This window comes from Candidatus Phytoplasma zeae, assembly GCF_001712875.1.
Taxonomy (GTDB): domain Bacteria; phylum Bacillota_I; class Bacilli_A; order Acholeplasmatales; family Acholeplasmataceae; genus Phytoplasma; species Phytoplasma asteris.
This window is the reverse complement of sequence record NZ_CP015149.1, coordinates 288,358-346,028: the sequence shown is the minus strand read 5'-3', so window position 1 is coordinate 346,028 and position 57,671 is coordinate 288,358. Positions and strand designations below refer to the sequence as shown.

Sequence of the window (57,671 nt, the reverse complement as noted above, 5' to 3'; positions counted from 1 at the left end):
AGGAATTGCTTTAAAAACAATTTTGCTTTTATGTGTTACAGCAATCACTTCAATGTTTTTTTACCCAATTCTAAAACCCGCGATATTAAAAAATCTAAATATTCATGCAATTTATTTTTCCATGATTGCGTTAGGTTTTTTAAATTATGGCATTTATTCTGCAGGATTAAAACAAGTTGAAATTTCTAAAGCTTGTGGATTAATTTATTCTTTTATAGAAGGAATAATTTTATCAATTATTTTTGTTGTTCTAAATTTAGTTTATGCCAATTTAGTTGAAATTGCCTTTATGGCTATTTTTGCAACCTTTATCGTCTTTGTTGCAATGTCTCATGCTTATTATAAAGGTTTTATAAAAGTAACAAATAGATTTAGACAAATTATGCTATATTGTTCTTTTGCTTTGGTGGTTTCTTATATAGTTCGTTTAGTGTTGTCTTTATGCGGCATTTGGACAATTGAAAATATTATTTACAATAGCTTTTTAACTCTTCCTATTAGTTTAATTATGTTAGGATTTGTATCTATGTTTTTAGCACTTCATTTTGATTACACCGAACAAATGATTAAACAAGGAATGCCTAAAAAATATGAATGGCAAGTTTCTTTGGCTTTTGCAACAACTTTAATTGAAATTTTTTTAAGAATAATGTTAATTTTGCTAAGGTTATTTGGTCAAGAAAGAAAATAAAAAAGATCGCGAATATTCGTGATCTTTTTTTTATTATATTACCTTTTTTATTCGGTTTGGAATAATAAATTAGTTCTTGTTCCTAATTCCATTGGTAATTCCAATGTTTTTGCACTAACTAATTTAACTCTTATTTGCTTAATTATCTTTTTGCTAGCTTCTAATTCTTGTTGAAAGTTTTTACCTTTCATAGCAATAAAATAACCCTTTTTTTTAACTAAATGAACACACCATTTTAAGATAAGTTCCAATCTAGCCAAAGCGCGAGCAACAACACAATCATAACTGCCATTTTTGGCTATGTCATATTGTTCTACTCTTTGGTGAAAAAAACATATATTATCTAATTCCAAATGGCTTGCTAATTGTTTTAAGAAATTGATTTTTTTTAAAGATGATTCAATGATTACAATTTTTAAATGAGGAAAAAGAATTTTTAAAGGAAAGCTAGGAAAGCCAGCACCCGAGCCAACATCACAAAGATTAGTTACAGTATTAAAGTTAAATATTTCTTTTAAAATTAAAGAATCATAAAAATGTTTATAGCAAACATCAGATAAAGATATTAGAGAAGTAAGGTTCATTTTTTGGTTTTCTTGTTTTAAAAATTCATAGTAAAAAACAAACTTGTTTAATTGCTTTTCGTTGAGTGCAAATTTGTCTTTTAATGATTCAAAGTAAAGCATGATGTTTTTCCAAATAAACTAATAAAATCGAAATATCAACTTGATTGACTCCTAATATTCTTGTTGCTTGTCCTAAAGTTTGGGGTTTGATTAAATCAAGTTTTTCTTGAGCTTCTTTTGATAAATTTTTAATATCTGCGTAATTGATTTTGCTAGGAATTTTTTTTTGTTCTAACCTTGCTAATTTTTGAGCTTCTTTTTGGGCTTTAGCAATATAACCTTCGTATTTGATTTGTATTTCTACTTGTTCATAAATGGTTTTATCTGCTTTTTCCTGTAAAAAATGTTGTAAAGTGCAAAAATTTAATTCTGGTCTTTTTAGCAGTTGTGCTAATGTGGTTTTTTCTCCAAGACTAGCTGAGTTTTGTTGTTTTAAATAAGATAGATTATCTGAATTAACTAAAATTTCATAATTTTTGCTTTTTTCTAATAAAAGGTTGATTTTAGCTTTTTTGTTTTGAAAATTGTTATAATCTTTTTCATCAATCAAACCTAGTTGATATCCGTAATCTTTGAGGCGCAAATCGGCATTGTCGTGTCTTAATAATAAACGAAATTCCGCGCGTGATGTCAAAAGACGGTACGGTTCTTTGGCGCCCTTAGTGATTAAATCATCGATCAAAACACCAATATAGGCTTCATTTCTTTTTAACACAAAAGGAGGTTTATTTTGGAGTTTTAAAGAAGCATTAATTCCTGCCATAAGCCCTTGACAAGCAGCTTCTTCATAACCGCTGGTGCCGTTCATTTGTCCTGCTAAAAAGAGATTTTGGATTTTTTTAGTCTCTAAACTGTGTTTGAGTTGGTTGGGATTAAAAGCATCGTATTCGATAGCATAAGCATATTTAGTGATTTGGGCGTTTTGTAATCCTGGAATAGTTTTAAGGATTTCGTGTTGAACGTGTTGAGGCATGCTGGTAGAAAGTCCTTGTAGATACATTTCATCCAAAGATAGGCTTTCTGGTTCAATAAAAATTTGATGACTGTTTTTATCACAAAATCTTACTACTTTATCTTCGATAGAAGGGCAATAACGAGGGCCTGTTCCTTCAACATAACCTCCATACATAGCTGATTGGTTTAAATGTTTTTGGATAACTTGGTGGGTGGTTTGGTTGGTGTGAGTTAAAAAACATGGTTCTTGGGGTCTTTGATTTGTTTGGGGAACAAAACTAAATATTTGTTCTAAATTATCTCCCATTTGTATTTTGGTTTGGCTATAATCAATGCTGTTTTTTTTAACTCTTGGTGGTGTGCCTGTTTTTAAACGAATAACTTCAAAACCTAATTCTTTTAATTGAGTGCTGATACCGTAAGTTGTAGGAACGCCATTAGGTCCCGAGGATTTTTTGGTATCTCCAATTAAAATTTGGCTTGATAAATAAGTTCCTGTAGTGATAATGACAGTTTTGGCATTAATTTTTGTTCCATCAATAAGACAGACTCCTTGAACTTGGTTGTTTTGGATGACTAGATTGTTTACGAGCCCTTCCAATAGAGTTAAATTGAGCTTTTTTTGTAATATTTCTAAAATAATTTGAGGATATTCTAATTTATCAATTTGAGCTCTTAAAGCTCTTACTGCAGGACCTTTGGAAGAGTTAAGCATTTTGATCTGAATTTGTGCAAGATCTGCAGCTTTTGCCATAACACCACCTAAAGCATCTATTTCACGTACTACAACACCTTTGGCAGGACCTCCGATAGAAGGATTGCAAGGTAAGGAAGCAACTTGTTTTAAGGATCCTGTAATGAGTAAAGTATTATGTTTTTTTGCCAATATTAAAGCAGCTTCAACACCTGCATGTCCTGCTCCAATAACAATGCTATCGTAGATCATTTGAGTACCTTTCTTGATTGTTTTTTTTGGGTTTTATAATCATTTATTTATCATTTGTTTAATTTAATTCGTTTATTTCGTCTATTGTGTTGTCTTTGTTTTTGGGGTTGTCTTCATTGGTATTTTGGTCGGATTTGGGTTCAACAAAGGTTGGATTGAATTGTTTTTGTTTTTCTTTTAATGATTCGTAAAGTTCTATTCCTAATGTTTCTTGGATTTTGTCCAATGTTTCTTGTAATTTTTTATCTCTAAATATGTGTAATTTTTTTTGTTGGTTTTTCATCCAATAATTCATAGAAAAACAAGAAGATATCAATACAACAAAAGCAGGAATTCTTAACCAAACAGAAATTTGTCCACTAAGCAAAAAAGCATTTAATAAAATAGGAACTAAAACTGCCACAAATAACAATTTTATTGTTTTGATTAAAGTAGCTTCTTTTTGGAAAATCTGCCATATAAAATCTAGCCACATATCGTTTATATCTTTTTGATAAAAAGCTCCAAATTCTTCGTAATATTTTTTTTCAACCAAAAGGCGGCACACTCCTTTATCAGCAGTCCAAACAGCAAATTGGCGTGATTGAAAAAGAGTACTATAATATTTGCTTTGATCCAAATAATAAAATTCTACTTTGGTTTCTTTTCCTTTTAATGTTGTTTCTTGGGTTAAAAATGGTTCTCCTTGTAAAGAGTTGTAAATATTAGTTAATAATTTAAATTCTTTTTCTTTTTGAAAAAATGAAAAATTCATATGATTGCTCCTTTTCCTTTATTTTTTAGTTGTGAAATTGTTATTTTTCGAAAGTTTTTTTGCCAAAATTCATTAATAAAAATTTATTTTTTTGTTTTTTTAATTTTATGCATTGAATTGTTGTTTTAAAAATTGTTTTTTGGGTCTTTTATATTAAAAATAACCTTTTCAAACCCTATCTTCCACACAATAAAAATAACTTATGGCTGCTTCAATTAAGACCTGACCAAATTCGTCTCTTATTGTTGAATGATAAGGTTTGAAAAGGCTACCTTAGTTTTGTTGGATAAAAATACTTGTCTTTTGTTAATGTTTTTTGTGATTTGTAAATTATTTTTTTCTTGAAAAAATTTTTAAAAAATTTTATATTTTTTATTTTAATTTAAAAATTATTTAAAAATTATTTAGAAATTATTTAGAAACTATTTAGAAATTAAAAATCAACATTATTATTATATACTTTTTTTATTTATTTGTGCAAACTTTTTTTATTTAATAGATATTTAATGACTTTTGGATCGTTTTTTCTTTGAGGATTTAAATAAAGAAACTATCTTCACTACTTTAATTGCTTTTTTTTGTCCAAAACAATGATTTTATAGTATAATATTTGTTGTATGTTTGTTTGAGTAGCTCAGCTGGATAGAGCAACGGCCTTCTAAGCCGTCGGTCGGGGGTTCGAATCCCTTCTCAAACGCCAGTTTATCTTTTATTTTTTGCACCTTTTCCATTAATTTAGTAATTTAGCACTTAGACATTTATATTTATTTTTAATATTTATTTTTTTTGTCCCAAACATTTTCACAAATTTTTATTTTATGTATGTTATTTGTTTTTCAAATAAGAAATAAATATTAAAAATATTTAAAGAACAAATCTCAATAATAACCCTTTTTTTTATTTTTGTTTTGTTTTTTATTTTTTGTATTTTTTTATATCAACTTTAATGCATCCCAAAGCTAAAAGACATTAAAAAAGAAAAAGGAATAATAAAATAAATGCCTCAAGATCAAATTGTTTTTTTATTAATCTTAACTTTATCCGTTATTTTGATTCTTATTTTGGGTGGTGTAACTTTCATTATTTATTTTTTTGTTGCCAAACCGAAAAAAACGCAAGTCAATATCGAAGATTTTGTGAAACAAGCTTTTTTAGAGTCAGAATCTAGGGTTATTTGTCGTTTGGATGATAAAATTAACAATTTAACTCATCAAAGTCAAGATAGTTTAACTAAAGAAATCAAAGATACTCGCCAACATTTAACAATTAATCTGGAAAATTCTTTAAAAGTTTTAAGAGAACAAAATGCAAGTGGTTTTCAAGAAGTGCAAAACATTCATAAATTATTGTGCCAAAACGATAAAACAGGACAAGCTGGAGAATTTTTGTTGGCACGCGTTTTGGAAAATGTTTCTCATTTTAAAGATAAATTAGTTTTTGAAAAACAATATTTAATGAAAAAAACAAACAATAACGGCAATCATCTTAAAGTTGATGTGATGTGTAAAGGTTATGGTAAATTTGTTCAAATTCCTATTGATTCGAAGTTTCCTACCACAGATTTTATAGCCTATATTAACGCCACTTCCAATCAAACAGAATTAAAGAGTCGCTTTTTATTTCACGTTAAAGAAAGAATTAAAGAAGTTCAAAAATACGTCAGCAAAGAAGACAACTGCCCTTATGCCATTATGTTTATTCCTTCTGAAAGTATTTTTGCCCAAATTAATTGCGATCCTGAAATAATATCATATGCTTTTAAACGCAATGTTATCATTACAAGTCCTTCGATTTTACTTGCTATTCTTAATTCAGTTGATTATTATTTTCAAATTTTCGAAAGTGTTCAAAACAACGAAGAAAAACTTGAATGTATTGAAAATGTGCTACAAGCGATGAAAAATTTTGATAAAGTCTTTATTTATGATTTGAAAGCGGCTTTGGAAAAAGTTCTCAAAGTGATTGAAGATATTCAAAAAAAAGAAAAAACCTTAGAGCAACGTTATCAAAAATTGTTAGAAGTTCGAAAAAAAGAAAATAACAATTCCAAAAACAACATCAAAAATGAAAAGATAGATTTTTAAATCATTATTTTAACTCCTTTTTGACATTATTTTAACATTATTTTGCAAATACTTTTTTGAGTTATTATATAATATTTATGGATACTATTTTTTTTATTTAGTATCTTATATATTTCATTAATTAAATTATTAAAATTATCTATATTTTTAAATCCAAATTAAAATTAAAAAATTATGCATTCAAATCCAATTTATATTATTTATTATTCTTTATTTTGATATTTTGAGTTTTGGCATTATTTTTATTCAACAACCAAAGGATATCATTTTATTTTTAAATTTACTTCCAAGCAAATCATTATTACTAGCGTTTTTATTGTGATATTACTTGCCATTCCTATTATTATATTTTTTTCTTTAGAAGAAGAATCTCCTCAAGGGTCATCTTCTGATGAAGTTATTGAACAAATGCAATTTTCTGATGAAACACAAAACCCAAACTCAGCCCCTTCGAGTTTAGAAAAAAAATCTTTGAGAGATGTATTTATTGAAAAATCAGGAGAATTTTTTGAAAGAGTTATAAAATCTCCGAAAGTATCTCAATCACTAAAAACTTTTTCTAATAAATTATCAAGCACCGTTAGCAAAAGCTTTTCGCAAAATAAAAACCAATCACCAAGAAAAGCTTGATTATTAATTATATTAATAAATTCAAATATTTTGCTAGCACATAATAATATATAATAATTAAATATTTTTCATTACAAAAGCTAATCTTTTTAAGGTTAGCTTTTCAGTTTTTTTATTTTTGCCACTATTCATCACAGAACCATTGTTTTTTGCATGGTTTTTTCTGATTTTTTTTCGCAAACCAAACTTTATTATTTTTTTTAACCCCCAATTTATACATTTTTATTTTTTCATTTCACGATGAAATTTTGTACTGAACAAATTAAAAAAAATAATAAAACTTCCAACCCGCCCCATTCAAAATTAATTATCAATATTTAAAAAAACAAACTTATTTATCGTTTTAATGACAAAATTGCATCAAAAAATCCAATCCCCCCTATTTTTTTATTTTTTGTTTTGCATTACAAATCATTAAACTAAATTCAAAAAGAAAAAGAGGTAAAACAATGATTTTACATTTGTTAACCCCCCCCAAAAGAAAGGTATCAAGGATATGAAAGGTGATTATTGGCGAACTCATTGTATAATGGGTTGTTCCCTTCTTGTCTTTGTTTTAATTTGTGGATCAATTATCGGCTATTTTTTGTATTCTTTTTTTAATCAAAAGAAATTAGAAGAAAAAAAACAAGCATTTGACAATAAACTAAAAGAAAAAGAAAAAGATTTGCAACAACGCGAACAAGAAATGATGCGTAATGCCAAAATAGAAATAACTTCTTTAAGACAAAAATTAGAACTGGATTTAGAACAAATAACCAACACAATTGTTGATTTAGAATCCAAAAATAATCGTCGTGAAGAATTGCTTAACAACAGAACTGAGAGCCTTAATAAAAGAGAAGAGCATTTAGATTCTGAACAACAAATAATTAGCCATACTAAAAAAAACCTAGAACAACAAATCAAAGAACAAGAAACAATTTTAAACACCCAAAAACAACAATTAGAAAAAATAGCTTCCTTAACGCAAGATCAAGCCAGACAAATCATAATGAAAGAAACAAGAGATCAAACCACTTATGAAATGATGTCATATATTAAACAAGAAGAAGAAAAAGCCAAAAGCGAAGCATCTAAAAAAGCCAAAAATCTTTTAGTTTTAGCCATGCAAAAATATGCTGGCGATATTACAGGAGAAAAAAATATTAGCGTTGTTAACATTCCTAACGAAGATATGAAAGGACGGATTATTGGGCGCCAAGGCAGAAATATTAAGTCTTTGGAAGTTTTAACCGGAGTAGACTTAATTATTGATGAGTCCCCTTGCACCATTATTTTAAGTAGTTTTGACCCGATTAGAAGAGAAATTGCCAAAAAAACTTTAGAATTTTTGGTCTCTGATGGGCGAATTCATCCTTCTCGCATCGAAAAAGCCTTAGAAACTTCAACCATAGAAGTAGACAATTTTATTAAAGAAATGGGCGAAGAAGCTGCTTTTATTACTAAAATCGGCGAAGTGCACCCCGACTTAATTAAAATTTTGGGAAAACTGCACTTCCGCATTAGTTACAGTCAAAATGTTTTGAAACATTCTTTGGAAGTAGCTTTTTTAGCTGGTAAACTTGCCTCTGAAATTGGCGAAAACGAAATTCTTGCAAGAAGAGCAGGACTTTTTCATGACATCGGTAAAGCTCTAGACCACGAAATGGAAGGAAGCCACGTAGAAATTGGCGTTTCTATTGCTTCCAAATACAAAGAAAAAAAAGAAGTTATCGACGCTATTGCCTCTCATCATGAAGACCAAGAACCCCAATCAATTATCGCTGTTTTAGTTGCAATAGCAGACACCTTGTCTTCCGCTAGACCAGGAGCCAGAAAAGAATCAGTAGAAAACTACATCCAAAGACTAACCAAATTAGAAACTATTGCTAATGCAACAGAAGGAGTTGCCAAATCTTATGCTATTCAAGCTGGGCGCGAAATTCGTGTTATCGTTGAACCAGACAAAATCGCAGACAATTTTATTTTCCAAACTGCCCGCACCATTAAAGAACAAATTGAAAAAGACATTAGTTACAATGGTGTTATCAAAGTTACTGTTATAAGAGAAACCAGAGCTGTGGAAATGGCTAAATTATAATCCATCAAAGGAGATAATTAATTCATGAAAATAATGTTTATCGGAGATATTTACGGAAACCCAGGAATTAGTTATTTTTCCGAAAAAGTGGGTTTTTTAAAAGAAACTTACAAACCTAACCTCATTATTGCCAATGCTGAAAACGCTGATAATGGCAAAGGTTTAAGTTTTAAAATTTATAAAAAATTACAAAAATTAGGTGTTGATTTGATGACTATGGGAAACCATGTTTGGAAAAATAAACAAATTAAAAATTTTATTGACAAATCAAATGTAATTCGTCCCATCAATGACACCCAACAATTAGGGCAAGGTTATAAAATTATTGATTGCGAAGATAAAAAAATTTTAGTTATGAATGCTTTAGGACGTGTTTTTATTAACTCCAAATTGCATTGCCCTTTCAAAACTATTGATAATGTTTTGGAACAAAATAAAGCTAAATATGATTTTTCTTTTTTGGATTTTCATGCCGAAGCCACTAGTGAAAAAATTGCTTTAACTCATTATTTTGATGGTAGAATTGATGCTATTGTAGGCACTCACACTCATGTCCAAACTAACGACGAACGCCTTTTTCCCCACAATACTCTTTATATTTCTGATGCAGGAATGACAGGAGCCAAGGACGGCGTCATTGGTAAAGAAAAAGAACCTATAATTCAATCTTTTTTAGGAAATCGTTTTGTTTCAATACCTAATGCCGAAGGAAAAAGACAATTAAACGGTTTACTTGTCACTCTTAAACCTAACAAAACTATTGAAAAGATTAATTTATCAGAATGAAATAAAATTTGTTTTATGAAAACTAAGCGAAAAAGAATCAAAATTATCTTCTGTATCACTTTAATTTTTTTTGTTTTTTTAACGCTTTGCATTTTTTTATTTTATTCTGGTTTTTTAATTATTTAAATTATTAAATTATTATACCAAACATAACTTTTCCATATAAATTTATAATGATTTTATATTTTGGAAAATATTTAATAACCCCAAAACACTTCTACCCTCATAAAGGAAAATTATGAAAAAAGTAATCGCTATTACAGGTCCTACCGCTTCAGGAAAAACTAGCCTTTCTATTAAAATAGCTAAAAAAATTAATTTAGAAATAATTAATTGCGATTCTCTTCAAATGTATCAAAAATACGATATTGGAACTGCTAAAATAACTCTCGAAGAAGCCCAAGGAATTAAACATCATCTTTTAGATTTTCTTGCTCCTGGAACAAATTACAGTATTTATCATTTTCAAAAAGATGCCCGCAAAAAAATCGAAGAAACGCCCCTTCCTTTATTTGTGGGTGGTAGCGGGCTTTATCTTAAATCAGCTCTTTTTGATTATGAATTAACTCCTAAATCTTTGTTTTTGCCACCTACTTCTTTACCTGCAATAGAAAATATGATTGATTTTATTAAACAAAAAGATCCTCAATTAATTGCGAACCTAGATTTAAAAAATCCTCGTCGCATCCTAAGCGCTTATCAAGATTTACTTGCAGGCACTTTAAGGTCACAAAAAAATAAAAAACACAATCCTCTATATTCTTCGCTAATTTTTTATCTCGATATTGATAGACAAATTTTGAAAAAAAGAGTTATTTTAAGATTGGAACAAATGTTAAAACAAGGTTTTATAGAAGAAGTTAACCAAATTCAAACTCATTTTCCAAACGCCAATTTTAATATTATTGGTTATCGTGAAATTAAAGCTTTGTTAGAAGGAAAAATAACTTTAGACCAAGCCAAAACCTTAATTATTCAAAAAACTATGCAATATGCCAAACGCCAAAAAACTTGGTTTAAAAATCAAATTAAGCCCATCATTCTAGATGCTTTATCCCCTGATTTAGAAAAAACCACTATTTGCCTTATTAACGATTTTTTAAAAACTGATTAAACATTAAACAATTAAACCAACGAAAACAATTCCAAAAAAATAAGAAAGTAATTAGAAATATGATTAATACAAACGATTTTAAAACTGGACAAACCATTAAATTCAACAACCAAATTTATCAAATCCTAGAATTTTTACATGTCAAACCTGGTAAAGGTGCTGCATTTGTAAGAACCAAATTAAGAAACCTAAGAACAGGTAGTGTCATTGACTACACTTTTAACGCTGGTATCAAAGTGCAGCCTGCCTTAATTACTAAAATTAAGATGCAATTTCTTTATGCTTTGGAAGATAATTATATTTTTATGAATACTCAAAATTACGAACAATTAGAAATTAACAAACATCAATTAAAAGATTTTCTTAAATATCTTTATGAAGGGCTTTTAGTAGATATTATTTTTTATGAAAATGATGAAATTGTAGGTATCAGTTTACCTGACAAAATCTCTATTAAAGTAGCTTACACCGAACCTGGAGCCAAAGGAGATACCAAAACTAATTCTTTAAAAGATGCCACTTTAGAAACAGGTTTAGTAATTAAAGTTCCTCTTTTTATCAATATTGGAGAAAAAATTATTATCAATACTGAAACAGGACTTTATTTATCAAGAGACAACAATAAATAAAACACCTTATTTTTACAGTTTTAAACTGCTTTTTTGTTTTATCCACCACATTTAAGCCCTTTTCTTATATATTTTTATAAATTGTGTTTGTTAATTTCTTTGTTTGTTATATAATTATAGGTAGTTCATGTCATCTACATTTTGCCTTTATATAGTGTTTTGCGATTTGAATCCGTTTATAAAAATTATAAAAAATAAAAAAAGGATGATGATATTGTGTCTTTTTGGGAAAATTTTTTCAACATAACAAAACAATTTGCTTTTTTTAATACTTTCTTTATGGGTATTCTTTCTGGTGTTATTTTAAGCTCTTTTATTTATTGTCTTCTTTCTTTGTGTAGTGTGAAAAAAACTTTAGCAGCTCATAGACTAGAAAAAACAGATGTTAGTCAACAAGAAATAATTAAATTAATTGAAGCTAAGAAAAAATATTTCAAAGAAAAAATGAAAAAAGATAAAGACAATTTTGGGCATTTTTTGATAACTTCTATCCAAGAATTAATTTTAGAAATCTCAAGCCAATTTTATCCCAGCTCCAAATATCCCTATCTGGAACTTACCATTGATGAAAGTCTTATTTTGATTTTTTACATAAATCAAAGAGTTGACAAAGTATTTCAAAACAAAATTTTGATAATGTTTCGCAAAATGACTTTAAAAAGAATCTTTGTAATTAGAGAAATGGTTGTTAAAAAAAACATGATTCAAAAGTATCAAAAAGTTGCCAAAGTAACTAATACTTTTAATAATATCAGAAATTTTTTCAATCCTTTTCATTGGTTTAAAAAAATAATTTTTGACAAACCCTTAGGACTTATTTATCATCAAATAGGAGTTTCTTTGATTGCAATTACAGGCGAAGAAGTTTATAAAATTTATAGTAAAAAGATTTTTGAAACTGAAGAAGACCTCGAAAAAGATCTACAAAAAGTTTTAGATACTATCTCTAAAGTAAGTGCAGATCAAAGCGAAAAAGAGTAATTTACTTAACAAAAGAAATGGGTTTAACAATGAAAACATTTAATTGGTTTCCTGGTCATATGAAAAAAACTTATGACCAAATTAAAAATAATTTATCTTTGGTTGATATTGTTTTAGTAATTTTGGATGCAAGAATTCCTCTTTCAAGCTTCAATTCTCAAATTTTTTCTTTAATTAACCAACGCCAAAAACCCCTCCTTATTTTGCTAAATAAATTTTCTTTAACCGATCCTTGTAAAATCAATAATTTTATCGCTAATTATCACAAAAAACAAATTCCTGTTTTAACAATTGATGCTATCAAATCCCCTAAACTTCAAGAAATATATCAAAAAGCTTTAACAACAATCAAAGCCAAAAATCCCCTTTTTAAATCTAGAAGAAAAACAACCCAAACTCCCAACATTAAAGCTATGATTGTAGGAACTCCCAATGTTGGCAAATCAACTTTAATTAACAGTTTTGCCCAAAAAAAAGTTTTAAAAACAGCTAATTTAGCAGGCACTACCAAACGCATTCAATGGATTGACATTGCTAAACCCAATATCCAGTTTTTGGATACTCCAGGAGTTTTGTGGCACAATTTTTCTGATCCTCGCATAAGTTTGGCATTAGCACTTGCAGGATGCTTTAAAGTTTCCATTTTACCTTTAGAAAAATTAGGCATTCACGCACTTTGCTATCTTATAAAACATTATGGTACCAATTTGCAAAAACGCTTCAATTTAGACCAAAATGATTTATCTAACCCTAATTTAGTTGATATTATCGGACAAAAAAGAAATATTTATACTAAAAATCAAAAAGTTGATCAATCTAGAGTTTATCAAATGTTATTGCAAGAAATAAGGCAAGGTAACTTAGGGAAATTAAATTTTGACTTAGATGTTTTATCTCTCTTTGAAAAACTTTTCTAAAACCCAACCAACCACCAAACCAAAAAATAGAAACGCAAAACAATTAATTACCCAAATTAACCATATCTTTTAATTGAGGGAGCCCAAAAAATGAAATCAAAAGTTATTATAGTAGAATCTCCTGCTAAAACCAAAACTTTAAACCGTTTTTTAAATGACGAATTTTTAATTTTATCTTCCAAAGGTCATATTAGAGATTTGTCGCTAAAAGGCAAAGACAGAATGGGAATTGACATCGAAAAAGGATTTATTCCTAAATACAGCATTATCAAAGAAAAAGACAATATCGTAGAAACTCTTATCCAAAAAACTAAAGGTAAAGAAGTGCTATTAGCAACCGATCCTGATCGCGAAGGAGAAGCAATTGCTTGGCATTTATCACAAATTCTTAATTTAGACCCCCAAAAAACTAATAGAATTGTTTTTCGAGAAATTACCAAAGAAGCAGTCTTAAAAGCTTTGCAACAACCTCGCAAAATCGATGAACTATTAGTGTTTTCACAAGAAACTCGCAGAATGCTAGATCGTATTATTGGGTTTAAACTGTCGCGTTTGGTAAGGAGACTCAAATCACAATCAGCAGGAAGAGTGCAATCAGTTGCCCTTAAATTAATTGTTGATTTAGAAGAAAAAATAAAAGCTTTTGTCGCTGAAGAATACTATATTATTATTGCTTTTTTTAAAGATTTTCAAGCAGAATACCAAAATCCTTACAAAGGCAAAACAAAAGCCAAAGAAGCTTTTAAAATTGTCCAACAAATCACAGATAAACCCTTTTTAGTTAAAGAATTAAAACAAAAAAAAGCCAAACAATCACCCAAACCACCCTTTATTACATCTACCCTGCAACAAGAAGCCATCAACAGCCTAAATATGACTTCTAATCAAGTTATGAGAATTGCTCAAAAACTTTATGAAGGAGTTGATATTTTAGGTGAATCTATAGGGTTAATTACTTATATGAGAACAGATTCGCAAAGACTTGCAGACAGCTTTGTTAAAGATGCTCAAAAATTAATTAAAACACAATATGGCAAAGAATATTTAGGTACTTACAAAACCAATAAAAAAGCTCAGTCGCAAGACGCTCACGAAGCTATAAGACCCACTGATTTATCCAAAACCCCCGAAAGCCTAGCCCCTCATCTTGATAAATACGAAAATAAACTCTATAAACTTATTTATCAAAGAACTTTGGCTTCTTTAATGACACCTGCCATATTTCAAAAAACCCAAGTTTTTTTTGAAGTTGCAAACCATCTTTTTTTAACTGAAGGTTTGATAAAAATTTTCGATGGCTATCAAAAAATTTTGCAAGATGGCACCAAAGACAAAATTATTCCTTCCTTTAAATTAAATGAAACTTATTTACCTCAAGAAATCCAAAATTTACAAAAATTTACTAATCCTCCAGCACGCTTTTCTGAATCCACTTTGATTAAAACTTTAGAAAAACTAAATATTGGAAGGCCTTCTACTTACTCTCAAATCATTTTTACCCTCAAAAAAAGAATTTATGTTGATTTAGTAGAAAAACGTTTTGTTCCTACCGAACAAGGAATTTTGACTTCTAAAAACTTAGAATTGTTTTTCAAACAAATTATTGATGTTAAATATACTGCCAAAATGGAAGAAAATTTAGATAAAATCTCTTCAGGATTAGTTAATAATAAAGAATTATTGCAAGAATTTTATGATGCTTTCAAACAACTTTATCAAATAGCCGATCAAAAATTAGAAAAACCAAAAGATATCGAAACCGATCAAAAATGTAATTTATGCAATGCCCCTTTACTTATCAAAAAAGGACGCTATGGTAATTTTTTAGGTTGCAGTCGCTTTCCTGAATGTAAAAATATTGTTTCTTTAAAAGAAAAATCAAGTTCTGTAGAAACAAATCCTTCTATGCAAACCGATCAAAAATGTAATTTATGCAACGCTCCTTTACTCATCAAAAAAGGACGCTATGGTAATTTTTTAGGTTGCAGTCGCTTTCCTGAATGTAAAAATATTGTTAAAATTAAAAAAACTTAAGTTTTTTCGATGAAAAACATAAAAAATTTATTTCATATTTACAATATTTTCAAGTTATTTATATAACAAAAAAGACTATCAATCGATAGTCTTTTTTAATTTATGAATTTATTTAAAACTTTTTGGTTGCTTTTCTTTTTTTAATTTATATACAAAACGAACACATACAAAAACCATAAACATTAACATAATGAAATTAGCACTGAAATTGGCAAATCCATATGTATTATTTATTTTAATGCTTGTTTTTTCTTCATTTCCAAACCAAACATTTCTAAAGAAATAAAGGGCAGGTATTCTGAAAAGAAAAACACGACCAAAACTTAACAACAAATCATATTTAGGTTGTTTAGCTGCAATTAAGAAAGTAGAAAAAACTTCTAATTGAGTAGTTAATAGACCAGTTGTTAAAAGAGCACCCAACAAAAAGGACTTAAATTCTGGGTTTTTTGCATGAAACATATCTAATGTCATTTGGTCTTTTTTTTCTTTGCCTAAATTTTTAAAAAATAAGCATAAATCATCACCAAAACCAAGCCCACAATATTCTTTAGGAGCACAAATTAAATAAGTAACTGCAAATACTAAAAAACAACAAAATGAGACAAGCATTAAAGTTTTAATTGCTCTTTTGTTATTTTTGTTCCCTAAGTTTTCAGAAACAATCATCAATTGTCCTTCTTTTAACGAAAACGATATTTGAGCAAATAAAGTAATAATGCTATCAGCAACTCCAATTGCACCTAAGCCGCCCAAACCTTTAAATTCGAAAGGAGTTCCAGCTAAAAATGGTTTATCAAATGTGCTATCTACCATAAATAAGGTAAACATTCTTCCGCCTTCATAAATAAATTTGCCTATTGTTAAAGTAATACTTAATTTCAAAATAGTTTTAAGTAATTTTTTGTCTTGAAAAAAAGTTTTAAAAGAAAAATCGCCTAAACTTAAAAATAAAGGATTTTTTTTGTTAAAAAGAGTGAAAAAAGCAACTATTGTAATAAATAAATAAGCAATACATGAAGCTGTTTGCAACCCTAAAACATTGGGACACAACGCTTCTAAACCAATGACTTTGATGCCAAAACATAAAGTACTTAATCCAATTTTTAAACCCATCATAATACAGTTTAGAACCAAAATTTTTTTAAATTTTCCCAAAATTCTTTCAATTCCTAAAAAGAAAACATTAATAGCAGCTAAAATAGTGCCCAACATTTGTAATCTAAAAGCGTTAATGCAAAGATTTTTTTCCTCAGTTGTTATTGCCTTTGATACTCCGTTAATTACTTTTTCCTTTAAAAAAAGACTACAAATAAGGCTGGAAAAACCAATCATAACACAAGCTACAACTAAACTTACTATGAATAACAAAACAAAAACGCTAGATGCTATTTTACGAGCTTTTAAAGATTTGACATTTTTATTTTTACCCACTTCGCGCGAAATTAATGCAACTCCTGTAATTCCTAAACAAACTCCTACTGCTTCTACAATGCTTTGAGCGGATTTGGAAAATTGAATGTAGCTTTGGGTTGCTCCTTCTAGACCAGCTCCAAAAAAAGTATCAACACTACCGAAACAAGCTTTAAAAACATTAAAAACAATAATAGGCAAAGAAATAATCCATAAAGCTTTTAATAAGTTTCCCTCCAAAACAAGCCTACTTATTTTATCTTTTTTATTAATTACTTTGTTTTTCGTCATTTATTTAAAAAACCTTCCTTTTGATTTGAAATTAATTGAAATAAATTGATAAATTATTATATTTATTACATTTGTTGTGCAAAAAAGTATAAATTTAAAAAAACAAATGGCAGTTATTTTTTGTAGTTTTAAAAGTGTTTGTTTGTATCTTTTTTGTCAAGGTAAAAATTAATTATTTTTCAAACAAATATTTTTGCCTTTATTTTAAGGATTTTTAATTAAGGATTTTTAAAGGTTTTCAAAAAAAATTTCAGGTTTAATTGGTTAAAGTTTTTGTTTTCTTTTAGCAAGCATTTGATGAAAAAACATAACAAAAAAATGCTTATTAAATCTAAAATAACTGCAAATTGTTTTCTTAACTACTCTTTAAGTATAACATATAAAAAAATAAGTGTTAATATTTTTGCTACTCCCAAAGATAAAAAACAACTAAAAAAAGTAAATCCAAATCCAAAAAGCTAATAAAATTATTCCAAAAAAAACAACTTCATTATTTTTTTGCAAACTTATTTTTCAATTGTTTTATTTATTTTAGCCAATAAATATTTGTTGCAATATTTTGTTTATTTTGCGAAAAAGCCCCCAATATCACAAAATTTTTACAAAAAGAACAAAAATAATACGTTTTAATTGCAATATTTGATTAAATCGTATACAATTTAAATGTAGCTGTTAATAAATCAAAAAATTCTAAGACTAGCATAAAAAGTTTTTTCATAAAAATTTTCATAAAAAAAGATTAGTTAGTTTTTGAAATACCTAAAAATTTACTTAAAATAATAATTTATAATTTGGATAAAGACACAAAAAAGACAGTTAAAACAAAAACCAAACTAATCATATTATATTTTATTATTTTTTTAAACGATTTGGAACTTTTTCAAGTACACTATTTTTTTACTTATTAACATTTAACAACTATTTATTTCATTTATTTTAATTTTGACTCGCGCACGCGGATTTATTAAAAAACATTTATCAAACTAATCATTTAACAATATTTACAATATTTCAAAAATATAAAGGAGACTTAATTTTAAAATGAAAAATGAAAACCAAAAAGCAAAAACAACAACAAAAGAAAACAAAAAAATTGCTGTGTTAACTTCAGGCGGCGATGCTCCTGGAATGAATGCAGCTATTCGTGCTGTAGTTTTTGAAAGCGCTAAACAAGGATTTGAAGTTTTCGGTGTAAAAGATGGTTATTTAGGACTTTTTAATAACCAAATCGAAATCTTAAATCCTCAAACATTTCCTCGTGTTCTTAATGTGTCTGGTACTTTTTTGGGAACTGCTCGTTTTTTAGATTTTCAAAATAATTTAGATGTTCGCAAGCAATGCGCCCAAAATTTAAAAACTTTAGGAATTGATAAATTAGTTGTAATTGGTGGTGATGGTTCTTATAAAGGAGCATCCAAATTGCAAGAACTTGGTATCCAATGCGTAGGACTGCCAGCCACCATTGACAATGATATTTGTGCCACTGATTTTACTATTGGATTTAGCACTGCTCTCAATAATATTGTAGATGCCATCGAAAAATTGCGCGATACTTCTGTTTCTCACAACCGATGCAGTATTATTGAAGTGATGGGACGCCACAAAGGGGATTTGGCTTTATTTGGTGGACTTGCTGCAGGAGCAGACGTTATTGTTACTCGCGAAAATCTTTTATCCCAAAAAACTATTTGCCAAAAAATTAAATCTTTGCGCCAAGCAAACCAAAGACATGCTATTGTAGTTGTCACTGAACATATTTTTGATGTTGCAAGTTTAGCCAAAGAGGTAGAAAATTACAGTGGTTTCGAAACTAGAGCCCAAGTTTTAGGACACATTCAAAGAGGTGGTAAACCAACTGCAGAAGATCTAGTCCTTGCTTTTAGAATGGGAAGTTATGCCGTTTCTTTATTGCAACAAAACATTTTTAATTGTTCTGTTGGTACTTGTGGACTTAATTTGCATTACACTACTTTTGGTGATCTTTTTGAAAAAACTTATGAAAAAAATGAATTATTTAATGTAGTAGCTAAATTGTTGTAAAATGATTGTAGAATAAAATATTGTATTTATCAAAATTAATTTTTGTACTTCCAAATCCCAAACCCCAAATAAATTACAATTGATTTTGATATAAATACTAAAAAAATAAAACGGAGTATATTTATGTCTACTGAAAAAAATCATTTGCCACACCCTTCCAAACCTGACAACCAAACCCCTAAATCATTTAAAAGACCTATTTGGATCAATTTAATTATTCTTACTTTTCCCATTGCTATTTATTTGTTATTTCAACAATTATCCGTATCTATTGATTTTTATATTATTGGGAACCAACCCAATTCCAGCACCAATTTGGATAAAAACATCTCTTATATGGCACAAATTAAAAAAATTTTGCAAAGTGTTGCTATAGCTTTAGGTGGAGCAGGTGTTATTTTAGTAGCTAGAGAATACAAAAAAAAGAATTTTACTAAAGCCAAACAATACGCTACCCTAGCTTTTTTATTGGCAATCATTTCTTCTTTATTCTTTTTAGTGGTTTTGGGTTTAGGTGTCCTTTTACCAGCTCCATTTGGAGATATATTTTTAAATAAAAGTTATCATAGCCAAAATGGACTTACATATTATTATCTTATTTTAATTACTTTTGTAGCTATTACTATGAATGCAGTTTTTATTGGTTTAGAACGCGCCAAGGAAAAAACTAGATTTGTTTTAACCCTTAATATTTGTCTTATTATTACAAGAATTAGTATTTCTTTTGCTTTTAAAGCAATCAAACAAAACCAAGTTAATTTAATTGATTTAGCCCTAGCTGATTTAATTGCTAATTTATTGCTTACTTTGGTAACTTTTTATTGTATGTTTAGTTCTAAAAATATTTTTAAGTTGCAATTTAAAAACCTAGTCTTTTCTAAACGCACAGTAAAAAATATCCTGAAATTAGCAGTAACATTAATTATTGCCAAATCTACTTATGAAATTGGCAAACTCATTATTCTTGCTATGATAGACAGTTATTTTACCAAAGATCAAGAAAACTTAGTAGATATTTTTGGATTTGTTATGGCAGTTAATGGTATTTTTTATGCTATTTCTAATTCTTTTGAAGATAGTCAATCTGCTATGGTATCTCAAAGTGTTACTTTTCAAAGCAATAGCAAAACTTTTAAAATCTTTAAAAATGTTGTTGTAATTACTCTTATTATAGGAATTATTGGAGTATTTATAAATCAATTTTGTGGTGAACAATTATTGCGTGCCTTAAAACCTGAAAAAGTTTTTACCAAACAAGAAATAACATCCTTTAAAGAAATCCTTAATTGGGAACAAACTTCTTTGTTTTTTTCTGTATGGACTACTTTAATGATGGGTTATGTCGCATCTTATAAGAAAAATGCTAATCTTATTTTTGTAATTAATCTTTTAAGAGTTGTTTTAAGAATAACTATTTTATGGTTTTTGCATGACATTTTGCCCCAATTAAAAGATGTTTCAATTCCTGATGCTACTCAATGTGGTTTAAGTACTTTTGGAAGCAATATTATTGTCTTTTTGACAACTACTTATTTATTTGTATCTTTTTTGCGTCAAAACAAAATCAACCAAACCCCGCGTTTTAAGAAAAATAAAAATAATGCTTTGTAAACCAAAATTATTAAATAAAAATTAATACAATACTGAAAAACATTTAAAAATATTTAAACATTTAATAAATGAGAATAAAATATTTAATAAATTATAACAAAGCACCAAATAATAAATAATAAAAGGAGTAAAATTACACAATGTTGAAATTAAACCTTGAAGGGATTTATAATTTTTTAGATTGGCACAATTATGCGCAAACTTTGGCCCCTCAAATCAAAGTCATACACCAAAAATTACATCAAGACCAAAAACTAAAAGAAAAATATTTGGGTTGGTTAGAACTACCCTTACATTTTGATTTCCAAGAACTTGAAAAAATGAAACAACTAAAAAATTCCCACCCCAATTTAGATGTTTTAGTAGTAATTGGCATTGGAGGCTCTTATTTGGGCGCCAAAGCAGGAATTGAATTTTTGCAAACGCCCTTTAAAAAAACTAAGCCAGAAATTCTTTTTGCAGGTCATCAAGTATCAGGCAATCACTTAACTAATTTGCTCCATTATCTTAAAGACAAAAATTGGGTAATTAATATTATTTCAAAATCAGGTACCACTTTGGAACCAGCCCTTGCTTTTAGAATCTTGAAAAAAGAAATAGAAGAAAAATACGGCAAACAACTTGCCAAAAATCGTATTTTTGTAACCACTGACAGCCAAAAAGGCGTTTTGTTAAATTTAGCCCTTAAAGAAGTTTATCAAACATTTGTTATTCCTGATTCTGTGGGTGGAAGATTTAGTGTTTTTACAAGTGTAGGCATCCTTCCTTTTGTTTTTGCTAATTTAGATGTTGTCTCAATGATGAAAGGCGCTTTGCAAGCTTATCACGACACTTTTCAAGAAGACCTTTTTCAAAATCAAGCCTATCAGTACGCTTTAGCAAGGTATTTGCTTCACACCCAACAAAACAAAAAAATGGAACTATTGGTAAGTTACGAACCAAATCTCCTTTCTTTTTCGGAATGGTGGAAACAATTATTTGCTGAATCTGAGGGCAAAGAAGAAAAAGGGCTTTTTGTAGGAGCCACCAACAATTCTACTGATCTACATTCCTTAGGGCAATTTATCCAAGAAGGCACCAAAATGCTTTTTGAAACGGTTTTAAATGTTACATCAATAAAAGATGATTGCGTTGTTCCTCACATTCCAAACGAACTTGATAATCTTAATTATGTAGCTGGAAAAACTTATTCACAAATTAATCAAAAAATTCTTCAAGCCACTAAACAAGCCCACATTGAAGGCAAAGTTCCTAATTTAGAAATTGTCATTCCTACTTTGGATGCATATCATTTTGGATATTTAGCGTATTTTTTCCAAAAAGCTTGTGCAATGTCAGGTTTGTTGTTAGGAATTAACCCTTTTAATCAACCCGGAGTAGAAATATACAAACAAAAAATGTTTGCTTTATTAAAGTCATAATTGCAATTATTACAAAAATATTCATTTATTACACATTAAAATACATTTTTAGCAAAAAAACCATTATAATATTTATGGTTAGTAAATTTAACTATTTGTCCCACAAACAAAAGTTATTTTATTTTTCATTTTATAATTAAAAACCAATTTAAAAAAGGAGTATTAATTATGCCATATATTGAAAGTATTTTAGCGCGCGAAGTGCTAGATTCCAGAGGAAATCCTACAGTAGAAGTAGAAGTTTATATAGAATCAGGAGCGTTTGGAAGAGCTATTGTTCCTTCAGGAGCTTCTACCGGACAACACGAAGCAGTTGAATTAAGGGATGGGGATGCCAAAAGATTTTTAGGTAAAGGCGTTTTGCAAGCTGTTAAAAATGTTACTGAAGTTATTCAACCAGAATTAGAAGGTTATTCTGTCTTAGAACAAACTTTAATTGATAAATTATTAATTAAACTTGACGGAACTCCTAACAAATCTAATTTAGGAGCTAACGCTATTTTAGGTGTTTCTTTGGCTTGTGCTAAAGCTGCAGCTAAATACTTAAATCTTGAGTTTTATCAATATGTAGGAGGAGTTTTACCTAAACAAATGCCAGTTCCTATGATGAATGTTATCAACGGTGGAGCTCATGCTTCTAACAGTGTTGATTTTCAAGAGTTTATGATTTTACCAACTGGAACAACATCTTTTAAAGAAGCTTTACGTTATGGGGCTGAAGTTTTTCACCATTTAGGAAAAATTTTAAAACAAAAAGGATTTTCAACTACAGTAGGAGACGAAGGCGGATATGCACCTGACCTTAATTCTAACGAAGAAGCCTTACAAATCATTTTGGAAGCTATCAAAAGTGCAGGATACGAGCCAGGAAAAGACATTTTTTTAGGAATGGACGTTGCAGCTTCCGAGTTTTATGATAAAAAACTTCAAAAATACGTTCTTGCATCTGAAAATAACAAAGTTTTTAGTAGCCAAGAATTAGTTCATTATTACGAAACTTTAGTTGCTAAATATCCAATTATTTCAATCGAAGACGGACTTGATGAAAATGATTGGGATGGATGGAAATACTTAACCCAAAAATTAGGTAACCAAATCCAATTAGTAGGGGATGACCTATTTGTTACTAACACCCAAAAATTAGCTCAAGGAATTGAAAACAAAATAGGAAACTCTATTTTAATTAAATTAAATCAAATAGGAACTCTAACAGAAACCCTAGAAACAATTGAAATGGCAAAAAAAGCTTCTTACACCGCTGTTATTTCTCACCGTAGTGGCGAAACCGAAGACACAACTATTGCTGATTTAGCTGTTGCTACTAATGCGGGTCAAATTAAAACTGGTTCTTGTTCACGTACTGATCGTATGGCAAAATACAATCAATTATTAAGAATTGAAGACCAATTAGTAGAAGCTCCTTTTTTAGGATTAAAAACTTTTTATAATTTGAAAAAATAAATCCCAATTAAACACAAAACAAAAGTGATTTAATAATACAAACAATATAAAAACAAAATAACATTATTATTGACAAGACCATCGTTTAAGATGTTCTTTTGAGGTAAGGAGTTTGGGAATATGACTAAAAAATTTGTAGGATTAATTATTTTAGATGGCTTAGGCTTAACCGACCAAAAAGAAAATAACGCTTTTCATTTGGCAAAGACTCCCTATCTAGATTATCTTTTAAAAAACTTTCCCAATACCACTCTTAAAGCCTCAGGTGAAGAAGTGGGTCTTCCCCAATGTCAAATGGGAAATAGTGAAGTAGGACACCTTAATTTAGGAGCAGGAAGAGTTGTTTATCAATCGCTTACTCAAATTAATAAAGCTATTCGTGATAAATCTTTTTTCACCAACAAACAATTTCTCCAAGCCATCGAACATGTTAAAAAAAACAACAGTAAAATGCATCTTTTAGGACTTATCTCTGATGGAGGAATTCATTCTCATTTAGATCATTTTAAAGCTTTATTTGATTTATTAAAAGAAAACAATTTAGCAAACAACACCTTTTTACACGCTTTTACTGATGGAAGAGACACAAGTCCTCATTCAGGTATTAACTACATTAAAGACCTTCTTGATTATGGCTTTAATATTGCTTCTGTTGTTGGTAGATATTATGCTCTTGACCGTGATAACAATTGGGACCGCATTAATTTAGTCTATAATATGCTTACATCCAAACAAGCTCCTGTTATTGACTGGCCATTAGAAAAAACTATACAAAATTTTTATAATCAAGGCATTACAGATGAATTTATCACTCCTTTTATTACCAATCCAAATGGTTTAATTAATGATAATGATGCAGTTATTTTTGTTAATTTTCGTCCTGACCGTGCCATGCGTCTTGCAACTGCTCTATCTAATCCTTGTGCTACTAATGCTTTTTGTTCTGAGGGTAAAACCAATTTTTGCGGTACTAAATTATTAAATAATCTTTTTTTAGTAACAATGACTAAATACAGCGCTCAAGTTAAAAGTGTAGTTGCTTTTGAAAAAATAACTCTAAAAAATATTTATGGTGAAGTAATTGCCAATTTAGGAATGCACCAACTAAGAATTGCAGAAACTGAAAAATATCCTCATGTAACTTTTTTCTTTGATGGTGGCAAGGAACTGCAATTAAAAAATGCAGATAGAATCTTAATTCCTTCTCCCAAAGTAAAAACTTATGATCTTAAACCCGAAATGAGTGCTTTAGAAATTACCACCCATGCTAAAAATGCTATTTTATCTGGTAAATACGATACTTTAATTCTTAATTTTGCAAATCCTGATATGGTAGGACATACTGGTTTTTTAGATGCTACCATTAAAGCGATTCAAACAGTAGACAGCTGTCTTAAAGAAGTTTTAAATGCCATTTTTGCAGTTAAAGGCAAAGCCTGTATTGTAGCAGATCATGGAAATGCCGAACAAATGAAAGATAACCAAGGAAATCCACACACAGCTCATACCACTAATTTAGTTCCTTTCATCGTTACAGATAAAAATGTTGTCTTAAAACCGGGGTCTTTATGTGATGTTGCACCCACAATGCTAGATTTATTAGAAATTAAAAAACCTCAAGAAATGACAGGAAATAGTTTAATTAAAAAACTAGTTTAATCATTAACTTTATTATTTAAGAATACCATAATTAATTATTTAAGTTCTTTTGATTACTTATTTAGCTAATAATTTTGAAAATAAAAAATCACAAAAAACAATTTATTAACCATTTATTTACAACTTTATTATTTATATTACATCATATTTATGAATTTATTAGTTATTTTATTTTTTTTTGTGTAGAATCGGAGTAAATTATAATGAAAAAAGACAAACAAATAAAGATTTTTGGGTTTCACCCTTTAATGTTTCTTTTTTTTGTAGTTGTTTGTGCTTTGCATCTTTTTGCAGTTAAAGAATGGGGAATAAAAAAATTATATCACCCTCTTTTAACCCCTTTATTTATTATTTTTGTCTTAGGATATGGTCTTAATTTTATTGGTGATAGTGTCCCTTATTTAAATAAAATAGGATTAGGATTTTTGCTTTGTATTTTTGTTACTTCTTATTTAGTTTATAAAGGATGGATACCGCAAGATTTAGCAGACAAATGTAATGAAAATTTTTTCAGTACCAAAACACCAAATAATCATTTAGGATCTGATTTTGCTAACTTTTTTATAACTTGTGTTATTGCTGGAAGTATTTTAAGTGTTGATAGAAATTTATTAAAAAGATCGCTTTCTAAGTTTCTTCCTTTAACATTAATTGTTTGTTTAGTAGCTATTTTAAGTGTTGGTTTTGTAGGATTCTTATTTAATTATCAAAAACCAGAAGGGTTTAGTACTCAAGGTTCCTTTTTAGACTCTATTTTTTATGTAGCTGTTCCGTTAACAAATGGAGGAACTAATTTAGGTATTAATGGTTTTGCAAATGGTATTTATAAAGATGCTTTTCCTCAATTAGATCAAAAAACTATTAGAACAGCAATTATAGTGCCTTTAATTATGGCTAGATGTTTAAGTATTTTATTTGCTGGCTTAATGTATGTTATTTTTGATAAAACTAAATTTAGTGGTAAAGGAAAATTAGAATACAAAAACAATAAACTTATACCCAAACCAACAGAGAAAAAAACTCCTTTAGAATATAAAAATATTGGTATGGGTTTAACGATGATTTTTGTATTATTTAGTTTAAGTGGTCTTTTAAATAAATTATTATGGGGTTATTTAGAATCGTTAGTTTATTTTATTTTTTTCTTAATTTTGATTAGAGTTTTTAATTTATTATCACAAGAAAATCAAAGTCATATTTCTCAAGCAGGACAAGTAATATCTAAAAATTTCACTACTCCTATTTTAGCAGGTTTGGGAATGACAGTTAAATGGCAACAATTAATGGGAGGAATAAAACAAATACCTGTTTTAACTATGGTTTTAACTGCTTTATTGGTAGTTGTTTTAGTATCCTTTGTTCTTGCTAAAGCTTTTGGTTTTTATCCTTTTGAAACATCTCTTACAGCTGGTTTAGGTGCTTTAAGTGTAGGAGGAACTGGACATTTAGGAATAATGTCAATAAGTAAAAGAGACAATTTATTACCTTTTATTATGATTGCTACTAGAATTATTGGACCTATTATCTACACTTTGGCTTATTTCTTATTTAATTTTTTTTATATGTCATAATGTCATAATTTAACTAATTTTGACAATCATTTTTATATTTTAAAAAACAAAAAAGGATGTAGTTATTCATGAACAAAACTAAAATAATTTGTACCTTAGGACCTGCTTCTTATGATAAAAACATTTTACAAGCCTTAATTCAAACAGGTTTGAATGTAGCAAGATTTAATTTTTCTCACGCTCAATACGAACAAACTAAACTTTTAATGAAAACCATTAAAACTATTAGCGATAAATTAGACAAACACACAGGACTTATGTTAGATACTAAAGGACCTGAAATTAGAACTCACGAATTTGATGGTGTAGTAACAATTCAAAAAGATTCTGAAGTAAAAATATCTATGACAGAAGTTTTAGGTAATGCTAAACTTTTTTCAGTTAGTTATTCTAATTTATACAATGAATTAAAAGTTGGCGATATGGTTAATATTGATGATGGATACTTATCTTTGGAAGTTGTAGGCAAAGACGAAGCCAAACAACAATTAGTTACTAAAGCCAAAAATACTCACTCCATCAAATCTCGTAGAGGTGTAAATGTTCCTAAAGTTAATTTAGAAATGGATTTTATTTCTCCTAAAGATTATCAAGATATTGTTTTTGCTGCCCAACAAGATTTTGATTATATTGCTGCTTCATTTGTTAGAAGAGCTCAAGATGTCAAAGATATTAGAAAAATTTTACAAGAACAAGGAAATTCCAACATCCAAATTATTTCTAAAATAGAAAATCAAGAAGGTGTTGATAATTTAGAAGAAATCATTCAAGAATCAGACGGTATTATGGTTGCAAGAGGTGATTTAGGAATAGAAGTTGATGGTGAATTAGTACCACTTTACCAAACACGTATGATTACTAAATGTTTAGAATACGGCAAACCAGTTGTAGTAGCTACTCAAATGTTAGAATCTATGCAAAGAAATCCGCGTCCAACCAAAGCTGAAACTTCTGATGTCTTTAATGCAGTTAGAGAAGGCACCACCTTTACTATGCTATCGGGCGAAAGTGCTTCAGGTGAATATCCTATAGAAGCTGTAACTTATATGAAAAAAATTAATTATCAAGCTGAAAAAGTAGTTAATTATCAAGCTTTATCACAAGTATACCAACCTAAAAACTCCAAAGAAAACCTTTTATTAAGTGCTGTGGAATTGGCTTTACGCACCGATGTTAAAGCAATTGTTGTCTATGACTTAAAAGATGCTTATAATGTATCTAAATTTCATCCATCCGTTCCTGTTTTGGCTTTAGTTAAAACTGAACAAGAAGCTCGTCGTTTAGTACTAAATTTTGGGGTTTGTCCTTTTGTTTCTGAAACCAAATTACAAACTAAATTGGAAGAACTTACCCAAAATCAAAGTAGTAATTGTCTTGTTGTTAAAGATGGGATGCTTTATTTTAAATAATAACATTAAATAACAACGAACCAAACATAAATCAAAAAAACATTCAAATTATAATTTAGGTAGTTATTACATCATATTTTATATTAAAAAAACAGTAGATTGCAAATTCAATCTACTGTTTATTTTTTTAAATTTTGTAAAAAAGTGTTTTTGATTGTCCTGTGTGTTTACAATATACATCAATTTTTCTAAGACTTTTGATATGAGTATTTGATAATAAACCTTCTATTTTGTAGTTATAAAAAGGAAATTTTAACTCTAAATTTAGTCCATCAAGTAAACAAGGCACTTCAATTTTACATTTAACAGGAAAAGTGGCAATAATTTCATTGGTGTTAATATTTTTTAAAGCAATGTGTTTGACATCCAAATAAGAAGGTCCACCCAAAAAACATCCTTTTTCATAAATAAGGTCAGTGCAAAAGTTGTTTTGAATAAAGTTTTTGTCATTAAAAGGACTTTCATCTTGCCAAAGAATATACATATTTTGAGCACCATTACCTAAAGTTTTTAATGCCTCCAAAGAATAACAATTATTATCTTTATTTCTTTTGCCTCCATCAAAATAAACTAATAAAAGGTTTTGGGGTATTGGTTCTTTGATTCGTGAATCAAAAAAAACTGTGGATTGGATAATTTGAGAATTATACAAACCATAAGAAAAGTTAATTCGATAATGTTGATTAGAAAAGTTCTTTCGTAACCATTCTAACCCCATATCTTTATCGCTTTTTTTCCCTAAATATACATTATAAATGTTCATTCCTTGGATTTGAGATTCCAATTGAGGTTTAATTTGATCAATAAATTGATTATCTAGTTCTTTGGGTTTGTTTTTTTCATTTTCCAAAAGTAAGATTTGTTCTTTTAAATCAATAATTTTTTGGTTTTGGTAAACTAGTTTTTTTTGCATCACTTTTATTTTATTTTTGGCTTTTTGTAAATGAGGATTTTTTTTGATAGTTTGTGTGTTGTTGTTTTGGTTAGGTTTGGGAGTTGCTTTTGGTCTGTATTTGGGTGTTTCTTTTATTTCTTCATTTTCTTCAATTTCTGTTATTTGTGGATACAATGTTTTTTTCCCTTTTTGATTGGGATTATCTAAATTGTTTTCTTTTGCTTCTGGAGCTTGTTCTTCGATTTTTTCATTTTGGTTTTTTGGTAAATCTTGTAAATCATTATAATCAAAATTTTTAGAGGATAAAGAAGTATTTTTAGTAGAATTTTGTGAAGCTTCTAAAGCAAAAAAGTTATTTTTCCATCCTAACCAACCAAATATTATTAAAAGTATAGAAAAGATTATTATTACAATAATTATCTCTTTTTTAAAAGATGGCATTTTCAATTATCTTTTTTTTCCAACATTTCTATTTTATTTTTTATAAATTTATAAATATAAAATAAAAAAGAGGCTATAAACCTCTTTGATATTTTTTAATTATGATTGAGTATTTCTTTTTTTAAAAATAACAAAAAGCAAACTTAAAAAAGTGATGGAAATTAATATAATGCAAGCAATAACAATATAAAATCCATAATTTGTATTTTCGTTATTATCTGTTTTTTCGCTTGTTATTTTAGGAGATAATATTGTTTGTGAGTTGTTTTGCAACTCTTCTTTATTGGACATAGAAGTTGTTAATGTTTCAGATAAAGTATTGTCATCATTTAATAAAAGTTCGACTGCTTCTTTAACTTTTTGCATAACTAAGTCTCTAGTTGAATCTGGGTTTCCTGCTTCTTCTGCAATTACATTTTCAATTGTTTCATCTAATTGATTTTGTTTTATGGGTGATTCAAATGGAATATTATATTTTTTTTTAACTTCTGCAATAAACTCTTCTTTATTTATTTTTTTAATTTGATAAGTTAATTTAGCTTTTCCTTTATATTTAGGAGATTTATCAAATGCTTCAATGGTTATATAACCTTTTGAGCGATCTTTTTTAGGAAAATAAACATCTTCTTTTGTAATTACTAAACCATTATTTTTACTTTTAATGGCATTTAATAAATCCTCATTAGAAATCAATGATTCACTGTGAATTTTATTTAATTCTATATCCCCTAAAGCTTTATTTTGAATTAAAATATTTAGGTCTTCTTTGACATTAAAAATAACTTCTACTTGACCTTTAATTTTTTTAGAATTTTCTTTTGCTTTGACAGTTGCTTTGTTATTGTTTATCGAAACAACTTCTAAATCGTCTCCAATAGAAAGACCACTTATATTTTTCTGATTTTTTACAATTTTTTCAATGATTTTTTTGTCATTTGGTGCACTTTCAAAAGATCCTATATTTTTTTCAATAGTGCTGATATCTATTGGTTCTGTTCCAGCAGCTTTTAAAGTGTAATTAAAACTTATTACAAATAAGATCAAAAGTAATAATGCACTTAAACAATAAATAAACCTTTGTTTTAAACAAGGTTGTTTTTGGTAAATATTTTTCAATGATTTTATTTTTGCTTTCTAATATCTTAATCTTTGCGAAATCCAAATGTACAAATTTGTAAAATGCAAAAAGTTTAAGATGAAATAAAGAATTTTAAACGAATTTATTACTAGCGGTTTTTGAAAATTTCTCGAATTCCTTTAAAATCCACTAATATTATAACTGAATCAAAACGAAAAAGAAACACTTTTTTATTTTTTATAAAAAAAATATTTTTCTTTTTTTAAATGCTAAAATAATGTTAAAATTTAAGTATTAAGATGTAGATAAATTATAAAAATAAATGTAGAATTAATATTTTGTTTTCCGCCTTTCCCTCTTATTTTTGCTCAAATATCTGCTTATTATATGGATCAATATTGATTATTATGACCGAAATTAAAAAAAATACCTTATCTACGCTTACATTTTATTTTGTATTTGTATTTTTGATTTTGCAAGTGTTTACAACAAAATATACAAACAAAAAACAACACAAGCAACAAACAAAAAAATTAAAATTAACAAAATTAACAAAAAAAATAAAAATAATAAAAAATAGGTTAGAAAATGATTGATTTTAAAAAAGAGGTTTTAAAAAGAAAAGACGCCTTAATTGAGGCTTTGCAAACATTATTAAAAATTAACACTGAACTTACCACCTTTGATCCTAATAGAACAGGCGCTCCTTTTGGCGAAGGAAATCAACAAGACCTTGATTTTATGCTTGATTTAGGCTCCCAAAGCGGCTTTAAAACCCTGAATTTAGAAGGATACGCTGGTCATATTGAATACGGCAACCAAAAAGAATGGGTTGGTATGATTGGTCATTTGGATGTAGTGCCAGCAGGAACTGGTTGTACTTATCACCCTTATAAAGGTTTTATTGCCAATGAAAAAATTTATGGCAGAGGTGCACAAGATAATAAAGGACCTACAATTGCTGCTTATTTTGCTTTAAAAATCTTGAAAGAACTCAAATTGCCTTTATCAAAAAGGATTAAATTAATTTTGGGTGTGGATGAAGAAACTGGATTTCGTTGTATGAAACATTATTTTACTAAATTGCCTGAATTGCCTGTGTCTGGTTTTGTTCCTGACGGCCATTTTCCTGCTATTTATTGCGAAAAAGGAATTGGGGATTTTACTTTTGAAGGCACAGTTTTAGATAATAGAATTGTAAGTATTCAAAGCGGGCAAGCCTCTAATGTTGTTCCTGATTTGGCACAAGCAGTTCTAAAATTTGATCCTAACTACTCAGATTTATTCCATAATTTTGTTAAAACCAACAGCATCAAAGCCACTTTAGAACCACAAGGCGATTTGTTAAAGTTTGAAGTTCACGGCGTTTCTGCGCATGGTTCGATTCCTTAAATAGGAAAAAATGCCCTTTATGATTTGATGAAAGTTCTTAAAGCATTGGGAATTACAAATACTTTGGTTGATTTTTTTGATCAATATTTGGTAGATAGTTTGGATGGAAAAAAATTAGGCATTAATCACTTTGATGAAGAAACTTATAATTTGGTTTGTTTTTCTGGAGTTTTAAAATTAGAAAATAATCAAGCTTTTTTCACTCTTAATTTAAGATATCCTAAAGGAATTACATTTGAAAAAATCCTTTTTCAATTGGAAAAAGCAGCCAAGAGCCAACATTTTTGCCTCAAAAATACCATTCATCATCCCATTATGTATGTTGATCCTAAAAGTGAATTAATGCAAACATTATTAAAAGTTTATCAAAAACATACTAATGATTTAGTTTCCAAACCTATGTGTGTGGGTGGTGGTTCTTTTGCAAAATGCGCCCCTAATTTAGTACCTTTTGGACCTACTTTTGTCGATGAAGTTTCTTTAATTCATCAAAAAAATGAATCTATTTCAATTGATAAATTAATTACCTTAACTGTCATTTACACAGAAGCTTTATATGAATTAGCAAAATAAAATTAACCACCTATTGTTTTTAAAACCAGACATTTGGCATCCAAATTTGCTACTTGCAAAAACTTCAAAAAATTAAAAATTTATATCTATATTTCACAAAAATTTAAAAGTTCATTTTTTCATTACTTGTGTTTATAATTATTTTGATACAAAAACATAAAAAAATTATCCATCCAAAGTTTTAAAGGGGTTATAAAAATGATTGATTTTAAAAAAGAGGTTTTAAAAAGAAAAGACGCCTTAATTGAGTCTTTGCAAACATTATTAAAAATTAACACTGAACTTACCACCTTTGATCCTAATAGAACAGGCGCTCCTTTTGGCGAAGGAAATCAACAAGCCCTTGATTTTATGCTTGATTTAGGCTCCCAAAGCGGCTTTAAAACCCTGAATTTAGAAGGATACGCTGGTCATATTGAATACGGAAACCAAAAAGAATGGGTTGGTATGATTGGTCATTTGGATGTAGTGCCAGCAGGAACTGGTTGGACTTATCACCCTTATAAAGGTTTTATTGCCAATGAAAAAATTTATGGCAGAGGTGCACAAGATAATAAAGGACCTACAATTGCTGCTTATTTTGCTTTAAAAATCTTGAAAGAACTCAAATTGCCTTTATCAAAAAGGATTAAATTAATTTTGGGTGTGGATGAAGAAACTGGATTTCGTTGTATGAAACATTATTTTACTAAATTGCCTGAATTGCCTGTGTCTGGTTTTGTTCCTGACAGCCATTTTCCTGCTATTTATTGCGAAAAAGGAATTGGGGATTTTACTTTTGAAGGCACAGTTTTAGATAATAGAATTGTAAGTATTCAAAGCGGGCAAGCCTCTAATGTTGTTCCTGATTTGGCACAAGCAGTTCTAAAATTTGATCCTAACTACTCAGATTTATTCCATAATTTTGTTAAAACCAACAGCATCAAAGCCACTTTAGAACCACAAGGCGATTTGTTAAAGTTTGAAGTTCACGGCGTTTCTGCGCATGGTTCGACTCCTGAAATAGGAAAAAATGCCCTTTATGATTTGATGAAAGTTCTTAAAGCATTGGGAATTACAAATACTTTGGTTGATTTTTTTGATCAATATTTGGTAGATAGTTTGGATGGAAAAAAATTAGGCATTAATCACTTTGATGAAGAAACTTATAATTTGGTTTGTTTTTCTGGAGTTTTAAAATTAGAAAATAATCAAGCTTTTTTCACTCTTAATTTAAGATATCCTAAAGGAATTACATTTGAAAAAATCCTTTTTCAATTGGAAAAAGCAGCCAAGAGCCAACATTTTTGCCTCAAAAATACCATTCATCATCCCATTATGTATGTTGATCCTAAAAGTGAATTAATGCAAACATTATTAAAAGTTTATCAAAAACATACTAATGATTTAGTTTCCAAACCTATGTGTGTGGGTGGTGGTTCTTTTGCAAAATGCGCCCCTAATTTAGTACCTTTTGGACCTACTTTTGTCGATGAAGTTTCTTTGATTCATCAAAAAAATGAATCTATTTCAATTGATAAATTAATTACCTTAACTGTCATTTACACAGAAGCTTTATATGAATTAGCAAAATAAAATTAACAACCTATTGTTTTTAAAACCAGACATTTGGCATCCAACTTTGCTACTTGCAAAAACTTCAAAAAATTAAAAATTTATCTCTATATTTCACAAAAATTTAAAAGTTCATTTTTCCATTACTTGTGTTTATAATTATTTTGATACAAAAACATAAAAAAATTATCCATCCAAAGTTTTAAAGGGGTTATAAAAATGATTGATTTTAAAAAAGAGGTTTTAAAAAGAAAAGACGCCTTAATTGAGTCTTTGCAAACATTATTAAAAATTAACACTGAACTTACCACCTTTGATCCTAATAGAACAGGCGCTCCTTTTGGCGAAGGAAATCAACAAGCCCTTGATTTTATGCTTGATTTAGGCTCCCAAAGCGGCTTTAAAACCCTGAATTTAGAAGGATACGCTGGTCATATTGAATACGGCAACCAAAAAGAATGGGTTGGTATGATTGGTCATTTGGATGTAGTGCCAGCAGGAACTGGTTGGACTTATCACCCTTATAAAGGTTTTATTGCCAATGAAAAAATTTATGGCAGAGGTGCACAAGATAATAAAGGACCTACAATTGCTGCTTATTTTGCTTTAAAAATCTTGAAAGAACTCAAATTGCCTTTATCAAAAAGGATTAAATTAATTTTGGGTGTGGATGAAGAAACTGGATTTCGTTGTATGAAACATTATTTTACTAAATTGCCTGAATTGCCTGTGTCTGGTTTTGTTCCTGACAGCCATTTTCCTGCTATTTATTGCGAAAAAGGAATTGGGGATTTTACTTTTGAAGGCACAGTTTTAGATAATAGAATTGTAAGTATTCAAAGCGGGCAAGCCTCTAATGTTGTTCCTGATTTGGCACAAGCAGTTCTAAAATTTGATCCTAACTACTCAGATTTATTCCATAATTTTGTTAAAACCAACAGCATCAAAGCCACTTTAGAACCACAAGGCGATTTGTTAAAGTTTGAAGTTCACGGCGTTTCTGCGCATGGTTCGACTCCTGAAATAGGAAAAAATGCCCTTTATGATTTGATGAAAGTTCTTAAAGCATTGGGAATTACAAATACTTTGGTTGATTTTTTTGATCAATATTTGGTAGATAGTTTGGATGGAAAAAAATTAGGCATTAATCACTTTGATGAAGAAACTTATAATTTGGTTTGTTTTTCTGGAGTTTTAAAATTAGAAAATAATCAAGCTTTTTTCACTCTTAATTTAAGATATCCTAAAGGAATTACATTTGAAAAAATCCTTTTTCAATTGGAAAAAGCAGCCAAGAGCCAACATTTTTGCCTCAAAAATACCATTCATCATCCCATTATGTATGTTGATCCTAAAAGTGAATTAATGCAAACATTATTAAAAGTTTATCAAAAACATACTAATGATTTAGTTTCCAAACCTATGTGTGTGGGTGGTGGTTCTTTTGCAAAATGCGCCCCTAATTTAGTACCTTTTGGACCTACTTTTGTCGATGAAGTTTCTTTGATTCATCAAAAAAATGAATCTATTTCAATTGATAAATTAATTACCTTAACTGTCATTTACACAGAAGCTTTATATGAATTAGCAAAATAAAATTAACAACCTATTGTTTTTAAAACCAGACATTTGGCATCCAACTTTGCTACTTGCAAAAACTTCAAAAAATTAAAAATTTATCTCTATATTTCACAAAAATTTAAAAGTTCATTTTTCCATTACTTGTGTTTATAATTATTTTGATTATTTTGATACAAAAACATAAAAAAATTATCCATCCAAAGTTTTAAAGGGGTTATAAAAATGATTGATTTTAAAAAAGAGGTTTTAAAAAGAAAAGACGCCTTAATTGAGTCTTTGCAAACATTATTAAAAATTAACACTGAACTTACCACCTTTGATCCTAATAGAACAGGCGCTCCTTTTGGCGAAGGAAATCAACAAGCCCTTGATTTTATGCTTGATTTAGGCTCCCAAAGCGGCTTTAAAACCCTGAATTTAGAAGGATACGCTGGTCATATTGAATACGGCAACCAAAAAGAATGGGTTGGTATGATTGGTCATTTGGATGTAGTGCCAGCAGGAACTGGTTGGACTTATCACCCTTATAAAGGTTTTATTGCCAATGAAAAAATTTATGGCAGAGGTGCACAAGATAATAAAGGACCTACAATTGCTGCTTATTTTGCTTTAAAAATCTTGAAAGAACTCAAATTGCCTTTATCAAAAAGGATTAAATTAATTTTGGGTGTGGATGAAGAAACTGGATTTCGTTGTATGAAACATTATTTTACTAAATTGCCTGAATTGCCTGTGTCTGGTTTTGTTCCTGACAGCCATTTTCCTGCTATTTATTGCGAAAAAGGAATTGGGGATTTTACTTTTGAAGGCACAGTTTTAGATAATAGAATTGTAAGTATTCAAAGCGGGCAAGCCTCTAATGTTGTTCCTGATTTGGCACAAGCAGTTCTAAAATTTGATCCTAACTACTCAGATTTATTCCATAATTTTGTTAAAACCAACAGCATCAAAGCCACTTTAGAACCACAAGGCGATTTGTTAAAGTTTGAAGTTCACGGCGTTTCTGCGCATGGTTCGACTCCTGAAATAGGAAAAAATGCCCTTTATGATTTGATGAAAGTTCTTAAAGCATTGGGAATTACAAATACTTTGGTTGATTTTTTTGATCAATATTTGGTAGATAGTTTGGATGGAAAAAAATTAGGCATTAATCACTTTGATGAAGAAACTTATAATTTGGTTTGTTTTTCTGGAGTTTTAAAATTAGAAAATAATCAAGCTTTTTTCACTCTTAATTTAAGATATCCTAAAGGAATTACATTTGAAAAAATCCTTTTTCAATTGGAAAAAGCAGCCAAGAGCCAACATTTTTGCCTCAAAAATACCATTCATCATCCCATTATGTATGTTGATCCTAAAAGTGAATTAATGCAAACATTATTAAAAGTTTATCAAAAACATACTAATGATTTAGTTTCCAAACCTATGTGTGTGGGTGGTGGTTCTTTTGCAAAATGCGCCCCTAATTTAGTACCTTTTGGACCTACTTTTGTCGATGAAGTTTCTTTGATTCATCAAAAAAATGAATCTATTTCAATTGATAAATTAATTACCTTAACTGTCATTTACACAGAAGCTTTATATGAATTAGCAAAATAAAATTAACAACCTATTGTTTTTAAAACCAGACATTTGGCATCCAACTTTGCTACTTGCAAAAACTTCAAAAAATTAAAAATTTATCTCTATATTTCACAAAAATTTAAAAGTTCATTTTTCCATTACTTGTGTTTATAATTATTTTGATACAAAAACATAAAAAAATTATCCATCCAAAGTTTTAAAGGGGTTATAAAAATGATTGATTTTAAAAAAGAGGTTTTAAAAAGAAAAGACGCCTTAATTGAGTCTTTGCAAACATTATTAAAAATTAACACTGAACTTACCACCTTTGATCCTAATAGAACAGGCGCTCCTTTTGGCGAAGGAAATCAACAAGCCCTTGATTTTATGCTTGATTTAGGCTCCCAAAGCGGCTTTAAAACCCTGAATTTAGAAGGATACGCTGGTCATATTGAATACGGCAACCAAAAAGAATGGGTTGGTATGATTGGTCATTTGGATGTAGTGCCAGCAGGAACTGGTTGGACTTATCACCCTTATAAAGGTTTTATTGCCAATGAAAAAATTTATGGCAGAGGTGCACAAGATAATAAAGGACTTACAATTGCTGCTTATTTTGCTTTAAAAATCTTGAAAGAACTCAAATTGCCTTTATCAAAAAGGATTAAATTAATTTTGGGTGTGGATGAAGAAACTGGATTTCGTTGTATGAAACATTATTTTACTAAATTGCCTGAATTGCCTGTGTCTGGTTTTGTTCCTGATAGTCGTTTCCTGCTGTTTACTGTGAAAAAGGTCTTTGTGATTTTTCTTTGCAAGGTGTGGTATTAGATGACAGAATTATAAGTATTAAAAGTGGTAAAGCAACAAATGTAGTTCCTGATTTGGCACAAGCAGTTCTAAAATTTGATCCCTCTTATAAAACTTTATTTAATGATTATTTGACTAAAAACGATACTAAAGCCACTTTAGCACCGCAAGGAGATTTTTTAAAAATAACTGTTTATGGAAAATCAGTACACGGTTCGACTCCAGAAAGAGGTAAACGCGCCCTTTATGATTTGATGAAAGTTCTCAAATCGTTAGGCATTACTAATAATTTAGTAATTTTTTTAACGATTATTTAGTAGATAGCTTAGATGGTCATAAAATAGGGATTTTTCACTTGGATGAAAAAAACACAAATTTAACTTGTCAATCAGGTTTTTTGATATTAGAAAAACAACAAGCTTTTTTACTCTTAATTTAAGATATCCTAAAGGAATTACATTTGAAAAAATCCTTTTTCAATTGGAAAAAGCAGCCAAAAAGAATCAATTTCTTTTAAAAACTGATTTTCATTATCCTATTATGTATATCAATCCCAATAGCGAATTAATAACAACTTTAGTAAATATTTATCAAAAACATAATCATGATTTTTTAACTGCGCCTTTGTGTAGTGGTGGTAGAACTTATGCTAAATGTGCCCCTAATTTAGTTCCTTTCGGACCTGTTTTCCCCAATCAAAAGTCTTTAGCTCATCAAGTGGATGAATCTATTTCAATTGACCAATTAATTACCTTAACTGCCATTTACACAGAAGTTTTATATCTTTTGTCCCGATAAACATCAAACATTTATTCAATTAAAAAACAAGGAGTTATACAATTATGAATACTTATTTAGATTTATGTCGTTTTATTTTGCAAAAAGGCAGTTTTAGAAACGACCGCACTAATACAGGTACCAAAAGTGTTTTTGGCTACCAAATGCGCTTTAATCTTGAAGAAGGGTTTCCTTTGTTAACTACTAAAAAAATGAATCTTAGATCAATTATCCACGAACTTTTATGGTTTTTAAAAGGGGATACTAATATTTGTTATTTGGTACAAAACAATGTTAATATTTGGAATGAATGGCCTTATCAAAAATATCAACAATCAGCTTTTTTTCAAAATGAAACATTGAAAGAATTTGTAGAAAAAATCAAAAATGATCCTCTTTTTGCCATAAAGCACGGTAATTTAGGTCCTGTTTATGGTAAACAATGGCGCGATTTTAATGGCGTTGATCAAATCAAATTTTTAATTTCTGAAATCAAAACCAATCCCAATTCCAGACGTTTGATTCTTAATTCTTGGAATCCGCCCTTATTAAACCAAATGGCATTGCCACCTTGTCATGTCTTAATTCAATTCTACGTTCATCAAGGCAAACTCTCCTTGCAACTATATCAACGTAGTGGAGATGTTTTTTTGGGAATACCTTTTAATATCACTTCTTATTCTTTATTACTTATGATGGTCGCACAAGTAACTAACTTACAACCTTACGAATTTATCCATACTTTAGGAGATGCCCACATTTATTCCAATCACCTTGCACAAGTTCAGACCCAAATTCAAAGAACTCCTAAAAAATTACCTCAAATGATTTTAAATCCTGACATCAAAAATATTGATGATTTTAAATTTAGTGATTTTACTTTGCAAAATTATCAATGTGATGGCATTTTGAAAGGCGATATTGCTGTATGATTAATTTAATTACTGCCTTTGACGGCAATTATTTGATTGGCAAAGACAACAAACTCCCTTGGCATTATTTCCAAGATTTACAATATTTTAAAAAAATTACCCTTAATCAAAATGTTTTAATGGGGTATGAAACTTATAAATCCTTAAAAAATTATTTCAAAAATAAGCCCTTTAATTTTAAAAAAACTTATGTAGCATCTTTAAAACATGTTTTGGAATTGCCTAATTGTACTGTTGTTTCTGATTTGCAATCCTTCATGGCAAGTGATGCTGCCCAAGATATTTTTATTATTGGTGGAGGAAAAATCTATCAACAAACCCTACCTTGGGTAACAACTTTATACATCACCCACATTTTACAAAGACATCAAGGAAATGTTTTTTTTCCCAAAATTGACTTATCACAATACCAATTAATCCAAAAAGAAATTCACCCACAATTAATTTTTGCCATTTATCAAAAAAAATTAGATACGCCCAAATGTTAACTTTTATTTTTGTTGTCGTTTGGATAACATTTGTTTTTTTGCAAACTTCCAAAACTATGCTAGTTGATTTTTCTTTTTGCTACAAACTGCCAGTTAATTTAATTTTGGGGTTGTTTTTGGCTTTTTTAATAACGTTTATAATTTTGGTTTTTTGCTTCTTTTTAATGACTTTTTTGCCCCCTAATCATTATTTTAAAGGATTTGTTTCACGTAGTTTGTCGCGTTTTGTCAACCGTTTTTTAAGAATTAAAGTAGTAGTTCAAAATCCTCATTTAATCCCTTCAAAAGAAAACGTTGTTATTTATGCCAATCACAAGTCATACACCGATCCTTTTGTTATTACAAGCGTTATTCTAAGAACTTTATCATTTGCTCCCAAACAAAATTTTAATTGTTTTTTTGGAACTGCATGGTTTTTAAAATTAGCTTTTTTATCTTTGGATTGTATGGTAATCTCAAGGGATGATATCAGAAAAACTGCCCAAAATTTAATAAAGGCAGTGCCTAAAGTTAAAAATGGTATGGCAATGGTAGTTTTTCCTGAGGGAGGCATTAAAGATAGAAATAACGAACAAGCAATGCCACTTTTAGGAGGGGCTTTTAAAATTGCTTGTAAAAGTAAATCTTCTATTTTGCCTTTAACTATCAAAGGAGCCAGTCAAATCAAAAATAAGCGTTTTTGGCAAAAAAAAGTAGTAGAAATAATTATTCATCCTCCTTTAAAATACGATCATTATTGCAATACAAATATGCATCAAGTAGCTATTGATGTGCAAAATATTATCAACTCTAGTTTTAATTAAAATAATTATATTTTAACTTATTTTTATGTTATAATAAAATAGATACTTAAATAAATGTATAAAAAAGAAATATTTTTTTAATAAAGAAAGGTTTTATAATATGATTATTTTTAAAACAACTGCTTATTTTAATCCCCATTTAGATGATTTATGTTTTTTTGAAGAAAAAGAAGGAATCACTAAAAAATTAGTTTCAGCTTTAGAACCAAGTAACAAACAATCAGGACCTATTGATTTATTTTGTCTTTCTTGGGCAATTTGTTTTTATAAAACTTCTAAAAAGATTTTAGCAGAACAAGACTATACAAATAAAGATTTAAAAGTAAAAGTAACTTTAGAAATGCAAAAAGATGATAAAGGTTTTTATTTCAAACCTACTGCTATTTTAGGAATTCAAGATATGACGCTGGAACAAACTGAAATAATCGCAGATGCAACTCATAAAAGATGCCCTATTTCTCGTTTAATTAGTGCTGATGAAAATGTTTCTGTTAAAGTTGCAAATTACAATGAATTGATTACAGAATAAAATTTTTCATGATATAATAAAAAAACACCTTTAAAAGGTGTTTTTTTATTATATAACTTTGAAATTATAAATGTTTAAATGATCAAAATTATTCATGGTAAATTTTTTTTAAATCTTTATTTTTGTGAATAATTTTTTTTATTAAAGGGTTAAAAACATAATTATTATATTTAGCATCCGAAACTATTTCTTTTAAAAAAATAATATTCAATTGTAATAAATTTTTGGTAATGTTGGCATCTTTTGTCAAGGGAAAAGTTTTGTGAGGATTTTGCAAAAAACTTTTTAATATTTCTTGTTCTAAATTGCTACAAGACAATAAATAATTTATAATTTTGTTTTTAACATTTTTGCGATAAAAATAATTCATTATAAAAATAACTAAAAGACAAATAAAAACAATAAAAATAAATTTAAAAAAGATACTTTTAAACATTATTTTATTTGCCTTGTTTCATGCTGTTCATAATTTGACGAATTTGTTTTTCAGAAGGAGTACGACCCATTTGGCGAAACATTTCTTTGATTTGTTTTTCACTGATGGGAGGATTTTGTTGTAAATGTTTTTTAAACCAATGAAACATTAAAAAAGCTCCTAAAACCCCGCCTAATAAAAATCCTATAATTGGATTTACATATAACCAAATATTGTTCATTTTGAACTCCTTTTTTCTTTTTCTTTTTTTTCTTTCCTTGGTGAAAGTCTAAATTTTTTTATAAAATTGAATTTTTTTATTACCGTATTGTTTTTCTTTTTGTAAAACAAATTCTTTAATTTGTGTAGGCAAAACAATTTTGGGATGTAATTCACAAATAATAATGCTATTTTGATGTGTTAATTTGTCTAAATATTCAAAAGCAGGTAAATAAAAATCTTTAAAATAAGGAGGGTCTAAAATAATAAAATCAAAAATCAAGTTGGCTTTTTGGAATTTTTTTAAAGCTTGAATAAAATGACCATAAAAAATAATGCTTTGTTCTAAATCCAGTTTTAATTTTTGGTGGTTTTCTTTTAAGGTTTGAAAAGCTTTTAATGAAACATCCACAAAATAGGCTTGTTTAGCATCTCTGCTTAAAGCCTCAAAACCATAAGAACCGTTGCCTGCAAATAAATCTAAAAAGATTTTGTTTTGGACTGAGGCTCCCAAAGTATTAAAAAGAGCTTCTTTGACCAAAGAGCTAGTGGCTTTGGTGTGAGGTGATGGCACTAGTTTGATTTTGTGTCCTTTGAATTTTCCTCCGATGATAATTGTTGTCTTTGTCATGAAAATATTTTTCTTTTGATGGAGTTTTTCAAAGAGGATAAAATTTCTTGGTAATTGTAAGGCAAAGGGGATCCTTTTTGGCTGAAATAATCAAAATTACTTTTAAGAAGTTCATATACGGCTTGATTGAGGTTAAAGTAGGCTAGCTTTTGAAAATATTTTATTTGGGAAAAATTTCGTTGAGGTTCTAATTTGTCACTTAAAAATACAATTTTATCGCAATAATTCATTTTTTTATCACCCCAAACATGTTTTTTGATGGCATTAAGAATAGTGACATTTGTGATGCCAAATTCTTTTTTTAAGATGTTTGCAGCAGATAGAGCGTGAAAAATATCAGGCGTTTTGCTGTATTTTTGGATATTGGCTTGAGTAAGATAGGGTTTTTGTTGTTCTAAGGTGTCGTTTTTGGTGTAATCATGAAATAAAGCTGCAATTTGAATAGGCAACAAAGGTTTGTTATAATGTCTTGCCATTTTGGTAGCAGTGCGATAAACTCTTATAGTGTGTTCTAACCGCAAAGGATATTTTTTTAATTTATTTTCGACAGCTTGACGAATTTTGTGTAACAACATATTATTTTCATTTTTCTTCAAAGTCTTGAAATTTTTCTTTCCAAAGGTGATAATCTTGTTTTTTGAGATTGGTTAAAAACTTTTTTTCACGATAAAAACGATTGAATTTGGTAAACGCGCTTTCTTGAAAGCGATTTAGGGGTTTTACCAATAAAGAACAAAAACCTGCTTGATTAGCTCCTTTGATATCTGTTTGAAGTTGGTCTCCTATCATCAACATTTGTGTGGGTTCCAATTTGAGAAGTTGGCATGCTTTTTGAAAAGCTGTAGGGGATGGTTTTTTGTTTAATAAATTTAAATATATAAAAATAAAATCATTTTTTAAAACTTTGTGGAGGCGTTTTTTAGAGGCATTAGAAAGAATAACGACTTTGAAAATAAGAGATAATTTAGTTAAAAGGTTTTTAATTTGTTCATCTAAAATATCTTTGTTGCATTCAATTAAAGTATTGTCTAGATCAAAAATTAACGCTTTAATGCCTTGTTTTTGAAACAACTCAAAAGGAATTTGCAAGACACAAGGAAAATAGTGTTGAGGGATGAAAAGTTTGTTGGGGCAAGTCATTTTATTGGACATCTACAATTTTGACTCTAAAAGTGTTTCCAGTTTCGCCGGTAACAAAAACAACATCTCCTATTTGGTGCCCTTTGATATTTTGTCCTAAAGGAGATTCAATCGAAATTTTGTTGTTAAAAGGATCTGCTTCCAAGGTGCTTACTAATTCAATTTCTTGTTGTTGTTTGGTGTGTAAAAGCTCCAAAGATACTTTTTTGCCAATACTTACTTCTCTTTCTTTGGAAACTTTAACTACGCGGACATTTTTTAAAATATTTTGGATTTCTGAGATGCGATGTTCTATTAAAGCTTGTTCGTTTCTAGCAGCATCATAATCAGCGTTTTCGGATAAATCTCCTTGTTCGCGCGCTTCTTTTAAAGCTTCTAAATTTTCTTTTCTTTTAACTTCTTTTAAAAAAGTTAATTCTTTTTTTAATTTTTCTATTCCTGATTGGGTAAGTTCATAAATTTTATTATTCATAAATAAAAGACCTTCTTTTTTTATTTTTTGATGGTTTTTCAAAATTCCTAAATTATTTTTTGAGATAAGAAATAATCAACCCATCACCTACATCTTGAAAAGTGGTGAAAAAATCTGGGTGATTTGTTAAAAAAGTTTGAAAATTATGCATTTTTTTGAAAATTCCTTGATTATTTTTAGTCGTTTTGGCTTTTTTAAAACAACTTAAATTAAGGTTATCAAAAACGATAATGCCTTGTTTTTTGAGTAAAGGAGCATATTTGCAAAATAACTTTTGATATTGGGCTTTGGCAGCATCAATAAAAATTAAATCATATTTTTTTAAATTGCAAGTAGGATAAATTAACGCCTCTGCCCAAATGACATTTATGTGATAGGGAGTTTCTTTTAAAAAGTTTTTAGCTAAATTATAATTTATAAAATCTCTTTCTAAAGTATCAATTTTAGTGCTAAGAGAGCTCATAGCCAAAGCGCTATATCCAATGGCAGTTCCGATTTCTAAAATATTTGTGATTTTGTTTTGTGAAATTACATCAAGTAACAAAGCTAATCCTTGGTCTTGGATAATGGGGATTTTGTTTTCTTGGGCGTATTTTTTTAATTTTTGTAAGTTTTTTTCTTTGTTAAAATCAAACATTTCAATGCTCTTTGTTTGGGTGTAATTTGATATAATCGAGATAATTTTGTAAAATGATGGTTGCTGCAATTTCGTCTTTCATTTGTAAAATTTTGCCCTTTTTTTTGTTATTGGTTTTTAACATTTGGATTGCTTGTACGGTAGATAAACGTTCATCCCATAAAATTACTTTTACTTGCTCAAACTTGTTTTCTAGCGTTTTTTTAAAATCACTACTTATTTTGGCTTTAATTCCTATGTCGTTGTTCATGTGTTTGGGGTATCCCAAAACAATTGTTTTAATTTGATATTGAGAAATGATTTCTTGTAAAGGTGTAATCAATCGATTGTATTTGTGGGTGGCAAAAAAAATAGTTTTGAGGTTTTGGGCAATAATTCCTGTTTGTGATAAAGCGATTCCTAAAGTTTTTTCACCTAAATCCAACCCCAAAGATGCATTATTTTGGCAGTTTAACATAATAAAACATTCTCATTTGTCAAAAAATTGTTTGAATGATAAAAATTATTCTTTTTTTCTTGGTTTTGGTTAAACTTCATTTTATCAATTTTTTTGTTTTTGGGCAAATAATTTTATTAATAATTGTTTAAAAGATTTGAAAAATAGTGGGTTTGGGGTTTTAAAAGGGTTTAATTTTAATTTTTCTTCCGCTTTGATTATTTTTTTCTTTTTTATTTTGTTTTTTTTTGTCATTTCGAACACCTTTTAACAATTTTTAGGAATTTTTTCCTTGAGGATTTTTTTATTATAAATTTTTTAAACAGTTTAATTTATTTCTAATTTGGTTTTTACAAAATTAAGTACTTGTTCTAAATTTTTAGTTTTTTTGGTGCCCCCTTGAGCTAAACTAGCATTGCCACCACCAGAACCACAAACCAAGGATAAAGCTTCTTTAATCAAATTACCTGCATGTAGAGTTTTGCTTTTGCATAAAAAAACAATTTTTTCAGGTTGCACATAAGATAAAAATAAAACTTCTAAATGGTATTTATCAAAAATATGATTCATAAAAAATTTGATAACTTCTAAAGGTTTTTCTTCTTCAATGGTTAACATCATTTTTTTGGTAATTTGTGGTGGTAAAAAATTAGATTCTGCTTGTACCATATTTTTTTGATGATATTCTAAAACTTTTTTTTCAAAAAGAACTAAGGCTTGTTGTTGTGCTTTGATATGTTTTTGATAATTGAGAATATCTTGATAACTTTGGGTTATTGGAGGAAAATTTTTAACATCAAAAATGAGGTTTTGCGTTTGTAAGGATTTTGCTTTTTGGGTTAGTTGGTGCAAGTCGTTTTGGTAAGGAACTAATTTGGCGTTGAGACTTTCTTGGCAATTGTTATTACAAACTGCCTCAATGCGGTATATACCAGAGCTAATGCTTTCGCATGACAAAATAGTAAAATGTTCTAAATCTTTAGTATTTGTGACATGTGTTCCTCCGCATAAATCCACTGAAAAAGTATCAATACTTACGATTCTTACTTTGTCTTTGTATTTGGCTTTTTGATTTTGTTCTAGAAGAGTGGCGTATTTTTTTTGGGCGTCTGGGATTGAAAGTTGTTCAATTTTGACTGGAACACTTTTTTGAATTAGTTGGTTTACTTCTTTTTCTATTTGTAATAAAGTTTGGGGAGTAATTTTTTCAAAATGATTAAAATCATAACGTAAAGAGCTAAATCCCACTGATGAACCTTGTTTTTTGAGGTGGCTGCCTAATTGTTTTTGCAAAACCGCTTCTAAAAGATGTGTTGCTGTGTGATGATAAGAAATTTGATTGCGTTTAGTCTTTTCAATGCAGGCATAAACTTCTTGACCTTCGCAAAAGTTGCCTTGAACTTCGTGCAAAATTTGTCCGTTTGGTAGTTTAGTTATTTTGGTAACTTTGGTGTTGTCAATCCAACCTTCATCTTCTATTTGTCCTCCCATATTAGCATAAAAAGGTGTTTTTTCAAGCACTATTCCTTTGTCAAAAACTTTGATTACTTTGGTTTTGCAAGTAAAATTTGTATAACCTATAAATTCGCTGGGAGTTAAAAATTGGAGAAATGCTTCTTCTTGTTTATTCATGTGTGTTTGCGATGTTTGATTTTTTTTACTTAAATTTTGGTGGTCGTGGAGTAATTCTTGGAATTTTTGGTAATCTGTTGTAATGTTTTTCTTTTTAGCATAATCCAAAATTAAATCTTCAGGAATGCCGTAAGTGTCGTATAATTTGAAAAAGTTTTGTCCTGATAAAGTTTTTTGGGTGAGATGTTGTAAAAAAGTTTTTTCGGCAGTTTTGAGAGTTTGTTCAAAAATATTTTCTTGTTGCAATAGCACTTTGGCAATCATTTCTTGGTTGGTGCATAGTTCTTTGTAAAAATCTTTCATCATTGCAACTGTTGGAGGCACTAATTGATGTAAAAAAGGTTTGTATAAACCTAGTTTTTTGCCTTCGTTAGCAGCTCTTCGTAATAATTTTTTTAAGACATAGCCCCTTTTTTCGTTAGTGAGGACTGCTCCGTCATTGATTGCAAAAACCAAAGTTTTTAAGTGATCTGCAATAATTTTAAAACTTTCTTGTCCTGTGTATTTGATTTGTGTCATTTTTTCCAAAGCTTTTATTAAAGGAAAGAAAAGGTCTGTTTCAAAATTGGTTTTGGTGTTTTGCAAAATACAGGCTAAACGTTCTAAACCAGCCCCAGTATCAATGTTTTTGCTTGGTAGTTCTTGATATTTTTCGATAGATAATTTAGGGTCGCAATTATATTGAGAAAAAACAATATTCCAAATTTCGATAAAGCGGTCGTTTTCTAAATCTTGGATAATTAGTTCTTTGTTGCGAGGGTCAAAAGTTTTTCCTCTGTCAAAAAAAATCTCGGTGCAAGGACCAGAAGGACCAGGACCTATTTGCCAAAAATTGCTCTTTAAAGGAATAAGGTGGTTTTTTTCTACTCCTAAGTCAAGCCAATATTGATAAGTATCTTGGTCTTGAAAAAAATAAGTAATGTAGAGTTTTTCTAAGGGAAAAGCAAACCATTTAGGCGAAGTTAACAACTCAAAGGCGTAGTGGATAGCTTCTTTTTTAAAATAATTTCCGATAGAAAAATTGCCTAACATTTCAAAAAAAGTATGATGGCGCGAGGTTTTCCCTACGTTTTTGATGTCGTTGGTACGAATACATTTTTGCACGTTAGTAATGCGTCTAAAAGGAGGTGTTTGTGTGCCATCAAAATATTTTTTTAAAGGGGTAATGCCTGCATTAACCCATAATAAGTTAGCTTCGTTTCGTGGTATCAAAGAAGATGATTTTGCGATGTGATGGTTTTTGCTTGCAAAAAATTTGAGCCACATTTGTCTAATTTCAAAAGATGTCATTATAAAAAATCCTTTAATTGTCTGAAATTTGGGGTGATATTTGATATTAATTTGGTCTTTGATTTGTTCTTTTGTGATACAAATAATAATTAGTTTATTAAAATGCGTTTTGAATTAATTTTGATTTGTGATATATAATTGATATCTAACATGTGTATAAAATTAAAAAACCGATCAAACTTAATTTTAACATTTTTTTATTGCTTTTCATTATTTTTTTGCATTTTTTCGTTATTTTTTTGACTTATTTTGGTTTTGCAAAAGCTAAAAACATTATTTTTTAATTGTTGATAATTATAAAAATGATTGTTTTAAAAAATGATATAATTTAATTGTTGTTTTAAAATAACAAAATAATTTTAATTTAACATTTTTTATTAATTTATTTCGATTTTTTATTAATTTAATTTTTTTCTTTTTTTGAGTCAAAAACAAATAATTATAATCATACAAAAAAAACAAAAAGTGAATGTATCAAAAGTGAAAATCACATCTTTTTACAAATTTTTTAATTCTTCATTTTTTTCAATTTATTTTATTAAAATTAAAAAAAATTTAAGCTCGTTATTGTTATTGATTTTTTCTTCAATAATTTTAATTTGGGGGCTTTTTGATAGTTGTTTTCAAACGCATCTAGACTCATTTGCTTATTGTAAAAATATTTTTCATTATACAAGACAAAGTATTTTTTTAATTTTGGTAGTTGCAATAATTGCTTTAACTAAATATAGAACTACTAAATTTTATCAAATATTAAGTTTTGTTGCTTTGGTAAATATTTTAATTATAAGTTTGGTTTTTTGTGATTTTATTGAAGACCACAAACAGCATTTTATTTCTGCAAATTGGCAAATGCAGCTAATTCCTTATTATTTGCAATATGTTTTTGCCCCTTTGATTTATTGTTTTTATGTGTGGAAACGACCAATTACTTTTTTGGGTTGGAAAAAAGTATGGATAGTTTTTGTTCATCCTTTTTGCTATTTTTTGTTATCTGCTATTATTTTTGGTTTTAAAGCGGATTTGAAATCGCATTTTATTAATCCTTATTACCAAAACAATTTAACAGTAGCTTATTTTAAACTTTTTGTCTCTTTTTTGCTTTTGGCAATGGGTTTAATCGGAGTGCAAAAAATAAAAATTCATCCTTTTTATAAAGGTGCACTTTTAGTGCTAGGATCATTTTTGATTTGTGTTATTCCTAGGGAAACAAGTGATTGGAATCATGCCAAAGAATTGGTGTTTTACCCTCAACAAATGGGTTCTTCTCTTTTTCCTGAATCACAAGATATTGCTAAACAATTAAGTAATTTAGTGCTTGAATTTGAAGGAAAACAAGACACAGGTTTAAAAACAGGTGAAAAAATTTTGGAACTAGGAGCAGGCAGTGGTAATGTTACTAAATATTTAGTACAAAAGTTTGGAGCCCAAAATGTTATTGCTTTGGAATATGATAAAGAATTATGTAATGTTTTGAGAAATAAATTTCCAGGTTTAACAGTTATCGAAGGAGATGCTTGTAATTTTATTGAATTGTTAAAGAAGCAAATTGATGAAACTCAAATAAAACAAATAAAAGGGATAGTATCTACTTTGCCTTTGAGTATTTTTTCTCAAGAACAATTGCAAGAACTAAATAAAAACCTTGCCACAGTAATTAAACAAAATAAGATTAGGTTTGTTGAATATCGCTTTTTGCTATTTTTACGTGAAAAACACATTATTGGAGATGGTGTAGAAGAAATTCAAGATACTAAAAATCAAATTTTTGTTTCTAGTGCAATTTTACCAACCAAAGTTTTTATTTTTGCTGCTACTGATGTTACAAAATAATATCATTTTATAAAATAAAAAGTTAACTTATTTTAAGTTAACTTTTTTATATTTTAGGGATTTGGCAATATTAATTTAATATGCGTTTAATTGCTTGTTCTAAAAAATGTTTATCTATTTGGTCTTTGTTATTTCTGATAGCCAAAATTAAAGCCTCATTGAGAATGGCTGCAAGTTGGGCACCTGATGCACCTTCAGTAATTAAAGCTAATTTGTAAAAATCAACATCCAAAGAAATATTTTTATTTTTAGCATGAATTTTTAGAATAGCTTCTCTAGCCTTTAGATTAGGTAAATTAATTTTGATTTTACGGTCAAATCTACCTGGACGAATCAAAGCAGGATCTAGCATATCTATTCTATTAGTAGCAGCAATAATGATGATTTGTGAAAGTTTAAAAAAACCATCCATTTCTAATAAAAGTTGGTTTAGGGATTGGTCGTGTTCTCGTGATTCTATGATGGAGTTGTTTTTTCTTTTGGCTCCTAAAGCATCTATTTCATCAATAAAAATAATGCAAGGAGTAGTTCTTTTGGCTTTTTGAAATAAATCTCTTATTCTAGAAGCTCCAACGCCTACATAAACTTCGACAAATTCAGAACCAGAAACAGCATAAAAAGGAATTTTGACCTCATTAGCTAATGCTTTTGCAAGTAAGGTTTTTCCTGTTCCTGGAGGTCCTTCTAATAATACTCCTTTAGGAATTGCAAAGCCCATTTTATGATATTTTTGAGGATATTTTAAGAAATCTATTAATTCTTGGATTTCTTTTTTTTCTTCTTCAAGACCTGCTACATCTGCAAAAGTTATTTTGTCTTTGGAAGAATTAACGTTTGTATTAAATTTATTTATTTTGTTTGATAACATTTGTTTAAGGTGAATTAAAATATAAAATCCAAAAATAAAAGAAACAAGATAACTTATAAATTTGAAATATAATTCTAAAAAATTAAATTGGATATTTTCTTTGACTTCTACCAAAACATCTTTATATGAATAAAAAGCATATACTAAATAATCATAATTGGAGACTGCCATTTTACAATAATATTTTTGATTATCAAAACTTTCTGCTTGGATTAAATAATGTTCTTTGTTCCAAATGCTGTATTGGCTTTTATAAGTATAATGAATTTTTTTAATTTCGTTGGCTTTAAATTTTGCAAATAGTTCGTATATATTTATTAAAGAAGCGTTTTTTAATTGATTTTTTTCTATCCAAAAATATGATAATTCTAGACTAATTAAAAATAATAAAATTAAAGATAATGGCAAAATAAAGAAGATAATAATTTTGTTTTTTTTAAAAAGTTTGAAAAACACTAAGTAAGTCTCCATGATGAAATTTATAAAAGAAAAGCTTATAAAAAAATTATTTTAATTAAATTTGTGTGTAATTAAATTAATAAAAGTGAATAGCGCACAAAAATTTATGTTGTTTGGGTTTGAAAAAAGATTTTCCAAAATTTAATTTTCTTTGGAAAAACCATATAAAAATTCCATATTATCTTTAAGACGTAAATTAATTAAATAAAATAAAGCTCCTATGATGGTATTACTTACAATAACTGATGAAAAACTATAAATAAGATTAAGCGACCAAGAATAAGAAGGACTTGGAATGAACCACTTTAAAAAAGTTTTTTTGGCAAAGTTTTCTTGTAATAAATTAATAAATAAAATGCTTGAAATAATTTGAACTACACTAATTAATACTAAAGTTATTATAATAGGTATTTTTTTGGTGAGATGATTTAAGTTTTTTTGATAAAATAATCCCGAAAAAGAGCAGACAATATAGGGAAGAAAAAATCTGTAAAGGAAAATAAGGGCTTTGCTTGCATGTTCGTTTTCGTGTTCATGACTGTGATTATGATTTTCGTGTGTATGGTGTAATAACACTTCCATAAAAGAAAATTCCAAAACATAATGAATTAAAAGATAAAATAAACTAGCCCAAAATCCGTATTTAGGTCCAAAAAGATAACCTATTAAAATGATAAAAATTAATTCAATGCGAAAAAAAGCATAATTGCAAGGGATTGTTGCATTAATAGTATAACGAGAAAGAAGTTCCAAACCAAAAGCCAAAAATAATAAGAAAGAAATGGCAATGATTTTTCTTAAAACATTTTTTTGATTATTTAACATAAATATACCTTTGATTTTATTTTCATATTTTATTTTGCTAGTTTTTTGTGTAGTTTTTCGTTGTTTATCTTTTTTTTTTTTTGATAGTCTATATAAAAATTTTTCAATTTAGAACTATTTTAGTAATTGCTAATAATTTAAATTTTTAAGTTTTTCTTCTAAAATACCTTCTTTAAGTAAGCTTAAAAAATCATCATTAGTAGCATCCAAAATATAAAAACCGATGTTTGTTTTTTCCAAAACTTCTTGTATTTTTTCAGTTTGATAAGTTATTCCTTCAAAAAGTTTGCTAAATTGTTCTAAATTATCTTCTTTGTGAAAAAAATCTCCAATCAAAGTCATTTTTTCAATTAAACCAAATCTAATATCTAAAAAAATTTCTAATCCTCCCCAAGAAAAACGTTTTTTAAGTATTTTGGTGTGATGGGGTTGGGTTAAGAATAAAAATTCATTGGAAGCAAATTGGAGAGAATCTTTTTCTATTGATTTTATTTCTTGGTCACTAAGTACATAAGTTTGGTCAGTTAAAGCCCCAGTTAAATACTGCATTAACTTTTCTTGTGACATATCTGGAAGATAGCCTTTGAGGTTAGTTACTCGGGAACGTACACTTGCAATTCCTTTAGAAATTAATTTTTGGTCGTTTGGAGTAATTGTGTTTATCATAGTTTGGAAATCACAATTATAAAGAAGTGTTCCATGAGTTACCATGCCGTTTTGGTTTTGCATAAAGGCATTTCCAGAAATTTTTTTTCCTTCTAGTAAAATGTCGTTTCTGCCACTAAATTCAACATTAAGTCCTAATTTTTGTAATGCAACGACAATTTTAGCTAAAAAAGGTTTAAAACTGAAATTTTTTTCTTTTTTGGCAATAATGCTAAAAAGAGGAGTTTGAGGATCATTATAAACACATCCTCCGCCAGTAGGTCTTCTAAATAAAGGAATTTTATGTTCTTTGAGGTAATCTAAATTAACTTCGTTTTCAATTATTTGATTTTTCCCAACTACAACTCCTTTGATTTTCCAAATAAAAAAGAAGCTTTTTTCATGGTTTTGCTTTAATAAATGATTAAGGACGTATTGTTCTAGGGCGTAATAAAAATAAGGTTTAAGGTCGCAGATGCGATTAATTTGAATCAAAATCATAATAAAATCCCCTTTTAAAGTATTATTAAAGTATTATAAATATTTTTTTCATTAATATTATATCATTTATCAGTTATGTAGACTCATATTAATCTTTTTTGCCTTTTTTCTCTAACTCCAAAATCAAATCTCTTAATGTAGCTGCTTTTTCAAAATCAAGGGTTTTGGCAGCTTCTTTCATCATTTTTTGTAAACGTTTAATTTCTTTATTTTTAGCTGTAATATTTGTATGTGTTTGCAACTTTTTTTGTCCCTTAACTTTACCATTTTCATTTTCATTTTGGTCACTTTCTTTTTGTTTTATTGAAATTGTTTCTAAAATAGTTTTTTTAAGAGCAGTTGGTGTTACTTTCATTGTTTCGTTGTATTGTTGTTGGATTTTTCTTCTACGATAAGTTTCTTCAATAGCAATTTGCATAGCAGGAGAAATACAATCAGCATACATAATAACTTTGCCTGTAATGTTTCTAGCTGCTCTTCCAATAGTTTGGATAAGGCTTCTTTCGTTTCTTAAAAAACCTTGTTTGTCAGCATCCAAAATAGCTACTAAAGCTACTTCAGGTAAGTCAAGTCCTTCCCTCAAAAGATTAACTCCCACCAAACAATCATATTTTCCCAACCTTAGATCTTTTAAAATTTCAAGTCTTTGTAAAGATTTAATTTCACTGTGTAAATAAGCTACTTTGATGCATAAATTTTTTAAATAAGCAGTTAGGTCCTCGCTCATATTAATAGTTAAAGTAGTTATCAAAATTCTTTGATTATTTTTAGTTTGGTGTTTAATTTCAAAGTAAAGGTCATCCATTTGGTTGTGGGTTGGTCTTATTTCAATTTCTGGATCAAGGACAAAAGTAGGTCTTATAATTTGTTCTACAATGGGGATTTTTTTAGTTAATTCATAGTTGCCAGGAGTAGCTGAAAGATAGATAACTTTATTCATTTTGGCTTGGAATTCATGGAATTTTAAAGGTCTGTTATCAAGGGCACTTGGTAGTCTGAAACCGAAATTTACTAAGTTGGTTTTACGAGAAAAATCACCAAAATACATTCCTTTAATTTGGGGAATAGTTACATGAGATTCATCAATAATGGTTAAAAATTCATTTCCAAAAAAATCAATTAAAGTTGATGGTGCCTCGCCCTTTTCTTTGAGTGCTAAATGTCTTGAATAATTTTCAACACCATTGCAATTGCCTATTTGTTCTAACATTTCTAAATCATGTAAAGTGCGAATTTTAATTTTTTGGGCTGCTAAAAGTTGGTTAGTTTTTTCAAAATGATTAATTTGTTCCTTTAATTCTTGGCGAATTCTTTTGATACTTTCTTGTAATTTTTGGGTATTTGTAGCATATAGACTAGCAGGAAAAAGAGTAATTAATTTAAGATTCGTAATTGCTTTGCCATTTAAAACATCAAAATTTTGAATATTTTCAATTTCATTGCCAAAAAAAATAATGCGGATACCATTTTCTTTGTTAGATGAGGCAATAATTTCTATAATGTCACCTCTTACTCGAAAAGTTCCTCTTTGAAAATTAATTTCATTTCTTTGATATTTTAATTCTATTAACTTGTTAATTAATGCTTGCCTTTCGTATTTATCTCCAATTTGTAAATGTAGTGTTGATTTTTGATAATCTTTAAGGTCGCCTACTCCATAAATGCACGAAACCGAAGCAACTACAATTACATCATCGCGGTTAAGTAATGAACCTGCGGCACTATGACGCAACTGATCAATTTCATCGTTGATTTTGGAGTCTTTTTCAATGTAAGTGTCGCTTGATGCTACATATGCTTCTGGTTGGTAGTAATCATAATAAGAAATAAAATATTCTACGCGATTGTTGGGAAACATGGCTTTTAATTCGTTGTAGAGTTGTCCTGCTAATGTTTTGTTGTGAGCAATAACCAAAGTTTTTTGTTGTAAATGTTGAATAATATTTGCAATGGTAAAAGTTTTTCCAGTGCCAGTAGCTCCCAAAAGAATTTGTTCTTGTAAACCTTGTTTAAAATTATTAACCAATTTTTGAATTGCTTGGGGTTGGTCGCCACTTGGTTTTAAAGAACTTTGCAATTTAAATAAATTTGTTAAACTCATTTGTTGCTCCTTGCGTTTGCTTTTTTATTTTGGTGATTTTTTGGTTTTTAATTTCAAAATATTTAGATGGTTGTTTTTCTGTGTTCCAAAATTTTTGTCCATGTTTTTTATCAATATTTTTAATAAATGTCTATTTGCCCACTTTTATAAACTCTTTTTAATTAACAAAAACAACTTTGGATTAATTCCTATTTTTTGAAAATCTTGCAAAGTGGCTTTTTTGATGGCTTCTAAACTTTCAAAATGATTTAAGATGGCTTTTTTTCTAACAGCGCCAACTCCTTTTATATTTGATAAAGTAGTTTTATAATCTAGTTTGTTTTTGGTTTTGCGGTGAAAAGCAACAGTGAAACGATGGACTTCTTCGCTTAAACTTTTTAAAAAATAAAATAAATTAGGGCTTTGTTCCAACATTAATTTTTCTTGCAAAGTTACAAGATGAGTTAATTGATGTTTGTTATTTTTTTGCAATGCTCCTAAAGGAATTTCATATCCTAGTTTCTTTAAAGTTTTTTGGCTTTGTTTTAACTGTCCTAAACTGCCATCAACCAAAATTAAATCTGGTGAATCATTTTTAACTTCCTTGTCTTTGTTATAACAACGTGTAAGTGTTTCTTCAAAAGCTTGATATTCGTTAGGAAATTTGCCTTTAATGTGAAAAGTTCGATAAAGTTTTTTGTCAAATTCAAAATGATTAAATACAATTCTTGCTGCCACAAAGGCTTGTCCAAATAGTTGAGAATTATCAAAAACATCAATTCTTTTAATATCTTTATTAAAAATAATTGCCAATTTGTCTAAGGATTCTTGGATTTTTTGGTCTTTGGATTGATAGATTAAATTATTGTTAGCTAAATCATTTTGGGCGTTTTTTAAGGCTAGCAAATAAAGTTTCTTTTTGTCTCCTTTATGAGCAATATTTACTTTGGTTTGCAAGATTTGTTCCAATAAAGTTTGGTTAGTTATCATTTGTTGCAAAATAGTTTCATCTTGGCTTTTGCCTGTAATAATTATGTCTGGTTTAAGGTTTTTTTGATAATAACAATTAAAATAAGTTAAAATGTTTTCCCACACAAAGCCCACATATGAAAAAACGCTATTATAAGAATCAACGATATTTCCTTGGCGCATTTTTAAAATTTGAATTGATATTTGGTCTTGATTAAATGCATAGGCAAAAATATCGCAATTTTTGAGTTTTTGATTGCTGATAAGTTGTTTTTTGGTAGTCTGTTTGATTGAATAGATAATATCTCGGTATTCTTGGGCTTTTTCATAAAACATTTTTTCGCTAGCTGTTTTCATTAAATGGTGTAATTTTTTTAAAATATCTTTGATATTTCCTTTTAAAAATTTAGTAATTGCCTCAATGTTGGGTTTATAATTAATTGTTTCTCCTGCGCAAGCACCGAGGCATTGATTGATGTGAAAATGAAGACACGGTTTTTTTGATGCTAACGGACATCTTCTTAAAGGATACAAAAGATGCAACAATTTTAAGGTTTCTTTGGTGTTTTTAAGATTGGGATAAGGACCAAAAATTATTTTTCCTGGAGGAATTTGTTTGAATCGCGAAATTTTTAATTGTGGGTGCTTTTCTTTAGTAATTTCAATATAAGGGTAAGTTTTGTCATCCAAAAGTTTGAAATTATATTTAGGAGTGTGTTTTTTGATTAAGTTAGCTTCCAAAATTAAGGCTTCTTGTTCGTTGTTAGTAATAATGTAGAAAAAATCTTGGGTTTCTTCAATTAGCATCGTTGTTTTTAAGTTGTTGCTTTTGGTAAAATAACTTTGGACGCGTTTTTTTAAATTTTTGGCTTTGCCAACATAAATGATGGTATCATTTTTGTTTTGGAAAAGATAACAACCAGGATTGGGCGGTAAAGTTTTTATTTTTTCTAAAAGAATTGACATTTTAAATTACTTCCGTTTATTGAATTGTTTTTTTGATTTTTTACCCAATTTAAGGGTGGTTTTATTTTCTGTTTTGGTTTTGGCGTTTTTTTTATTTTACTTATTTTTATTTTGCTTCTTTTTTATTTATTT

At 28.6% G+C, this 57,671-nt stretch carries 50 protein-coding genes, 1 tRNA gene and 1 other RNA gene (1 of these 52 running past the window's edge); 31 read left to right on the top strand and 21 right to left on the bottom strand.

Annotated elements, in window-relative coordinates:
- On the top strand, positions 1–691 hold the 3' portion of the coding sequence (locus MBSPM3_RS01685) for a Bax inhibitor-1/YccA family protein (RefSeq protein ID WP_069028247.1). It extends 98 nt beyond the left edge of the window; the window shows 691 of its 789 coding nt (coding positions 99–789); the start codon falls outside the window, past its left edge; it ends in the stop codon at positions 689–691.
- 47 nt (positions 692–738) lie between these two features.
- Here the strand turns inward: MBSPM3_RS01685 and rsmG are convergent, their stop codons facing one another.
- From rsmG to ffs, 4 genes are all read right to left on the bottom strand, one after another.
- Positions 739–1,377, bottom strand: coding sequence for a 16S rRNA (guanine(527)-N(7))-methyltransferase RsmG (gene rsmG, locus MBSPM3_RS01680; RefSeq protein ID WP_069028246.1), 639 nt, complete (start codon positions 1,375–1,377; stop codon positions 739–741).
- A complete protein-coding gene (gene mnmG / locus MBSPM3_RS01675; protein WP_069028245.1) occupies positions 1,364–3,217 on the bottom strand; it encodes a tRNA uridine-5-carboxymethylaminomethyl(34) synthesis enzyme MnmG in 1,854 nt (617 codons plus the stop codon). The genes rsmG and mnmG overlap by 14 nt, the downstream gene beginning before the upstream one ends.
- A gap of 58 nt (positions 3,218–3,275) precedes the next feature.
- Entirely contained in the window at positions 3,276–3,971 is a 696-nt protein-coding gene (locus MBSPM3_RS01670) for a hypothetical protein (protein WP_069028244.1), read from the bottom strand.
- A 168-nt stretch (positions 3,972–4,139) separates the two neighbouring features.
- Positions 4,140–4,231: signal recognition particle sRNA small type (gene ffs, locus MBSPM3_RS01665), an RNA gene on the bottom strand.
- A 363-nt stretch (positions 4,232–4,594) separates the two neighbouring features.
- Here ffs and MBSPM3_RS01660 point away from each other — a divergent pair.
- From MBSPM3_RS01660 to topA, 10 genes are all read left to right on the top strand, one after another.
- Positions 4,595–4,671: transfer RNA gene (locus MBSPM3_RS01660), tRNA-Arg, on the top strand.
- 298 nt (positions 4,672–4,969) lie between these two features.
- Complete coding sequence (locus MBSPM3_RS01655) at positions 4,970–6,055, top strand: DNA recombination protein RmuC (protein WP_069028243.1); 1,086 nt, start codon at positions 4,970–4,972, stop codon at positions 6,053–6,055.
- A gap of 318 nt (positions 6,056–6,373) precedes the next feature.
- Positions 6,374–6,685, top strand: coding sequence for a hypothetical protein (locus tag MBSPM3_RS01650; protein WP_069028242.1), 312 nt, complete (start codon positions 6,374–6,376; stop codon positions 6,683–6,685).
- A 496-nt stretch (positions 6,686–7,181) separates the two neighbouring features.
- Complete coding sequence (rny, locus tag MBSPM3_RS01645; protein ID WP_083985317.1) at positions 7,182–8,768, top strand: ribonuclease Y; 1,587 nt, start codon at positions 7,182–7,184, stop codon at positions 8,766–8,768.
- Positions 8,769–8,792: 24 nt separating this feature from the next.
- Positions 8,793–9,554, top strand: coding sequence for a TIGR00282 family metallophosphoesterase (locus tag MBSPM3_RS01640; protein ID WP_069028240.1), 762 nt, complete (start codon positions 8,793–8,795; stop codon positions 9,552–9,554).
- A gap of 238 nt (positions 9,555–9,792) precedes the next feature.
- Positions 9,793–10,668 (top strand): tRNA (adenosine(37)-N6)-dimethylallyltransferase MiaA, encoded by an 876-nt coding sequence (miaA, locus tag MBSPM3_RS01635; RefSeq protein ID WP_069028239.1) that lies wholly within the window; start codon positions 9,793–9,795, stop codon positions 10,666–10,668.
- 59 nt (positions 10,669–10,727) lie between these two features.
- Positions 10,728–11,297: an elongation factor P gene (gene efp, locus MBSPM3_RS01630; RefSeq protein ID WP_069028238.1), complete on the top strand. Its 570-nt coding sequence runs from the start codon at positions 10,728–10,730 to the stop codon at positions 11,295–11,297.
- A gap of 216 nt (positions 11,298–11,513) precedes the next feature.
- Positions 11,514–12,278: a hypothetical protein gene (locus MBSPM3_RS01625; RefSeq protein WP_069028237.1), complete on the top strand. Its 765-nt coding sequence runs from the start codon at positions 11,514–11,516 to the stop codon at positions 12,276–12,278.
- A gap of 29 nt (positions 12,279–12,307) precedes the next feature.
- Positions 12,308–13,195: a ribosome biogenesis GTPase YlqF gene (ylqF, locus tag MBSPM3_RS01620; protein WP_069028441.1), complete on the top strand. Its 888-nt coding sequence runs from the start codon at positions 12,308–12,310 to the stop codon at positions 13,193–13,195.
- 90 nt (positions 13,196–13,285) lie between these two features.
- Positions 13,286–15,229, top strand: coding sequence for a type I DNA topoisomerase (gene topA / locus MBSPM3_RS01615; protein WP_069028236.1), 1,944 nt, complete (start codon positions 13,286–13,288; stop codon positions 15,227–15,229).
- A gap of 108 nt (positions 15,230–15,337) precedes the next feature.
- On the opposite strand, the gene MBSPM3_RS01610 is transcribed toward topA, so the two are convergent.
- Complete coding sequence (locus tag MBSPM3_RS01610; protein ID WP_069028235.1) at positions 15,338–16,933, bottom strand: multidrug transporter; 1,596 nt, start codon at positions 16,931–16,933, stop codon at positions 15,338–15,340.
- A gap of 1,041 nt (positions 16,934–17,974) precedes the next feature.
- Here MBSPM3_RS01610 and MBSPM3_RS01605 point away from each other — a divergent pair.
- From MBSPM3_RS01605 to pyk, 7 genes are all read left to right on the top strand, one after another.
- On the top strand, positions 17,975–18,973 hold the full coding sequence (locus MBSPM3_RS01605; RefSeq protein ID WP_069028234.1) for an ATP-dependent 6-phosphofructokinase: 999 nt from the start codon (positions 17,975–17,977) through the stop codon (positions 18,971–18,973).
- Between the two features lie 123 nt (positions 18,974–19,096).
- Positions 19,097–20,584 carry an MATE family efflux transporter gene (locus tag MBSPM3_RS01600; RefSeq protein WP_069028233.1) on the top strand — a complete coding sequence of 496 codons (1,488 nt, stop codon included), beginning with the start codon at positions 19,097–19,099 and terminating at the stop codon, positions 20,582–20,584.
- Between the two features lie 140 nt (positions 20,585–20,724).
- A complete protein-coding gene (locus tag MBSPM3_RS01595) occupies positions 20,725–22,005 on the top strand; it encodes a glucose-6-phosphate isomerase (RefSeq protein ID WP_069028232.1) in 1,281 nt (426 codons plus the stop codon).
- A gap of 168 nt (positions 22,006–22,173) precedes the next feature.
- Positions 22,174–23,466: a phosphopyruvate hydratase gene (gene eno / locus MBSPM3_RS01590; protein ID WP_069028231.1), complete on the top strand. Its 1,293-nt coding sequence runs from the start codon at positions 22,174–22,176 to the stop codon at positions 23,464–23,466.
- A 120-nt stretch (positions 23,467–23,586) separates the two neighbouring features.
- Complete coding sequence (gene gpmI, locus MBSPM3_RS01585; RefSeq protein ID WP_069028230.1) at positions 23,587–25,125, top strand: 2,3-bisphosphoglycerate-independent phosphoglycerate mutase; 1,539 nt, start codon at positions 23,587–23,589, stop codon at positions 25,123–25,125.
- A gap of 203 nt (positions 25,126–25,328) precedes the next feature.
- Positions 25,329–26,696 carry a 2-hydroxycarboxylate transporter family protein gene (locus MBSPM3_RS01580; protein WP_198143617.1) on the top strand — a complete coding sequence of 456 codons (1,368 nt, stop codon included), beginning with the start codon at positions 25,329–25,331 and terminating at the stop codon, positions 26,694–26,696.
- Positions 26,697–26,764: 68 nt separating this feature from the next.
- Entirely contained in the window at positions 26,765–28,105 is a 1,341-nt protein-coding gene (pyk, locus tag MBSPM3_RS01575) for a pyruvate kinase (RefSeq protein WP_069028228.1), read from the top strand.
- 127 nt (positions 28,106–28,232) lie between these two features.
- Here pyk and MBSPM3_RS01570 read toward each other — a convergent pair whose 3' ends face one another.
- Together MBSPM3_RS01570 and MBSPM3_RS01565 are read right to left on the bottom strand one after the other, a co-directional pair.
- On the bottom strand, positions 28,233–29,441 hold the full coding sequence (locus MBSPM3_RS01570) for a hypothetical protein (protein ID WP_232308825.1): 1,209 nt from the start codon (positions 29,439–29,441) through the stop codon (positions 28,233–28,235).
- Positions 29,442–29,540: 99 nt separating this feature from the next.
- Positions 29,541–30,485 (bottom strand): hypothetical protein, encoded by a 945-nt coding sequence (locus tag MBSPM3_RS01565; protein ID WP_069028439.1) that lies wholly within the window; start codon positions 30,483–30,485, stop codon positions 29,541–29,543.
- A 622-nt stretch (positions 30,486–31,107) separates the two neighbouring features.
- Between MBSPM3_RS01565 and MBSPM3_RS03205 the strand changes: the two genes are divergently transcribed.
- The 12 genes from MBSPM3_RS03205 (at position 31,108) to MBSPM3_RS01515 (ending at position 41,521) form a co-directional block, all read left to right on the top strand.
- The gene (locus MBSPM3_RS03205; RefSeq protein ID WP_232308824.1) at positions 31,108–31,911 is read left to right on the top strand and encodes a Sapep family Mn(2+)-dependent dipeptidase; all 804 of its coding nucleotides are present in this window, start codon (positions 31,108–31,110) and stop codon (positions 31,909–31,911) included.
- A 27-nt stretch (positions 31,912–31,938) separates the two neighbouring features.
- Positions 31,939–32,484: a zinc-binding metallopeptidase family protein gene (locus MBSPM3_RS03200; RefSeq protein ID WP_232308823.1), complete on the top strand. Its 546-nt coding sequence runs from the start codon at positions 31,939–31,941 to the stop codon at positions 32,482–32,484.
- A 198-nt stretch (positions 32,485–32,682) separates the two neighbouring features.
- The gene (gene pepV, locus MBSPM3_RS01550; protein WP_083985315.1) at positions 32,683–34,059 is read left to right on the top strand and encodes a dipeptidase PepV; all 1,377 of its coding nucleotides are present in this window, start codon (positions 32,683–32,685) and stop codon (positions 34,057–34,059) included.
- A 198-nt stretch (positions 34,060–34,257) separates the two neighbouring features.
- Positions 34,258–35,634 carry a dipeptidase PepV gene (gene pepV / locus MBSPM3_RS01545; protein ID WP_083985315.1) on the top strand — a complete coding sequence of 459 codons (1,377 nt, stop codon included), beginning with the start codon at positions 34,258–34,260 and terminating at the stop codon, positions 35,632–35,634.
- Between the two features lie 207 nt (positions 35,635–35,841).
- Positions 35,842–37,218 carry a dipeptidase PepV gene (gene pepV, locus MBSPM3_RS01540; protein WP_083985315.1) on the top strand — a complete coding sequence of 459 codons (1,377 nt, stop codon included), beginning with the start codon at positions 35,842–35,844 and terminating at the stop codon, positions 37,216–37,218.
- 198 nt (positions 37,219–37,416) lie between these two features.
- Entirely contained in the window at positions 37,417–38,013 is a 597-nt protein-coding gene (locus MBSPM3_RS03195) for a Sapep family Mn(2+)-dependent dipeptidase (protein ID WP_232308822.1), read from the top strand.
- A complete protein-coding gene (locus tag MBSPM3_RS03190; RefSeq protein WP_232308821.1) occupies positions 38,004–38,309 on the top strand; it encodes a zinc-binding metallopeptidase family protein in 306 nt (101 codons plus the stop codon). The genes MBSPM3_RS03195 and MBSPM3_RS03190 overlap by 10 nt, the downstream gene beginning before the upstream one ends.
- A 64-nt stretch (positions 38,310–38,373) precedes the next feature.
- A complete protein-coding gene (locus tag MBSPM3_RS03185; RefSeq protein WP_232308820.1) occupies positions 38,374–38,790 on the top strand; it encodes a zinc-binding metallopeptidase family protein in 417 nt (138 codons plus the stop codon).
- Between the two features lie 44 nt (positions 38,791–38,834).
- Positions 38,835–39,701, top strand: a complete 867-nt coding sequence (locus tag MBSPM3_RS01530) for a thymidylate synthase (RefSeq protein WP_069028225.1) — start codon at positions 38,835–38,837, stop codon at positions 39,699–39,701.
- On the top strand, positions 39,698–40,189 hold the full coding sequence (locus MBSPM3_RS01525) for a dihydrofolate reductase (protein ID WP_069028224.1): 492 nt from the start codon (positions 39,698–39,700) through the stop codon (positions 40,187–40,189). Before MBSPM3_RS01530 ends, MBSPM3_RS01525 begins: the two co-directional genes overlap by 4 nt.
- Positions 40,190–40,227: 38 nt before the next feature.
- On the top strand, positions 40,228–40,992 hold the full coding sequence (locus tag MBSPM3_RS01520) for a lysophospholipid acyltransferase family protein (protein WP_232308819.1): 765 nt from the start codon (positions 40,228–40,230) through the stop codon (positions 40,990–40,992).
- Between the two features lie 100 nt (positions 40,993–41,092).
- Positions 41,093–41,521 (top strand): OsmC family protein, encoded by a 429-nt coding sequence (locus tag MBSPM3_RS01515; protein WP_069028222.1) that lies wholly within the window; start codon positions 41,093–41,095, stop codon positions 41,519–41,521.
- An 88-nt stretch (positions 41,522–41,609) separates the two neighbouring features.
- Here the strand turns inward: MBSPM3_RS01515 and MBSPM3_RS01510 are convergent, their stop codons facing one another.
- The 9 genes from MBSPM3_RS01510 to alaS form a co-directional block, all read right to left on the bottom strand.
- A complete protein-coding gene (locus MBSPM3_RS01510) occupies positions 41,610–41,891 on the bottom strand; it encodes a super-infection exclusion protein B (protein WP_232308818.1) in 282 nt (93 codons plus the stop codon).
- 70 nt (positions 41,892–41,961) lie between these two features.
- On the bottom strand, positions 41,962–42,177 hold the full coding sequence (locus tag MBSPM3_RS01505; protein WP_011160672.1) for a YneF family protein: 216 nt from the start codon (positions 42,175–42,177) through the stop codon (positions 41,962–41,964).
- Positions 42,178–42,225: 48 nt separating this feature from the next.
- On the bottom strand, positions 42,226–42,786 hold the full coding sequence (rsmD, locus tag MBSPM3_RS01500) for a 16S rRNA (guanine(966)-N(2))-methyltransferase RsmD (RefSeq protein WP_069028220.1): 561 nt from the start codon (positions 42,784–42,786) through the stop codon (positions 42,226–42,228).
- A complete protein-coding gene (yqeK, locus tag MBSPM3_RS01495) occupies positions 42,783–43,361 on the bottom strand; it encodes a bis(5'-nucleosyl)-tetraphosphatase (symmetrical) YqeK (RefSeq protein WP_069028438.1) in 579 nt (192 codons plus the stop codon). Before yqeK ends, rsmD begins: the two co-directional genes overlap by 4 nt.
- A gap of 7 nt (positions 43,362–43,368) precedes the next feature.
- Positions 43,369–43,938: a YqeG family HAD IIIA-type phosphatase gene (locus tag MBSPM3_RS01490; protein WP_069028219.1), complete on the bottom strand. Its 570-nt coding sequence runs from the start codon at positions 43,936–43,938 to the stop codon at positions 43,369–43,371.
- Entirely contained in the window at positions 43,928–44,398 is a 471-nt protein-coding gene (gene greA / locus MBSPM3_RS01485; protein WP_034172300.1) for a transcription elongation factor GreA, read from the bottom strand. The genes MBSPM3_RS01490 and greA overlap by 11 nt, the downstream gene beginning before the upstream one ends.
- A 52-nt stretch (positions 44,399–44,450) precedes the next feature.
- On the bottom strand, positions 44,451–45,035 hold the full coding sequence (locus tag MBSPM3_RS01480) for an O-methyltransferase (RefSeq protein ID WP_069028218.1): 585 nt from the start codon (positions 45,033–45,035) through the stop codon (positions 44,451–44,453).
- 1 nt (position 45,036) lies between these two features.
- A complete protein-coding gene (gene ruvX / locus MBSPM3_RS01475) occupies positions 45,037–45,492 on the bottom strand; it encodes a Holliday junction resolvase RuvX (protein WP_069028217.1) in 456 nt (151 codons plus the stop codon).
- Between the two features lie 306 nt (positions 45,493–45,798).
- Entirely contained in the window at positions 45,799–48,393 is a 2,595-nt protein-coding gene (alaS, locus tag MBSPM3_RS01470) for an alanine--tRNA ligase (RefSeq protein ID WP_069028216.1), read from the bottom strand.
- Between the two features lie 573 nt (positions 48,394–48,966).
- Here alaS and MBSPM3_RS01465 point away from each other — a divergent pair.
- Positions 48,967–50,226 (top strand): methyltransferase domain-containing protein, encoded by a 1,260-nt coding sequence (locus tag MBSPM3_RS01465; protein ID WP_232308817.1) that lies wholly within the window; start codon positions 48,967–48,969, stop codon positions 50,224–50,226.
- 70 nt (positions 50,227–50,296) lie between these two features.
- On the opposite strand, the gene MBSPM3_RS01460 is transcribed toward MBSPM3_RS01465, so the two are convergent.
- From MBSPM3_RS01460 to uvrC, 5 genes are all read right to left on the bottom strand, one after another.
- Complete coding sequence (locus MBSPM3_RS01460) at positions 50,297–51,565, bottom strand: AAA family ATPase (RefSeq protein WP_198143616.1); 1,269 nt, start codon at positions 51,563–51,565, stop codon at positions 50,297–50,299.
- A 129-nt stretch (positions 51,566–51,694) separates the two neighbouring features.
- Entirely contained in the window at positions 51,695–52,378 is a 684-nt protein-coding gene (locus MBSPM3_RS01455) for an ECF transporter S component (RefSeq protein WP_069028213.1), read from the bottom strand.
- A gap of 129 nt (positions 52,379–52,507) precedes the next feature.
- The gene (gene lplA / locus MBSPM3_RS01450; protein WP_069028212.1) at positions 52,508–53,524 is read right to left on the bottom strand and encodes a lipoate--protein ligase; all 1,017 of its coding nucleotides are present in this window, start codon (positions 53,522–53,524) and stop codon (positions 52,508–52,510) included.
- Between the two features lie 88 nt (positions 53,525–53,612).
- Positions 53,613–55,625: an excinuclease ABC subunit UvrB gene (gene uvrB, locus MBSPM3_RS01445; protein ID WP_069028211.1), complete on the bottom strand. Its 2,013-nt coding sequence runs from the start codon at positions 55,623–55,625 to the stop codon at positions 53,613–53,615.
- Positions 55,626–55,769: 144 nt separating this feature from the next.
- Positions 55,770–57,539 carry an excinuclease ABC subunit UvrC gene (gene uvrC / locus MBSPM3_RS01440; protein ID WP_069028210.1) on the bottom strand — a complete coding sequence of 590 codons (1,770 nt, stop codon included), beginning with the start codon at positions 57,537–57,539 and terminating at the stop codon, positions 55,770–55,772.
- Positions 57,540–57,671 lie beyond the last annotated feature (132 nt).

What these genes read in the sequence shown, in the direction of transcription:
- MBSPM3_RS03200 (WP_232308823.1), top strand. Translation starts at nt 31,939, where the DNA reads ATGAAAGTTCTTAAAGCATTGGGAATTACAAATACTTTGGTTGATTTT.
- rsmG (WP_069028246.1), bottom strand. Translation starts at nt 1,377, where the DNA reads ATGCTTTACTTTGAATCATTAAAAGACAAATTTGCACTCAACGAAAAG.
- ylqF (WP_069028441.1), top strand. Translation starts at nt 12,308, where the DNA reads ATGAAAACATTTAATTGGTTTCCTGGTCATATGAAAAAAACTTATGAC.
- MBSPM3_RS01530 (WP_069028225.1), top strand. Translation starts at nt 38,835, where the DNA reads ATGAATACTTATTTAGATTTATGTCGTTTTATTTTGCAAAAAGGCAGT.
- gpmI (WP_069028230.1), top strand. Translation starts at nt 23,587, where the DNA reads ATGACTAAAAAATTTGTAGGATTAATTATTTTAGATGGCTTAGGCTTA.
- rsmD (WP_069028220.1), bottom strand. Translation starts at nt 42,786, where the DNA reads ATGACAAAGACAACAATTATCATCGGAGGAAAATTCAAAGGACACAAA.
- mnmG (WP_069028245.1), bottom strand. Translation starts at nt 3,217, where the DNA reads ATGATCTACGATAGCATTGTTATTGGAGCAGGACATGCAGGTGTTGAA.
- rny (WP_083985317.1), top strand. Translation starts at nt 7,182, where the DNA reads ATGAAAGGTGATTATTGGCGAACTCATTGTATAATGGGTTGTTCCCTT.
- MBSPM3_RS01510 (WP_232308818.1), bottom strand. Translation starts at nt 41,891, where the DNA reads ATGAATTATTTTTATCGCAAAAATGTTAAAAACAAAATTATAAATTAT.
- pepV (WP_083985315.1), top strand. Translation starts at nt 34,258, where the DNA reads ATGATTGATTTTAAAAAAGAGGTTTTAAAAAGAAAAGACGCCTTAATT.
- MBSPM3_RS01490 (WP_069028219.1), bottom strand. Translation starts at nt 43,938, where the DNA reads ATGTCCAATAAAATGACTTGCCCCAACAAACTTTTCATCCCTCAACAC.
- topA (WP_069028236.1), top strand. Translation starts at nt 13,286, where the DNA reads ATGAAATCAAAAGTTATTATAGTAGAATCTCCTGCTAAAACCAAAACT.
- MBSPM3_RS03195 (WP_232308822.1), top strand. Translation starts at nt 37,417, where the DNA reads ATGATTGATTTTAAAAAAGAGGTTTTAAAAAGAAAAGACGCCTTAATT.
- MBSPM3_RS01580 (WP_198143617.1), top strand. Translation starts at nt 25,329, where the DNA reads ATGAAAAAAGACAAACAAATAAAGATTTTTGGGTTTCACCCTTTAATG.
- uvrC (WP_069028210.1), bottom strand. Translation starts at nt 57,539, where the DNA reads ATGTCAATTCTTTTAGAAAAAATAAAAACTTTACCGCCCAATCCTGGT.
- MBSPM3_RS03205 (WP_232308824.1), top strand. Translation starts at nt 31,108, where the DNA reads ATGATTGATTTTAAAAAAGAGGTTTTAAAAAGAAAAGACGCCTTAATT.
- pyk (WP_069028228.1), top strand. Translation starts at nt 26,765, where the DNA reads ATGAACAAAACTAAAATAATTTGTACCTTAGGACCTGCTTCTTATGAT.
- MBSPM3_RS01600 (WP_069028233.1), top strand. Translation starts at nt 19,097, where the DNA reads ATGTCTACTGAAAAAAATCATTTGCCACACCCTTCCAAACCTGACAAC.
- greA (WP_034172300.1), bottom strand. Translation starts at nt 44,398, where the DNA reads ATGAATAATAAAATTTATGAACTTACCCAATCAGGAATAGAAAAATTA.
- MBSPM3_RS01655 (WP_069028243.1), top strand. Translation starts at nt 4,970, where the DNA reads ATGCCTCAAGATCAAATTGTTTTTTTATTAATCTTAACTTTATCCGTT.
- ruvX (WP_069028217.1), bottom strand. Translation starts at nt 45,492, where the DNA reads ATGTTAAACTGCCAAAATAATGCATCTTTGGGGTTGGATTTAGGTGAA.
- MBSPM3_RS01515 (WP_069028222.1), top strand. Translation starts at nt 41,093, where the DNA reads ATGATTATTTTTAAAACAACTGCTTATTTTAATCCCCATTTAGATGAT.
- pepV (WP_083985315.1), top strand. Translation starts at nt 35,842, where the DNA reads ATGATTGATTTTAAAAAAGAGGTTTTAAAAAGAAAAGACGCCTTAATT.
- MBSPM3_RS01610 (WP_069028235.1), bottom strand. Translation starts at nt 16,933, where the DNA reads ATGACGAAAAACAAAGTAATTAATAAAAAAGATAAAATAAGTAGGCTT.
- MBSPM3_RS01460 (WP_198143616.1), bottom strand. Translation starts at nt 51,565, where the DNA reads ATGGAGACTTACTTAGTGTTTTTCAAACTTTTTAAAAAAAACAAAATT.
- MBSPM3_RS01670 (WP_069028244.1), bottom strand. Translation starts at nt 3,971, where the DNA reads ATGAATTTTTCATTTTTTCAAAAAGAAAAAGAATTTAAATTATTAACT.
- MBSPM3_RS01640 (WP_069028240.1), top strand. Translation starts at nt 8,793, where the DNA reads ATGAAAATAATGTTTATCGGAGATATTTACGGAAACCCAGGAATTAGT.
- MBSPM3_RS01480 (WP_069028218.1), bottom strand. Translation starts at nt 45,035, where the DNA reads ATGTTTGATTTTAACAAAGAAAAAAACTTACAAAAATTAAAAAAATAC.
- yqeK (WP_069028438.1), bottom strand. Translation starts at nt 43,361, where the DNA reads ATGTTGTTACACAAAATTCGTCAAGCTGTCGAAAATAAATTAAAAAAA.
- miaA (WP_069028239.1), top strand. Translation starts at nt 9,793, where the DNA reads ATGAAAAAAGTAATCGCTATTACAGGTCCTACCGCTTCAGGAAAAACT.
- alaS (WP_069028216.1), bottom strand. Translation starts at nt 48,393, where the DNA reads ATGACATCTTTTGAAATTAGACAAATGTGGCTCAAATTTTTTGCAAGC.
- MBSPM3_RS01455 (WP_069028213.1), bottom strand. Translation starts at nt 52,378, where the DNA reads ATGTTAAATAATCAAAAAAATGTTTTAAGAAAAATCATTGCCATTTCT.
- efp (WP_069028238.1), top strand. Translation starts at nt 10,728, where the DNA reads ATGATTAATACAAACGATTTTAAAACTGGACAAACCATTAAATTCAAC.
- eno (WP_069028231.1), top strand. Translation starts at nt 22,174, where the DNA reads ATGCCATATATTGAAAGTATTTTAGCGCGCGAAGTGCTAGATTCCAGA.
- MBSPM3_RS01595 (WP_069028232.1), top strand. Translation starts at nt 20,725, where the DNA reads ATGTTGAAATTAAACCTTGAAGGGATTTATAATTTTTTAGATTGGCAC.
- uvrB (WP_069028211.1), bottom strand. Translation starts at nt 55,625, where the DNA reads ATGAGTTTAACAAATTTATTTAAATTGCAAAGTTCTTTAAAACCAAGT.
- MBSPM3_RS01525 (WP_069028224.1), top strand. Translation starts at nt 39,698, where the DNA reads ATGATTAATTTAATTACTGCCTTTGACGGCAATTATTTGATTGGCAAA.
- pepV (WP_083985315.1), top strand. Translation starts at nt 32,683, where the DNA reads ATGATTGATTTTAAAAAAGAGGTTTTAAAAAGAAAAGACGCCTTAATT.
- MBSPM3_RS01605 (WP_069028234.1), top strand. Translation starts at nt 17,975, where the DNA reads ATGAAAAATGAAAACCAAAAAGCAAAAACAACAACAAAAGAAAACAAA.
- MBSPM3_RS01505 (WP_011160672.1), bottom strand. Translation starts at nt 42,177, where the DNA reads ATGAACAATATTTGGTTATATGTAAATCCAATTATAGGATTTTTATTA.
- lplA (WP_069028212.1), bottom strand. Translation starts at nt 53,524, where the DNA reads ATGATTTTGATTCAAATTAATCGCATCTGCGACCTTAAACCTTATTTT.
- MBSPM3_RS01570 (WP_232308825.1), bottom strand. Translation starts at nt 29,441, where the DNA reads ATGCCATCTTTTAAAAAAGAGATAATTATTGTAATAATAATCTTTTCT.